Annotated in this window: 34 protein-coding genes; 18 read left to right on the top strand and 16 right to left on the bottom strand. The window is 62.8% G+C overall.

Annotated elements, in window-relative coordinates; all coding sequences use genetic code 11:
* On the bottom strand, positions 1-200 hold a 200-nt coding region (locus VFW72_RS03580; RefSeq protein WP_329672899.1), incomplete at its 3' end, for a hypothetical protein.
* A gap of 221 nt (positions 201-421) precedes the next feature.
* Here VFW72_RS03580 and VFW72_RS03575 point away from each other — a divergent pair.
* Entirely contained in the window at positions 422-1249 is an 828-nt protein-coding gene (locus tag VFW72_RS03575) for an HDOD domain-containing protein (protein WP_329672898.1), read from the top strand.
* Here VFW72_RS03575 and priA read toward each other — a convergent pair.
* On the bottom strand, positions 1246-3384 hold the full coding sequence (gene priA, locus VFW72_RS03570; protein WP_329672897.1) for a replication restart helicase PriA: 2139 nt from the start codon (positions 3382-3384) through the stop codon (positions 1246-1248). The two genes, VFW72_RS03575 and priA, sit on opposite strands and share 4 nt — an antisense overlap.
* 977 nt (positions 3385-4361) lie before the next feature.
* On the opposite strand from priA, the gene VFW72_RS03565 reads away from it, so the two are divergent.
* Complete coding sequence (locus VFW72_RS03565) at positions 4362-4574, top strand: hypothetical protein (RefSeq protein ID WP_329672896.1); 213 nt, start codon at positions 4362-4364, stop codon at positions 4572-4574.
* 101 nt (positions 4575-4675) lie between these two features.
* Here VFW72_RS03565 and VFW72_RS03560 read toward each other — a convergent pair whose 3' ends face one another.
* The 3 genes from VFW72_RS03560 to VFW72_RS03550 all read right to left on the bottom strand — a co-directional run bounded on the left by VFW72_RS03560 (position 4676) and on the right by VFW72_RS03550 (position 8451).
* Positions 4676-6550, bottom strand: a complete 1875-nt coding sequence (locus VFW72_RS03560) for an ATP-binding protein (protein ID WP_329672895.1) — start codon at positions 6548-6550, stop codon at positions 4676-4678.
* Between the two features lie 157 nt (positions 6551-6707).
* Positions 6708-7232 (bottom strand): SET domain-containing protein, encoded by a 525-nt coding sequence (locus VFW72_RS03555; RefSeq protein ID WP_329672894.1) that lies wholly within the window; start codon positions 7230-7232, stop codon positions 6708-6710.
* Between the two features lie 13 nt (positions 7233-7245).
* Complete coding sequence (locus tag VFW72_RS03550) at positions 7246-8451, bottom strand: SAM-dependent methyltransferase (RefSeq protein ID WP_329672893.1); 1206 nt, start codon at positions 8449-8451, stop codon at positions 7246-7248.
* A gap of 104 nt (positions 8452-8555) precedes the next feature.
* On the opposite strand from VFW72_RS03550, the gene VFW72_RS03545 reads away from it, so the two are divergent.
* Together VFW72_RS03545 and VFW72_RS03540 are read left to right on the top strand one after the other, a co-directional pair.
* A complete protein-coding gene (locus tag VFW72_RS03545) occupies positions 8556-9524 on the top strand; it encodes a diguanylate cyclase domain-containing protein (protein WP_329672892.1) in 969 nt (322 codons plus the stop codon).
* Between the two features lie 9 nt (positions 9525-9533).
* Positions 9534-13877 (top strand): ATP-binding protein, encoded by a 4344-nt coding sequence (locus VFW72_RS03540; RefSeq protein ID WP_329672891.1) that lies wholly within the window; start codon positions 9534-9536, stop codon positions 13875-13877.
* 8 nt (positions 13878-13885) lie between these two features.
* Here the strand turns inward: VFW72_RS03540 and VFW72_RS03535 are convergent, their stop codons facing one another.
* Positions 13886-14539 carry a TetR/AcrR family transcriptional regulator gene (locus tag VFW72_RS03535; protein WP_329672890.1) on the bottom strand — a complete coding sequence of 218 codons (654 nt, stop codon included), beginning with the start codon at positions 14537-14539 and terminating at the stop codon, positions 13886-13888.
* Between the two features lie 103 nt (positions 14540-14642).
* On the opposite strand from VFW72_RS03535, the gene VFW72_RS03530 reads away from it, so the two are divergent.
* The 6 genes from VFW72_RS03530 to VFW72_RS03505 all read left to right on the top strand — a co-directional run bounded on the left by VFW72_RS03530 (position 14643) and on the right by VFW72_RS03505 (position 21360).
* Positions 14643-15017, top strand: a complete 375-nt coding sequence (locus tag VFW72_RS03530) for a c-type cytochrome (RefSeq protein WP_329672889.1) — start codon at positions 14643-14645, stop codon at positions 15015-15017.
* Complete coding sequence (locus tag VFW72_RS03525; protein WP_329672888.1) at positions 15014-16423, top strand: D-arabinono-1,4-lactone oxidase; 1410 nt, start codon at positions 15014-15016, stop codon at positions 16421-16423. Before VFW72_RS03530 ends, VFW72_RS03525 begins: the two co-directional genes overlap by 4 nt.
* Before the next feature lie 25 nt (positions 16424-16448).
* On the top strand, positions 16449-17741 hold the full coding sequence (locus VFW72_RS03520; protein ID WP_329672887.1) for an alanine racemase: 1293 nt from the start codon (positions 16449-16451) through the stop codon (positions 17739-17741).
* A 20-nt stretch (positions 17742-17761) separates the two neighbouring features.
* Positions 17762-18229, top strand: a complete 468-nt coding sequence (locus VFW72_RS03515; protein ID WP_329672886.1) for a DUF2147 domain-containing protein — start codon at positions 17762-17764, stop codon at positions 18227-18229.
* Between the two features lie 18 nt (positions 18230-18247).
* Positions 18248-19183: a TorF family putative porin gene (locus VFW72_RS03510; RefSeq protein ID WP_329672885.1), complete on the top strand. Its 936-nt coding sequence runs from the start codon at positions 18248-18250 to the stop codon at positions 19181-19183.
* 152 nt (positions 19184-19335) lie between these two features.
* Positions 19336-21360 carry a neutral/alkaline ceramidase gene (locus tag VFW72_RS03505; protein WP_329672884.1) on the top strand — a complete coding sequence of 675 codons (2025 nt, stop codon included), beginning with the start codon at positions 19336-19338 and terminating at the stop codon, positions 21358-21360.
* Positions 21361-21376: 16 nt separating this feature from the next.
* On the opposite strand, the gene VFW72_RS03500 is transcribed toward VFW72_RS03505, so the two are convergent.
* The 6 genes from VFW72_RS03500 to ahpC all read right to left on the bottom strand — a co-directional run bounded on the left by VFW72_RS03500 (position 21377) and on the right by ahpC (position 27886).
* Positions 21377-22285 (bottom strand): MBL fold metallo-hydrolase, encoded by a 909-nt coding sequence (locus VFW72_RS03500; RefSeq protein ID WP_329672883.1) that lies wholly within the window; start codon positions 22283-22285, stop codon positions 21377-21379.
* A 44-nt stretch (positions 22286-22329) separates the two neighbouring features.
* Complete coding sequence (locus tag VFW72_RS03495) at positions 22330-22674, bottom strand: hypothetical protein (RefSeq protein WP_329672882.1); 345 nt, start codon at positions 22672-22674, stop codon at positions 22330-22332.
* Between the two features lie 51 nt (positions 22675-22725).
* Positions 22726-24543 carry a sensor histidine kinase gene (locus VFW72_RS03490; protein ID WP_329672881.1) on the bottom strand — a complete coding sequence of 606 codons (1818 nt, stop codon included), beginning with the start codon at positions 24541-24543 and terminating at the stop codon, positions 22726-22728.
* A 21-nt stretch (positions 24544-24564) separates the two neighbouring features.
* On the bottom strand, positions 24565-25449 hold the full coding sequence (locus VFW72_RS03485) for a phosphate/phosphite/phosphonate ABC transporter substrate-binding protein (protein ID WP_329672880.1): 885 nt from the start codon (positions 25447-25449) through the stop codon (positions 24565-24567).
* A gap of 114 nt (positions 25450-25563) precedes the next feature.
* Positions 25564-27135, bottom strand: a complete 1572-nt coding sequence (gene ahpF / locus VFW72_RS03480; RefSeq protein WP_329672879.1) for an alkyl hydroperoxide reductase subunit F — start codon at positions 27133-27135, stop codon at positions 25564-25566.
* A 175-nt stretch (positions 27136-27310) separates the two neighbouring features.
* Entirely contained in the window at positions 27311-27886 is a 576-nt protein-coding gene (gene ahpC, locus VFW72_RS03475) for an alkyl hydroperoxide reductase subunit C (protein WP_329672878.1), read from the bottom strand.
* A 282-nt stretch (positions 27887-28168) separates the two neighbouring features.
* Between ahpC and flhD the strand changes: the two genes are divergently transcribed.
* Positions 28169-28492, top strand: a complete 324-nt coding sequence (flhD, locus tag VFW72_RS03470; protein ID WP_329672877.1) for a flagellar transcriptional regulator FlhD — start codon at positions 28169-28171, stop codon at positions 28490-28492.
* Here flhD and VFW72_RS03465 read toward each other — a convergent pair.
* The 4 genes from VFW72_RS03465 to VFW72_RS03450 are packed head-to-tail and all read right to left on the bottom strand — an operon-like array spanning position 28477 to position 35825.
* A complete protein-coding gene (locus tag VFW72_RS03465) occupies positions 28477-30672 on the bottom strand; it encodes an ATP-binding protein (protein WP_329672876.1) in 2196 nt (731 codons plus the stop codon). The genes flhD and VFW72_RS03465 overlap by 16 nt on opposite strands.
* Before the next feature lie 12 nt (positions 30673-30684).
* Positions 30685-31827, bottom strand: a complete 1143-nt coding sequence (locus tag VFW72_RS03460; protein WP_329672875.1) for an FIST signal transduction protein — start codon at positions 31825-31827, stop codon at positions 30685-30687.
* Complete coding sequence (locus VFW72_RS03455; protein ID WP_329672874.1) at positions 31824-32879, bottom strand: HD domain-containing phosphohydrolase; 1056 nt, start codon at positions 32877-32879, stop codon at positions 31824-31826. The genes VFW72_RS03460 and VFW72_RS03455 overlap by 4 nt, the downstream gene beginning before the upstream one ends.
* A 54-nt stretch (positions 32880-32933) precedes the next feature.
* Positions 32934-35825, bottom strand: a complete 2892-nt coding sequence (locus VFW72_RS03450; protein WP_329672873.1) for a response regulator — start codon at positions 35823-35825, stop codon at positions 32934-32936.
* A 275-nt stretch (positions 35826-36100) separates the two neighbouring features.
* Here VFW72_RS03450 and flhC point away from each other — a divergent pair, with 275 nt between their 5' ends.
* From flhC to VFW72_RS03415, 7 genes are all read left to right on the top strand, one after another.
* Positions 36101-36637, top strand: coding sequence for a flagellar transcriptional regulator FlhC (gene flhC / locus VFW72_RS03445; protein ID WP_329672872.1), 537 nt, complete (start codon positions 36101-36103; stop codon positions 36635-36637).
* Between the two features lie 197 nt (positions 36638-36834).
* Positions 36835-37629, top strand: coding sequence for a substrate-binding periplasmic protein (locus tag VFW72_RS03440; RefSeq protein ID WP_329672871.1), 795 nt, complete (start codon positions 36835-36837; stop codon positions 37627-37629).
* A gap of 7 nt (positions 37630-37636) precedes the next feature.
* Positions 37637-38434, top strand: a complete 798-nt coding sequence (locus VFW72_RS03435) for a substrate-binding periplasmic protein (RefSeq protein WP_329672870.1) — start codon at positions 37637-37639, stop codon at positions 38432-38434.
* 5 nt (positions 38435-38439) lie between these two features.
* The gene (locus tag VFW72_RS03430; protein ID WP_329672869.1) at positions 38440-41601 is read left to right on the top strand and encodes a hybrid sensor histidine kinase/response regulator; all 3162 of its coding nucleotides are present in this window, start codon (positions 38440-38442) and stop codon (positions 41599-41601) included.
* Positions 41598-42215 (top strand): response regulator, encoded by a 618-nt coding sequence (locus VFW72_RS03425; protein WP_329672868.1) that lies wholly within the window; start codon positions 41598-41600, stop codon positions 42213-42215. Before VFW72_RS03430 ends, VFW72_RS03425 begins: the two co-directional genes overlap by 4 nt.
* 113 nt (positions 42216-42328) lie before the next feature.
* On the top strand, positions 42329-43483 hold the full coding sequence (locus tag VFW72_RS03420) for a methyl-accepting chemotaxis protein (protein ID WP_329672867.1): 1155 nt from the start codon (positions 42329-42331) through the stop codon (positions 43481-43483).
* Positions 43484-43495: 12 nt separating this feature from the next.
* Positions 43496-43735 (top strand): response regulator (locus tag VFW72_RS03415; RefSeq protein ID WP_329672866.1); only part of this gene is annotated, 240 nt, incomplete at its 3' end.

The following is a 43735-nucleotide window of genomic DNA, read 5'->3' as shown; positions in this document are numbered from 1 at the left end:
GTGGAGAGAGTCACGCTGCCCGGCACCTGGATCTGGGCCTGTCGTGCCCGCGCCTGCGCAGACGACACCACCCGCCACTCGACCTGGACGTTCACCGCAGGCGGCGCAGCCAGGACGGGACGGGCGCCCCAGAGGCTCAGGCTGCCCAGCAGCGCGCCGAGAAAGGGGAGGCCAAAGAGGGTGCGCTTTGCAGATCTCATGCCGACAGGTTAGCAAAAGCGCCCCACCTCGCCTCGCTGTCGTTGTGGTCAATGTGCACAACAGCACCGTTGCCTCGGGTTATTTCCATGGCTTGAAATCTTTCAGATGCGCGATGCTCAAGTCATGTCCTGCCAAGTCGATATGGCAAGAACCCTCCGCAGTTCAAGGAGGGACGGCATACACCCCTTTCAGACCGACTCTCGAGATGGAGGCTGACAACATGCAGCTCGAAGCCCTGTTCAAACAACCCCAGGCCCTGCCGGCCGTTCCCAAAATCGTTCACGAGCTGATTGACAGCTTCAACAGCGAAGACATCTCGATTGACGAGATCGCCAAGAAGATCGCGGCCGATCCGGTTCTGTCGGCTCGCCTGCTTCGCCTGGCCAACTCGGCCTACTATCACGTCTCCCGTACGGTGGGCACCGTCAACGATGCCATGACCATGCTGGGCTTCGTGACCGTGCGCACCCTGGTCATCAGCTCTGGACTGACCGGCGGCTACAAGTCCATGCCCGGTCTGGATCTGACCCAATTCTGGCGCTACGGTCTGCACACCGCTGCGGTGGCGGGCTGGTTGGCCAAGAAGGTCGGCATCAATGGCGATCAGGCCTTCACCGTGGGCCTGATGCACTGCATCGGTCAGCTGGTCATGCACGCCGGCATGCCCGAGCCCATGCTGCACCTCGACAAGCAGGCCAATCCGATGGATGCCCGTCGCCTCGACATGGAAACCGCTTCGTTCGGCTACAACTTTGCCACCGTGGGCGCCGAACTGGCTCGCCAATGGCGCTTCCCGCAGCCCTTTGTCGAGGCCATCAAGCACTTCCCCGCCCCGCTGGACGCCCAGCCGTTTGACCAGGTTGCGGCCGTCATCCACCTGGCCGCCTGGCGTGCCCGTGGTGAGCACAACAAGGCCACGCAGGAAGACCTGGAGGGCACCGTGCCCAGCGGCGTGTGCGCGAAACTCGGCCTGTCGCCCGACGTGCTGCTCAAGGAACTGCCTCCTCTGAGCGAACTGTGCGAAGGCATGGAGGCCATGCTGGGTTAAATTGCCAGCGGGTCCACATCGACCGCCCAGCGGATCAGTCCGCTGCGGCGGTTTTTTTGCGCCTCGTCCAGCCACAGCGCCTGAGCGGACTGCAGAAAGCGCTGCAGCGCCAAGCGGTTGGCAGACTCGATCATCATCTGCGCCCGCTCGACATTGGCCACCCGCTGAATGGGCGTGGGCACCGGCGGGTACAGCACGATGGCCTCACCGGCGAGGTCTTGTGTCAACTCGGCCGCCCGGTTCAGGAAGTGCTGGGCAGCCTCTTGCGTCTTGCCCTCGGCGCGCAGCATGGCCAGGCTGGCGTAGGGGGGCAGGCTGGCCATTTCACGCTCACGCAACTGCTGAGCGGCAAAGGCCGCATAGTCATAGCGGCGCAAGGCGGCATACAGGGGATGGGTAGGGTGCCAGGTCTGGATCCACATTTCACTGTGGCCGGCCACCTGGGCGTCGCGGCCGGCTCGGCCTGCGGCCTGCATCAGCAGCGCGAACTGGCGCTCGGCGGCACGGAAGTCGCTGGCAAACAAGGCCGCATCGGGGTTGACCGCTGCCACCAGGGTGATGCGACGGAAATCGTGCCCCTTGGCCACCATCTGAGTGCCCACCAGCACGTCGACCTCGCCGGCATGCACACTGGCCAGTTGCGCTTCCAGCGCGCCCTTGTGCTTGGTGACGTCGGCATCGATGCGCCCGATGCGGGCCTGCGGCAAGACCTCGGCCAACTGCTCTTCCAGGCGCTCGGTGCCGCGCCCCACCGGAGCGATGTCCTGGTTGCCACAGTCAGGGCAGGCCTGCGGCACCCGCTCGGTGAAACCGCAGTGGTGGCAGCGCAAGGTGCGGTCTACCTTGTGGAACACGCGCCAGGCGCTGCAATGCGGGCAGCCACTCTTCCAGCCGCAATCGCTGCAATGCAGCACCGGCGCGTAGCCGCGGCGATTGAGCAAAACCAGGCTTTGCTCGCCGCGCTCGATGCGCTGCGCGATGGCTTGCAGCAACTCTTCGGCCAAGGGCGGGGCACTGCGGCCGGGCAGGGGCTTGGGCACGCGGGTCAAATCGAGCACGCGCACCGTGGGCATGATGCCGTCGCCCACGCGGGCGGGCATGGCCAGGCGCACATAGCGCCCGGCCCCGCCTTCCGCGGTTGGCAAGGCGTTGTACCAGGACTCGAGACTGGGCGTGGCGGAACCGAGCACCACCGGCACCTTTTCCAGGCGCGCCCGGTACACCGCCAGATCGCGGGCGGAATAGCGCGCCCCGTCTTGCTGCTTGTAGCTCGGATCGTGCTCTTCGTCGACCACGATCAAACCCAACCGGGGCATGGACGCAAACACCGACAGGCGCGTACCCAGGACCAGATCGGCATGGCCGGTGTGGGCCATCAGCCAATTGCGCAGGCGCTGGGCGGGCGTCAGGCCGCTGTGCAAGGACACGATGCGCCGGCCGGCAAACCGTGCCGCCACCCGCTCTTCCAGTTGGGGCGTGAGGTTGATCTCGGGCACCATCATCAGCACCTGCTGGCCCGCATCGAGCGCGCGCTGGGCTTGGCGCAGGTACACCTCGGTCTTGCCGCTGCCGGTGCTGCCCCACAGCAGGAAGGGCTTGTCAGTCGGGCCAACCAAGGCCGCCAGGGCCTGGGCTTGCTGCTCGGTCAACTCGGGCAAGGCCTGTGCGCTCCCGCTGTCACGGGCGCACTCGCCATCCTCCTTGCCCACATCCTTGGCCACCGCCTTGTCCAGCCGCTTCAGGCGGCGCCCCCATTGGGTTTCGTCCAGTTGGCGCAATTCGGGCGGCAAGACCATCAAGGTCATTTCCCCCAGACTTCGCTGGTAGTAGCCAGCCGCAAACTGGATCAGCTGGCGCCAGGCGGCCGACAGGGGCGGCAAACCGTGAAGCACCTCGGCCACAGGTTTGAGCTGAGCATCGGCTAGCGCCTCGCTGGACGTGTCGCCATCGTCCCAGACCACGCCGGTCACGACGCGACGCCCCAGCGGCACCCGCACCACGGTACCGGCCGCCAAGGGCTCAGGGCACAGGTAATCAAGCGGCCCCAGCAAACCGCTGTGCTGCGGCGCTTCGACGACGACCCCCACCCGGCACGACGCCACCTGAGGCTGATGATCCGAATGGGAGGGGGGCACTGTCTTGTCTCCGAACTTCCTACAAGAATTGAAAAGCGAACGGCAAGTTGTTGATTTTATTAGGCTGAACCCTTATCCACGGAGCCTGTGGATAACTTTGTGGGAAAGCTTTGCACATGCGCGCTAAATGCTTGTCAGACCGTGATTTGCGCTAGATTGCCTCAAAGTGTGGCACCACACGAGTTTCTATATGAATCAAGCACTTAGCGCATGGTAGCGGACATTTGACCGCGCAACCCACTTCGCCCTGTTTTCGTGCGCTCGCTCGCCTTTTTATGGGGATAAGTGAAGAGCTCCTCGCAAAAACAAAGGGTTTTCCCGAGTTGCTCAATGTCTTACAAGGCTTGTCATCCGGTTGTGACGGATTTCACGCTTTTTACCCCCTTCCGGGTGCCCAGATGACAAGTCACGCCAAAAATCGGAATTCCGGCCAGTCCGTGACTGGACCTTGCCTGAATCATGAAAAGTAGCACCGCAAGAGACCTCGCTAAGTGCTTGATTCATCGTGTCCCGAAGCTTATCCACCTTTCCTGTGGATAACTTTGTGGGAAACCTATGCACACCCCCGCTAAATGCTTGTCAGGACAGGGTTTCCCCTGGATTGCCGCAAACTGGTGCAAATGCAAAGTTCTTATATGAATCAATCACTTAGAACACACTTACGTGCTTTGCGGGGCAATGGCCATGCACAACTTCAGAGCAAGCCTCGCTCGCCGTTTTGTGGGGATAAGTGACCTCGAATAGCACAAAAATGAAGCCATTCGCGCGCCGAACTGCACCCAAAACTGTGCTAGGCCCACCTCATCTGGCGCGAATGTGCGACAGCCGGGTCACGCTGCGCCCCGGGCGCGGTAAGCGCGAAACCACAGCCCCCCTTGTTCCGGGATGAAGGAAAACCCTTGAGGTGGATATGAACAGTCGTTCGATACAGGTATGCTTGCAAGTCTTCCTATTTCTTTTTCCTGAGAGACATTGCAATGAGCTTCTCGATCGAATCCAAACTGGGCGACCTGCTGGACAACGAAACCACCAAGGCCATCCTGGAAAAGCACATGCCCGGCATTTCCACTCACCCCCAAATCGGCATGGGCAAGGGCTTTGCTCTGTCTATGGTTGCCAAGTTCTCGGGCGGCCTGATCACCGAAGAAATCCTGCAAAAGGTCAACGCCGAACTGGCAGCTCTGGGCTGATCCCCGAGCTGACTTCGGTCAGGAACGAAAAAGCCCGCTGCTTCAGCGGGCTTTTTTCATGGCCTTACGCCATCAGCGCGCGGCCAAAACGTCAGCAGGCCTCAGGCTAGGCCACTGCCCATAGGCAGCCCCACTCCTGGCTGCACGACCGGCCAGGGCGCCACGCCCAGATGGCGCTCCAGCACCGCAGACAGGTCTTCACGCGAAAACGGCTTGCCCAGGTGATCGTCCATGCCGGCATCCAGACAGGCTCGCTTTTCCTGCTCGTCCACCGTGGCCGTGAGGGCCACGATCGGCACACGTGGCCACTTGCGCTCGCGTTCGCGCCGACGAATCTGGCGCGTGGCTTCGTAGCCGTCCATCTGCGGCATGATGCAATCCATCAAGACCAGATCGGCCTGCTGCCCGGCCAGCCATTCGACGGCCTTGGCGCCATCGTCAACCACCCGCACCTCAACCCCCATCTGACGCAAGCTGGCCTCGGCCACCAAGGCATTGATGGGGTTGTCTTCCACCAGCAGCACGCGACAGGTGGTCCATGCGGATGCGGTGCCCGATGGACATTCATTAGGCGCCTCAACTGGCGCCACCGGCTCAAGCTCGGCCGAGGTCGCCGGGGGCAATTGCAGGGTACAGACGAAGCGCGAGCCTCGTCCGACCTGGCTGGTGCAACTCAGATCCCCCCCCATGGCCTGACACAGTTGCCGGGAAATGGTCAGCCCCAAGCCGGTGCCTTCGTGCCGTCGCTTGTTGCCCTCGACCTGGTGGAAGGCCTCGAAGATGTGGGCCAGCTGGCATTCAGGAATGCCGATGCCCGTGTCTTCCACCACCAGCTCCACCGTACAGCCATCTGCCTGCAGCGTAGCCAGCACGGCGACCTGGCCCTCTTCGGTGAACTTGATGGCATTGCCGATCAGGTTGTGCAGCACCTGGCGAACACGCATGGCGTCGCCCCGCACGGGATGGCTGGCCGGCAACCCCGAACGCACCACCAGAGCCAACCCTTTTTCGCGCGCAGACACGCCCGACAAGGCCAACACCTCATCGAGCAGCAGCCCGAGGTCGAAGGGCTTGCTTTCCACTTGCAGGTGCCCAGCTGCGATGCGAGAGAAATCGAGCACATCGGTCAGCACGGTGAGCAGATGCTCGCCAGAACGCTCAACGAGCTCCAGACGACGCCGTACCGGCGGACGGGTCTCTTCTTCGCGCAGCATGCGTGTGAGCCCGAGCATGCCGCTCAAAGGGGTTCGCATCTCATGGCTGACGGTGGCCAGGAAGCGGCTCTTGGCTTCACTGAGGCGCTCGGCCACATCGCGGGCTTCCTCGCGCTGACGTGCCACGGTTTCCAGTGCAAAACGCAGACGCAGCAGCTCGGTCATGCGGCGCTGGGCTCGCAGGGTCTCCATCTGCAGCACCACGGCCACCCCTGCCAGGCACAAGGCCCCGAACAAGCCATATTGATCGCCGCGGGCCAGGCAATACAGAAAATTGGGACCGATGACCGCCAACTGCAGGCCCAACGACGCGCGCGCATCCATGTGCAGCATGAAACTGCCCGCAGCCGCCACAGCCACCACACAGGCCAGGGTGACCGCCCCCAGTTCAATTTGCGCATGCGGCGTGAGCCACCAGCCCACACCGCCCCAGATCAGGGAGTCGAGCACCAGCAAAACCATGAACCACCGATACCAATGGGCCTGGTCCTGGTGCGGCGAACGCGCATAGGCGCGCGCCTGCCAGACTCTGGGAACCAGAATCAACCATTTGGCGGCGAGCCAGGGCCACAACACCGTCGGATCGACCAGCGGAGCAATCAGCCAGCACATCACGGTAGCAAACAAGCAGGAAAACACGCTGATCGAGGTGATGTGCCCCAACAGCATGCCCGTGCGCGCCTGGCGAATCCGCAATTGCAAGTCTGAATCTTCGATCTCCGACAGCGCGGATCGGACTGTCTGTCGAGTGTCGGTAACCATCTACTTCCTCGTTACTCAATGAGTATTGAAGGCGATTGGCGCGATAGGACAAAGGGTTTTCGCGAAAAGGCGCGCCGATCTGAACCCAGGTTCAGATCAGGGCATCCCCCATACGGGGGGAATGCAAAACACAGGCCCGAGGGTTGTCCCTTGACGTTCAGAGACGGCCACGGCACTGCGACGCACCACAGCGACACACCAGGCGGCCGGCATGGTGCGTTTCACCATAGTCGGCCGACAACTCCTCACCGGGCTCAATGTCACGCAGGGCGTAAAACGCCACCCGACCTTGCTGAACCTTCAAGACCAGATTGGGTGCACACGAATGATTCGCGTAGCGCAGCGGGTCGGTCGACTCGCTGGCATCAACGGCCCGCTTGTCGGAGATGGCAATCATGAAAATGCGCCCGGTCTGGCGCTCGGCGGCCTTGGCCCGCGCACGGGCTTCGGCCATGGACACGAACTCGCCGCGAATTTCACCCACCTTGGCGCGAGCCGGAATCGGCGCTTCGGCAAACGCCCCCAGCCCATCGATGTGACTGGGGCCCACACGCACCGGAAACTTCTGAGGGTTGGCTGGACGGCCCTTGGACTCGGCGGCCGCGGCTTCAGCGCGAACCGCCCGCCCCTCCGCGCTGGGCTGTTCAGACTGACTGCGGGTGAGGATGCGCAACACTGGCATGGTGGCCCCCGCCTCAATCGGCTGGCAACAGGCCATCGGCGCGCAGCAGGCTTTCCAGCGCCTGCTCGCGAATGCCGTAGAAAGCCTTGATGTCGCGAATCTGCTGAACCACTTCCTCGTTCGAGCGCGCCTTGCTGCGCTTGACCGCCAGGATCATCTTGTTCTTGTTGGTGTGTTCCAGCGAAATGAATTCGAAGACCTGGGTGTCATAGCCGGCGGCATCGAGCAGCAAGGCCCGCAGGCCATCGGTCAGCATTTCGGCTTCCTGCCCCAGGTGAATGCCATGCTGCAAGATGGGGCGCAGCGGGTGCGGGCTGAGCAATTGCGGCCGCACCTGCTTGTGACAGCACGGTGAGCACATGATGATCTCGGCCCCGGCGCGAATGCCCAGGTGAATGGCGTAGTCGGTGGCAATGTCGCAGGCATGCAGGGCGATCATCACATTCAAGGCAGCGGGGTGGTAGTCGCGCACATCGCCTTGCTCATAGTCCATGCCCTGCAGGCCCAGGCGCTGGATCACACCTTGACACAACTGGACAAGTTCGTCGCGCAACTCCACCCCCGTGACGCGCACATCGCGATGCAGGGTGTTTTGCAACCAGTCATGAACGGCAAAGGTCAGGTATCCCTTACCCGAACCGAAGTCGACCACATGGATGCGCTCTTGCTCGGCCAGGGGCGAACGCTCCAGCGCAGCCGCCAGCACCTCAATGAACTTGTTGATCTGCTTCCATTTGCGCGCCATCGCAGGAATGAGGTGGCCTTGCGCGTCGGTCACGCCCAGTTCGTGCAGGAAGGGGCGCGACAGGTCGAGGAAGCGCTGCTTGTCACGGTTGTGCGACTGCGTGGCTGCCGCTGGGGCCTGAGCGTTGTCGCTGCGCCCCACTCGCACGGTGGCCTTGCCCTTCTTGCTCCACGCCAACTGCCACTCCTGGCCAGGTGTGTGAACGTGCGCATTGCGAAAACCTTGCATGCCCAGCAGGTCCATCACAACCTGCAAGCCTTCTGCCTGAGGCAGGTTGCGCGTGATGTCTCGCGTCTGGTATCGGTAGACAAAAGACAGGCAATGTTGCTCTTTCAGCACGATTGGGCGCACGATGACCCGTTGCAACTGCGGCTCGTTGCCGGCATAGTTGGCCAGAACCACTTTGATCAGGGTGTGCTGAGACAGCGCATCGGTCAGGTGCGCGCGAAATCGGTCCAGGGCAGGGTCTTGCATAAACCGTATTGTCGCGCCTAGGGAGACCTGCACAGGCCAGTCTGGGGTGCAGGACGCATCGAAGTCCGGCAGTACAACACATCACGCCAAGCGGAGAGCCCCGGATGGTGATCGACACATTGCGGCAAGGCACGATCCTGATCGTCGACGACGACCCCGTGATCGTGCAATCGCTGGGGCGCATGCTCGAGGGACTGGGCCAGATCCGGTTTGCACTGAGCGGCTCGCAGGCGTTCAAACTGATCGCCGAAGCCCCTCCCGACATCATCTTGCTGGATGCCGACATGCCCGGGCTCAGCGGATACGAGGTGTGCCGCGCGCTCAAGCAGTCGCCCGACGCACGCGACATCCCCGTCATTTTCATCACCGGCCACAACGACGAAGCGCACGAACTGGCGAGCCTGGAAGCCGGTGCGGTCGACTTCATTGGCAAACCACCCAAGCCCCTGCTTGTGCAGGCACGCGTCAAGGCCCACCTGCACCTCAAGCTGACCACCGACGCCTTGCGGCGCAGCGCCAACTCCGACCCACTGACCGGGCTGGCCAACCGCCGCGTGTTCGAGCAAGTTCTTGAGCGTGAATGGGATCGCGCGCGCCGCACCGCCACTCCCATCTCGCTGTTGATGGTCGACATCGATCACTTCAAGCGCTTCAACGACAGCCAAGGCCACCCGGAAGGTGACCGCTGCCTGATTCAGGTGGCGCACCTGATTCAACAGTTGGCCAAGCGCCCCGCCGATCAGGTGGCGCGCATGGGCGGCGAAGAGTTCGTGGTGTTGCTGCCCGAAACCGATCAGGACGGCGCCCGGCACGTGGCCGGCCGCATCGTGGCCGGCGTGGAGGCCATGGGCCTGGCCCACCCGGCATCGCCCGTCGCCGAAGTGACCACCGTGTCGGTGGGGGCAGGCAGCATCTCGAGGGTTCCCGCCCTCGACGCCACGGGCGTGCATGGCGAAGAGGCTCACGGCCCGATGGCCTTGATTCGGACCGCCGACAAGGCGCTCTACCAGGCCAAGGCGGGGGGGCGCAATCGCTTCGAGTCAGCTCGCGTCGACGAAGCCCCCAGGGCATGAGCCTGCCCCATGCCGAGCCGCACGCGCCCGCTGACGTGGTCCCTGCTGGTCTTCATCGCTGGCATGCTGGCGACCACGGGCTGGACCGCACATCAGCAACAGCTGAATCAGGACACCATCGAGCGGCAATTTGCCGTGGCGGCAAGCAACCTCGCAAATCAGATCGTGGAGCGCCTGTTTCGGCTGCAATACGGGCTGCGTGGCATCCAGGGCGCGGTTCTGGGCTCAGAAGAATCGCATCTGTCACATGAGGTGTTCGATGCGGTCAGGCAAGCCGACAACCTCGAACTCGAACTCAATGGGGCGCAAGGCTTTGGTTATCTGCGTGATCGGCCCTCTGCCTCGGGCGAGCGATTGGAGGCCCCCATTGTGGTGGCCCTCGACGATTCGCCCCACACCGCCCTGCAAGCGATCCTCCAAGGCACCGTGGCTCGACAAGCTGCGCACAGCGCCTGGGCCCGGAAGACCCCAACCCTCAGCCGACCGCATCTCCCCGCCAGCTCAGCACTCAGCGCCCAGCTGGTCTTGCTTCTGCCGGCGCCGACTCGCGACAAGCCGAGCGCAGAAACTGCCCCCTCCGCATCCGTACATGGCAGCTGGGTCGGGCTGGTTTTTGACCCTGCTTCAACGCTGGTCGACCTGATCCCTGCGGAAGCGGGCTACCAGCTGACCATCACCGATGTCACCCCCGGAGAGCCCACCACCACGGTGCTGCAGTCGCGCCCGCAAGCCCACAGCAGCCAATGGCCGTCGCACTGGCAAAGCACCCGCGAGGTGATGGGCCGTCGATGGTTGATCGATGCACGCGCCGATGCGAGCTTTGGCCAGAATCTGGATCTGCCGCAGCCTGGCACCATCGGCTGGCTCGGTCTGGCCGCCTCGGCCTTGTTGGGCGCGCTGGCCTATGCGTTTGCCAGCAACCATCAACGGCGATCTGACTTGCGACAGCAACAGGCGCAACTGGCCGCCATCGTGCATCACACGAGCGATGCGATCATCAGCCACGACCTGTCGGGGCTGATCCTGAGCTGGAACGAAGCGGCCGAGCGGATTTTCGGGGGCTCCGCGCGCCAGCGCATCGGCCAACGCTGGCAAGACCTGTTGATTCACGGTGACGACGAAGCCCGGGACGAGCGCCTGATCGAGCACGTGATGGCTGGGCAGAATCCGCCGCCTTGCGAAACCGTGCTGAAAGATGCCGAGGGCCACCCCATTGATGTGTCGATGAGTGTGGCCGCCATCGCCGATGCACACGGGAAAGTGCACCGCATCTGCCGCACGATTCGAGACAACCGCGAACGCAAGTTGGCAGACAGCCGCCTGCGTGAACTGGCGCAGAACCTGGAACAACAGGTGCAGCATCGGACTGCGGAACTGGATGCCGCCACCCGCCACCTGCAATCGGTACTCGACGGCATGCCCTCCATGATCGGGTACTGGGACCGTGAGCTGATCAACCGCTTTGCCAATCGGGCTTATGCCCACTGGCTACAGGCGCCGCAAGGGCATGTGGTGGGCCTGCACATGGAGTCCGTTCTTGGGCCACAGGGGTTTGCGGCCATTCGCCATCATGTCGACAAGGTGCTGGCAGGCAGCAGCGAAACATTCGACCACACGGAGGCCCAGACGGGCACCGAGGTCGTGCGCCATCTGCAAACCCACTTCCTGCCCGACCGCGATGGCGAGGACATCAAAGGCTTCTACGTGCTCATTCACGACGTCACCGAACGACGCCGGGTGGAGGAGCGCCTGCGCGCCAGCAGCGAGGGCTTTCTCGAACGCGCCGGCCAGATGGCTGGGGTGGGGGGCTGGGAAATGGACCTGGCCTCGGGTGAAATGCTGCTGACGAGGCAGACCCGCCGGACTTTTGGGCTGAGCGATGACCAACGCCTCACACAAGCCGAGGCCTTGCAGCACTTCCCCTCGCCAGCGCGCGAGTTGCTTCGCCATGCCATTCAAGACGCCGTTCGATTGCAGAAAGGCTGGGATCTCGAACTGCCCTTCATCAACGCACAGGGCGCCCGCCTGTGGGTGCGCATGGTGGGCGGCGTCGACCCCCGGGCCACACTGAGCGAAGGCCGCCCAGCACGGCTGGTCGGTGCGCTGCAAGACATCACCAGCCAGCACCTGACCGAGCAGGCCTTGCTCGAGGCCAAGCGCCACGCCGAGGCGGCGAGCTCAGCCAAGACCGAATTTCTGGCCAACATGAGCCACGAGATCCGCACCCCCCTCAATGCCGTCATCGGCATGACGCACCTGCTGGGCGAGTCACTCAAGAACGTGGAACAGCGCGAGTGGGTGGCCAAAATTCAGGCAGCCAGCCAGTCTCTGTTGGCCTTGCTCAACGATGTGCTCGACCTGTCGAAGATCGAAGCTGGGGAGTTGCGCCTGGAGACCACGGCCTTTTCCCTGCGCCGCTTGCTGAAAGACATCGAGTCCCTGTTTGCCGCCCAGGCTCAGCAAAAGGGGCTGAGCTTTACCTTGAGCGCCCCGGCCGAGGTGCCCGATTGGGTTCAGGGCGACCCGCTACGCCTGCGCCAGGTGCTGCACAACCTCCTGAGCAATGCGTTCAAGTTCACCCAACACGGGCAGGTTCAGCTGAGTGTGCGGGTGCTGGCCCTGTCGGCCACGCAGGTCGAACTGCGCTTCACCATCAGCGACACCGGGCTGGGCATCAGCCCCGAAACACAGACCCGCTTGTTCCAACCCTTCACCCAGGCCGATGCCTCCACCACACGCCGCTTCGGGGGCACCGGCCTGGGCTTGTCGATTGTTCGCCGGCTGGTCACCTTGATGAGTGGCGAAGTCGGCGTGCAAAGCGAGGAGGGCAAGGGCAGTCAGTTCTGGTTCAGCCTCCCCATGTTGCTCGCCGATGAGCAAGAGGCCGGCTCAATCGGCCCCGAGGCCCTGCGGGTGTGGGTGGTGGGCAACCATGACGAGGACATGTCGCAACTGACCAGCCTGGCCACTGAACTGGGGTGGCAAGTGGCCGCCTTCGGCATGGATCACACCGACTCAGGCCTGCAGGCATTGATGCCGGAAGCAGGCCGTCCCCAACGACCCGATCTGGTCCTGATCGAACATGCGCTGGTCGACTCGCTGTGGTGGCAGGATGTGGCGACGCACCGCATTCCAAGCCGACCGGGCAAAACCACCCCGATCCTGCCCTATGCCCCCCAGACCCAGACCTGGACTCACCTCAGTCTGTATAACGCCGCGCTGCGGGCGATCTGGCAAGCGCAGGGCACCGCCCAGCACCTGTATGCCGGCACCCGAGTCGATCGCCTGATGGCCCGGTGGCTCGATGGCATCAAGGTGCTGGTGGTAGACGACAGCGACATCAACCAGGAAGTGGCCGTTCGGCTGTTGCGCAACGAGGGGGCAGCGGTACAAACCGCCTCACACGGCTTGGAGGCCTTGAACCAGCTGCAGAGTCAGCCGACTCACTTTGACATTGTGCTGATGGATGTTCAGATGCCGATCATGGACGGCATCGAAGCCACCCAGCGCATTCGCGAACACCCTGCGCTCCAGTCGCTGCCGATCGTGGCGCTGACTGCGGGCGCCATGCTGTCGGAGCGACAGCGCGCCATCGAAGTCGGCATGAATGACTTCGCCAGCAAGCCCCTGGACCCGCATGCGCTTGTCGGCGTCATCCGACACCATGTGCAGCATGCCCGCGGCGAAGTGGTGCCCATCACCCCGGCACACCCCACGCTCCCTCAAACGCCGACTTGCTGGCCCGCCCTCGATGGCATCGACATGCAGGCGGTGGCAGCCGAGTTTGGCCAGGACATCGGCTTCTACCGGAGATTGCTCAAGCGCTTGCTGAGCGAATACGGGCCGGCTCATGGCAGCTGGCGAGCCCCCCCCGAGTCAGGCGGCGTCAGCGCACCACTGCGAGCGCGTTTGCACAAGCTCAGTGGCACGGCCGCTGTGCTGTGCGCCCATGAACTGGCGGCCCTGGCCAAGCGCGCCGAACAGCACATCGAGCACGACCCCCAGGCCGATCTGACTGCCGAGGCCCAGGCCATCGACGCCTGCCTCATTCGACTCGAACACGCGGCGCGCGACTGGCTGGGCTCACCCGATGCCAACGAACCCAGCCAGCGGCCTGATACGCCTTCGGTGCTCGACCCTGCGAGTCTGGAAGCGTGGCGGCATGAATTGGCGGCCCAGAACCTCGATGCGCTGGGGCGGTTTCAGACGCTGGGGCCCGCTCTTCGCGCTCAGCTAGCGGCCGAAACGTTCACGGAACTCGAACGGGCATTGGAGTCGCTCGACTTTGCCCAGGCCCTGAGCCTCCTGCAAGAGCAGGGGATCGGGGCAAACACACTGTCCGATCCAGCTTAGCCGCGCACTCAGCGGGGCGCGAAGGCCGCGGCCAGGCCGGTCAGCAAGACCTCGATCATGAGGTCGCGATGGGCTTCGTTGGGCACCTCGGGCATCCAGGTGTCATCCAGCCCCATCACCAGATGGCGCGCCGTGAAACCGTGAATGCCCTCCCAGAAGATCTGGGTCATCAGGTCCACATCGACATCCAGGTCACGCACCACGCCGGTGGCCGCCCATTGGGCAAACAAGGCTCGCGCAAATGCATAGGGGTCTTGCAGCGGGTCGCCATGCTGAACCCGAGCGGACTCGTTGGGCGCGTGGGGCCGCCGCTGCATGAACACGAAAGCGTATTCATCGGGATGGGTGACACCGAAATGAATGTAGGCCCGTGCGGTGGCCCGGATGCGATCCAGAGGGTCGGTGTGCGCCTCCACCGCCTGCCGCATGAAGCCGGTCAGCTCCAGCAAGTCTTCGTCCATCGCCTGGGTGATCAGGGTGCCCTTGTCACCAAACAGCGAATAGACCACGGTGGTGGAATACCCCGCCAGCTCGGCCACCTTGCGCAAGGAAATTTCTCCCACGCCACCTTTTTTGATGAGCTTGCGCACGATCTTGATGATGGCCTTGCGACGCTGTTCGGCTTCACGTTGCTTGCGGGCGTCTTTGGGGGTGGAAGACAAGGGGCGAGACTCCACAGAGTTGCAGGGTTTGTCTGGATAACACAGGGATAACGGCAAGCATATTCTGATAACACTGTTATTTTTTCAATCAGTGTTTCTTTTTATGCCAGCGATTTTTGTTCGACTCTCGACCCGCCTGCTGTGCTCCGGCCTGCTTGCCACCTTGGCAGCCTGCGGCACCGATTTGCCCGTCGAGCCGACCGAACAGGACGTCGCCCGCGCCGAAACCCTGCGCCCGAAGGATGCCCGCCTGGCCGAACAGTACGAACGCGCCTGCCTGACCTGCCATGCCACCCGAAGCGCTGCGCCGCTGACGGGCTTTGCCCCCGCCTGGAAGCCACGGCTGGCCCAGGGCATGGACGTGCTGGTGGCCCATGCACGTGATGGCTACAAGGGCATGCCTGCCAAAGGCCTGTGCAGCGACTGCTCTGACACCGATCTGCGCGGGCTCATCGCTTTCATGAGTCAAGCCCAATGAACACCACGCCTCCCCGTCGCCAGTTTCTCGCCACCGGCACCGCCCTGACACTCGGGGGCTTGGGTGGCGTCTTCGCACAACTGGGTTGGGCCGAACCGGCCCTGGCAGCCTCCACCCAGGCCGCCCCACCGGCCGGCAGCAACTGGCATAACTGGTCAGGCATCCAGACCGCGCTCGCCCAGGCCCTGCCTACCCCGGCCTCGGAAGCCGAATTGCAAGCCCTGCTGGCGCGCAGCACCGGCGAGATTCGGGCGGTCGGCTCGGGTCACTCCTTCACCGCCCTTGTGCCCACCAGCGGCACCATCGTCTCGCTCGACCGGATGTCGGGCGTGATCTCGGTCGACAAGCAGGCCATGACCGCCACCGTCAAGGGCGGCACCCGGCTGGGCGTGCTGGCACGCGCCCTGGAAGCTCAGGGTCTGGGCTTGCGCAACCAGCCCGATGTGGACGTGCAAACCATTGCCGGCGCCATTTCGACCGGTACCCACGGCACCGGGGCCACCTTGCCCGCCTTGCACGACGACGTGATCGCGCTGCGCATCGTCAAACCCAATGGCGAGGTGGTGGACATCAACGCCCAGCGCCAGCCCGAGTGGCTGGCCGCCGCCCGCGTGTCACTCGGCAGCCTGGGCGTGATCTCGCAAGTGACCTTGCGGGTGCTGCCGGCCTACAACCTGCAACGCAAGGTCTGGCTGCAGCCCATCGAATCGCTGCTGCAACAGGCGCCGCAACTGGCCCAGCAGCATCGCCACTTCGAGATGTACTACCTGCCCTTCACCGGCTACGGCGCGGCCATTGCGCACGACGTGTACACCGGCAACGACCTGTATTTCCCGAAAGCCGCCGATGACGACGTATTGGCTGATCTACGCAAGCTGCGCGACTGGTTGGGCCGCTTCCCCAAACTGCGCCAATGGGCTGCCAGCAAGCTGATTGACCCAAGCATGACGGAAGAGGCCCGCCAGCGCTCTTGGAAGCTGCTGTCATCGGTCCGCCCGGTGAAGTTCAACGAATCGGAATGGCACGTGCCGCGGGAGCAGGGTGTCGCATGTCTGCGCGACATCATCCAGACCATCGAAAAGCACAACGAGGCTTTCTTCCCCATCGAGTTCCGCTTCATCAAGGGCGATGGCGCCTGGCTCAGCCCCTTCTACGGGCGAGAAAGCTGCTCGATCGCCGTGCATGCTGCTGCCGACGAGCCCTACCAATACCTGATCGACGATTGCGCCCCGATCTACCGCCGCCATGGCGGCCGCCCGCACTGGGGCAAGTTGCACCTGATGGGCACACGCGAGCTGTCTGCCATGTACCCCAAGTGGTCCGACTTCCAGGCCGTGCGCCAGCAGTTCGACCCACAAGGTCGCATGCTCAACGCCCACCTGCGCAAGCTGTTTGCCAACGCCTGACGCCAGCCCCCCCAGGAACCGCACCATGCCCCGCTTGAGCCGCCGCCAATTTGTGACCACCGCCAGCCTGGCTGCGGTGGCTGGGGCCGTGGCCCTGCGGCCGAGCGCGCAGGGTGGCCCGCACGATGCCTACTTCCAGCGCCTGCAGGCCGCGTTGCGCCAGGCCGGCGTGGGCACCCCCACACTGGTCATTGACCGCGAACGCCTGCAAGCCAATGCGCGCCAGGTGGTGCACAACATCGATGGTCGCATGCAGCTGCGGCTGGTCAACAAGTCGCTACCGAGCCTGGCCTTGCTCGATGAGCTGACGCGTCTGACCGGCACGACCCGCCAGATGGTGTTCAACCTGCCCTACCTGCAACTGCTGGCCCAGCAGCGCCCCCACAGTGACGTGCTGCTGGGCAAACCTTTGCCTGTGGCCGCGGCGGCTCGCTTTTACGCCCAGCGCCCCAGCTCAGGTTTTGATCCATCCACACAGCTGCAATGGCTCATCGACACACCCGAGCGGCTTCAGCAGTATCGGGATCTGGCCCGCGCTCAAAAGATTCCCATGCGGGTGAACCTGGAAATCGACGTAGGCCTTCACCGTGGCGGCATTGCCGATGAAGCCACGCTCCTGTCCATGATCAAGCTGCTGCAGGAAGAACCCTTGCTGCGTTGGTCAGGCTTGATGGGCTACGACCCGCACACCGAGAAAATTCCCGACCTGCCAGGCATGCGTCAGGCCGCACGCGATCACGTCAAGACGACATACCAGCGCATGGCCGATCTGATGCTGGCCAGCCCCGTGGGGCAGCACCAGCCACAGCCTCGCACAGCCCTGACCCTGAACACGGCAGGCTCACCAACCTACCGCCTGCACGATGGCCGAGGCGCCGCCAACGAAGTCTCGGTGGGCTCGGCCATGGTCAAGCCCACCGACTTCGACACCCCCTTGCTGGCCGATCTCAGTCCAGCGTGTTTCATCGCCACCCCGGTCATCAAAAGCGGGCCGTTTCAGGCGCCGCACGGCGTGGAGTGGATTGGCCAAGCAGCCCAGTGGTGGGACCGCAATCAGCGCCACGGCGTCTTCATCTACGGCGGCCATTGGCTGGCGCAGCCGGTCTCGCCGGCAGGCCTGGCTCCCAGTGGCCTGATCGGCCCTTCATCGAATCAACAGATCTTGCTGGGCTCGGGCCTGCAAGGCCTGCACAGCGACGACTTCGTGTTCCTGCGGCCGACGCAAAGCGAGGCCGTGCTCCAACAGTTTGGCGACATCGCCGTCTACAGCAACGGGCGCATCACCGATTGGTGGCCCGCGTTTCCTGCTCAAGCCTGATTTTTGAAAAGAGGTGCTTCATGAATCTGCGTTGCCTGCAGAGGCCCCTGGCCGTCCGTGCCCTTCGAGCCAGCGGGCTGGTTTCACTCAGCCTGCTGTGCGCCAGTGCGTGGGCCGCCCCCACACCGCAAGACGCCAAGGGCCTATGGCTGAGCAGCGACAAGGGCGCCATCATTGAATTCAAGGATTGCCCTGACACCGCCGGCGCCCTGTGCGGCACCATCGTCTGGGACAAGGATGCCGGCACCCCGCTCGACACCTGTGGCGTGCTGATCTCGAAGGTCAAACGCTACGCCGACGAGGCCTGGCGCGATGGCTGGGTGTTCGACCCCCGCAGCAAGAAGCACTACAAGGCCGCCATTCGCGTCAACAAGGACAGCAAGCCCGAAACCCTGCTGCTGCGCGCATTCATCGGCACCGAAATTCTGGGCGACACCGAAGAGATGACCCGCGTGGCCAGCCTGCCCAGCGGCTGCAAGACCCGTTGAAGACAAGAGGAGACAACGATGAAAACCCACCACCCCACCGCACGCACCGTGGCGACGCACGCCTTGAGCGCATTGGCCTTGAGCACCGGCCTGCTGACCTCGGCGCAGGCCGCACCCGACGACGAGCCCGCCATCCAAAGCTACGCCATCGACTACGAAGCCAAACTGCTGACCGATCGCCGCACGAATGGCCTGTCTGACACCTTCCTGCGCCCTGGCGCCGAGTTCACCGTGAACGCCGCGCACGAGTCCGGGTTGATCGGCTACCTGCAAGTGGGCAGCGTGGCGCGTGCCAACTTCCCCGAAAGCAAGCTGTGGACGGCGGTGGCCGCTGCGGGCTATCGCTGGGGCAACCCGCAGGGCTGGCATTACGGCCTGGGCCTGGCCCACGAGATGTTCCCTGGTGCGCAGGTGAAGGATGCCCCCCGCAACCCCTTTGTCGATTTCAACGACACCATGCGCACCCGCTTTGACACGAGCTTTGCCGTGATCGAGTTGGGCTACGGCATCGTCGAAGCCCGTTATCTGCATGTGCTGAGCAAAGACTTCCGAGGCAACAACACGGCGGTGGTGTGCGGCTCGCGCTTCGCACCCGAGTTCGAGGCCTACCTGAATCTGCAGGCCGACCCATCAGAAGCCATTGCCTGCTATGGCGATTCGGTCAAACACAGCCGGGGCTCGCAACTGCTGTCGATCGACACGCGCTACCCCATTGCCCCGCAGACCAAGCTGGTGGCCCACGTGGGCTACACCCAGGTGAAGAACTTCAAGCAAGTCACCACCTACGACTACAAGCTGGGTGTGGCCCACACCCGCTGGGGGCTGGACTTTGAACTCGACGCCGTGGCCGCCGGCATGCGCGACCGCTCCTATGCCGTCACCTACGACGTGTACGGCCACACCAAACGCATTGACCGCACGGCCCTCGTGGCCAGCCTGGCCAAGCGCTTCTGAACGGGGCGGCGTGGGTACCTGATCGAGCACCCCACCTGAACCCCGCCGTTCCTGCTGTTGCGTTACTGACCCTGCGTTGCTGATTGCCCCGTTCGCTCGGGCCTGCCCGGCCCCTGCGCTTCAAGCTGTTTTCTGCTTTTCCAGGAGGTTCCATGGCACACACTGCGATCCGTTCGGTGGCGCTCGCCGCCGCCCTGTCTCTGTCGGCTTGCCTGCATCTGGCCCAGGCGGCTCCGGCCTTTCAGGTCGGGGTAGGCATGAGTGACATCACCGGCGAGGCCGCCGAGGTTGGCATGATGGGCTATGCCTCGCTGGACCAGAAGACCTCGGGCATCCACCAGCGCCTGCGCGCCCGGGCCTTCATCGTGCAGGACAACCGGGGCGCCACGCCCGGCAAGTCAGCCGTGGTGGTGATCACCGACACCGGCCTGGTCACCCAAGCCATTCATCAAGCAGTGCTGGCCCGCCTGGCCACACGCTACGGCTCGCTGTACAACGAGCAAAACGTGCTGATCAGCGCCACCCACACGCATGCGGGGCCAGGCGGCTACTCGCACTATGCGCTCTACAACATCACCGTGCTGGGCTTCCAGAAGGCCACCTTCAACGCCATCGTTGACGGCATTGTCGAAGCCATTGACCGTGCCCATGCGAACAAGGCCCCTGGCGACATCTTGCTGAACCAGGGTGAACTGACCAATGCCAGCCGCAATCGCTCCTCCGCCGCGTTTCGTCGCAACCCGGCGCAAGATCGCGCGGTCTTTCCGCAAGAAATCGATCCTTTGATGACGGTGCTGACCTTTCAGCAAGCCGGGCGCGCCGTGGGGGCCTTGAGCCTGTTCCCCACCCACGGCACCAGCATGACCAACACCAACACCTTGATCAGTGGGGACAACAAAGGGTATGCGGCCTACCACTGGGAGCACGAGGTGGCGGGGGTGCGCTATCGGGCCGATGGCAAGCCCTTCGTGGCCGCGTTCGCGCAAACCAACCCCGGGGACATGAGCCCCAACTTGAACCTGAAGCCGGGCAGCGGCCCCACCGAAGACGAGTTCGAGAACACCCGCATCATCGGGCAACGCCAGTCGGACAAGGCGCGCGAACTGGCCAGCCACGCCAACCAGGTCTTGAGCGGCGAGGTGGACTACCGCATGCGCTTCGTCGACATGAGCCGCGTGCAAGTGGGCAGCGCCTACACCCCTGACAGCCAGGTTCACTCCACCTGCCCAGCCGCGTTGGGCGCCAGCTTCGCAGCCGGCAGCACCGAAGACGGCCCCGGCCCCGGCATTGCGCAAGAGGGCACCGCCAACCCCTTCCTGACCGCGATTGGCGGCTTGCTGTTTCCCATTCCAGACAGCCTGCGGCAATGCCACGGAGCCAAGGAGGTCGTCATTCCGGTGGGTCTGATGCAACCTTATCCCTGGGTACCCGAAGTGCTGCCTCTGCAACTGGTGCGGGTGGGCAATTTGTACCTGGCCACGCTGCCGGGCGAGCCCACCATCATGTCAGGCTATCGCATTCGCCGTCAGTTGGCCCAGACACTGGGCGTACCGGTGAACCAGGTGCTGGTCGTGGGCTACAGCAATGCCTACACCGAGTACATCACCACCCCAGAGGAATACAGCCACCAGGACTACGAAGGCGGCAGCACCCTGTTTGGCCCCTGGACCCAGCCGGCCTACATGCAGGAGCTCGACAAACTGGCCCAGGCCATGGTGCGAGGCGAGAACGTCAGCACCGCCTTACGCCCGCGCGATCTGAGCTGCTGCCAGCTGAACTTCCAGACTGGCGTGGTCATGGACTTGCCGCCGCTGGGCAAGACCTTCGGCACCGTGCTGCAAGATGCCCAAGCCAGCTACCAGCCTGGGCAGACCGTGGCGGTTCGCTTCCAGAGTGCGCACCCCAAGAACAACCTGCGACGCAATGGCAGCTTCCTGGAAGTGCAGCGCTGGAATGGCAACCAGTGGGTGAGTGTGGCCGACGATGGCGACTGGTCGACCCGCTACCGCTGGCGTCGTACCTTCGGGGCGGAATCGGTGGTGGACATCAGCTGGACCATCCCGGCCGACCAGGCTGCTGGCACCTATCGGATCGTGCACGACGGCAATGCCAAGTCGCTGTGGGGCACCATCTCGTCCTTCCGGGGCACGAGCCGTCCGTTCGCGGTCTCGCCTTGATCTGCAGCGCTGTGGCTCACAACTGCGAGATCAGCACGTCGCCGTCCCGACGCGCCACGCCCAGCTTCACCATTTGCTCAGCGGCCACCTGGGCCATCGCGTCGGGGTCCACCGGGTAATGTTCGCGTACCACGTCCAGCATGGCGGCTGCATTGCGCAGCAGGGCGGCCACATCCGCCACCGTCATCTGGCGTGCTGCCAGCAGCTTGAACGCCAGCAAGGCCTTGATGGCGTTGTCGGTGTTGCGGCGGGGGTTGTCGGCCAACCAGCGAATGCGTGAATGGGCGCTCGCCAAGGCGGCTTTCACATCGGTGAAGGGCGCCCCGTGGCCCGGAATGACCAGGCGTGGCGACAGCTGGGCAATGGTGTCGAGCGTGGCCTGCTGCTCGGCAAAGCCTGACTCGCCCATCAATTCGGGAAAGATCACCCCGAAGCCGTTTTCCCACAAGGCATCGGCGCTGATCAGAATGCCAGATCGCTCGCACCACAGCATCAACATGTCGTTGTCATGGCCTGCGGCGCTGAGCACGAGCCAGTCGTCGCCCGCGATGTCAAGCGTCTGGCCTGGCTGCATGACGCGATCGTGGCGAAAGCGGGCACAGGCCTGGCCCGTGGCGGCGTAGCTCAGGCGGCTTTCATCCCATTGGGTCACAGCCTCTTGCAACCCGGGCGGAATCCAGGTTTCGCAATCGTGATGGGCCTGCAAGATGGCATTGCCACCAGCGTGGTCTGAATGCAGATGGGTGTTGAGAATGCGACGCAGCGGCTGGCCCTGCAAGGCCTCGTTGACGAGGGCGAGGGTCTGCTCGGCATGCGTGCCGTACCCGGTGTCGACCACCGTGGGGCAGTCCGGGTCGAGGAAGACGATGTTGTTGGAGGAGAGCCAGCCTCGCTCCAACACACGAATGTGGTCAGGCAACGTCATGGGGCCATCTTAGCGGCCCCTTGGACCACCCCAGACACCTCGCGTCAGACGCGAATGCCTTTGCAGATGCGGGCCCGCTCGGTGGCGATCGCGCGAGCGCGTTGGGCGCGTTGATGCGAGGCCTTCATGACGGGCATGGGGTGCTCATGCTCATACTGCACCCGCTCCCACAGGCTGATGGCCTTGGCGACCCACTCGCAGTAGGCGGGGTCTTGGGGCGAATAAAACGGAATGCCGCGTGCCGTGAGGGCCTCCAGCTCGCGCGAAGCGGCGGTGGAAGCTGCATGTTCCAGCTCCAGCTCCAGCAGGTGCAAAGCATGCACGCGTTTGGGTGCCTCGGGTGCCATCAGTTCGGAACGCAGTTCTTGGGCAGTGGCGCGATGGGGCATGGTGATTCTCCAGATCTGACTGAGCGTCCTTTGGATATCGGCCGTGGCCGATCAGCTTTGAGACGCCGCCGGGAACCACAGTGTCGCGGTCGTGCCTTTTCCCCATTCGCTCGAAAAACAGAGCTGACCACCCATCAGTTCCGCCAATTCCTTCACGATGCTCACACCCAGACCAGACCCCGGAATGTGACCTGACTTGTCGGCCCGGAAAAAGCGCTCGCCCATACGGGCCAAGTCGTCTGGGCGCATGCCCAGCCCTTCATCGCGCACCGCCACCCCATAGCGGATCCCTGATTCCTGGGCATCACAAAGAAAGTGAACACTCACCTTACCGCCGCCGGGCGAGTACTTGTAGGCATTGGACAGCAGGTTGAACAGCATCTGGCTGAGTTGCTGGCGGTCGAGTCGCACCGGCATGGGCTGCTCAAGCGACACCACCGACACCGGCGCCCGCTCGGGCGGCGGGCTGAACGTGGCGAGAATCTGTACGACCTCCTGCTGCAAGTCGACCCGCTGCCAATCGAAGTCTGCCCCGCGTTTGGCCTCGATGCGCGACAGATCCAGCAGCTCATTGAGGATGGTCATCATCACCTGGCTCTGGGTGTGAACCCGTTGAATCAGCGGGCGCACCTGCTCGGGCTTCATCTCGCGCGTCAGCATCAGTTCCGTGTAACCGTAAATGCTGGTCATGGGCGTGCGCAACTCGTGAGCGGCCAGCGACAGGAAGTCAGACTTGATCTGATCGAGGTGGTGCTGCTGGGTCACATCGCACACATACAGCACCAGGCTCACCGCCTCCGAGTCGCTTCTCTGCCCCAACATGGTCAAAACCCGCTCGCCATCCTGTGGAAGCTGCAGGTAGACCCGCACCGGCAGCCCCTGGGTTTCAGGTGCCCAACAGGCCGCCACCCCGGCGAAGGGGCGTTGCGGCGCGGCATGCTGCCGCAGCAGCTGGTCGAGTTGCACCACACTGGCCCCATCGACTTGCGCCCGGCTCAAGCCAGTCAGCGCGAGAAAGGCCTCATTCACAAACTGCACCCGACCCTGCCGGTCAAACGTGACCAAGCCGTCTCGGCTGAGCGAAAAAATCGCCCCCAGGCGCTCGTTGTGCTCCTGCAAGGCCAGCATTTGCTGATTCAGCCTTGCCGACGCTTCATTGAGAGCGCCGCCCAGGGCCTCGATTTCAGCGGTGCGGGTAGACACCGACCACTGCTGCCCATGCGCCTCGTTGAGCCCGATGGCAAAGTGAGTGGCCTCTCTCAGTTCCTGCATAGGGCGGGCCATGACCCGCACCACCAGCCAACCGCTGCCGCCAATGGCCAGCATGGCCACCAGCAGCGCCGAACGCCAGATTTCGCCTCGCAACGCCTCGAGCGACGCCGTGCTGTAGTCCACCCGCACCCAGCCCACCACAGCGCCAGCCCGGATCGGGTGCCAGACCACCAGATGCGTGGGCCCCTCGAACACAGGCGGCACCGCCTCTGGATTCAACGCCGCGTCAGGCAAAGCCAGATGCGTGTTCGGCGGATCAAACACCGCCCGCGGGCGCCCCTCGTCGGAGCGGATCACATGGGTCACGGGTTGCCCCTCGGGCGACACGATGCGGATCTCCATCACCCCATCGAAGTCGGCCGATCGCCGAGCCAGCTCTTCCAGCACATCCAGGCTGTTGGTCAGCAGCGGGTTGCTCGACGAAATCGCCACGTTTCGGGCCAGCGTGGACGCCTGCGCCACCGCAGCATCTCGCAAAGTCCCCCCCAGCACCACCGCCAGATAGCCCCCCAACACACAGATGGCCAGCACCACCAGCACAGCCACAAGGCCGATGAGCTGGTGATGCAAAGGACGGGTGCGGCGCAACAGGCTCAAGCCAGCCCCTCCGCTTTGAACTCATTCGACATAGCGCTCCAGGCGAAGCTTTTCCAGCGGCTGGTAGTCGCGAGCGTAGTCGGCCCGGACCGGCTGAGGCATCAAGACCTCCTTGAGCAGCGCCTGACCGGCAGGGTCTTGTGCCAGCCGCAACAAGGCAGCGGTCACGGCCTCCCGGTTTTGGGGCGAGACACGGGGGTGCGCACTGATCGGGTGAGGGGCCGCCCCCGGCGTTTCCCACAGCACACGCAAACCGGCTCGCACCTCCTCGGGTTCCTTGTCGAGCGTGGCACGCACCCCGCCTGCGGCCGCCGCGCGCCCGGTGAGCACCTGCCGATAGGCATTCGTATGGGTCTTGGCGTAGAAAGGCTGGGTCTCGATTCGATCCACCTCGGCCAGGTGCGAACGCACCAGCAGCGACGCACCAAAGGCATTGGGCGCCGGATAGGCAATCGTCTGCCCGGCCAGCGCCTTCGTGCTGCCGACCGGGTCGTTGTGGCGAACCACCACGATGCCAGTGAGCAGCTTGGCGTCTCGCACCAATGGAAGATAGCCCTGCGCTCGCCGCGCCATGACCTGGTGATAGGGGTTCTGGTAGACCAGATCGGGCACCCCAGCCATCACGTCGTCTTCAAAAGCGGGAATGTCCTTGGCCAGCTTCAATGTGAAGGCCAGACCGGTTTCCTTTTCCAGTCGGGCCAGCAACGGCGCCCAGCTTCGGTTGATCTCGACAGGCTGAAATTGCGGTACGACCTCGACCACCAGAGGGGGGCGGTCGGGTTGGACTTGGGCCTGGGCAAGGCTGGCCCACCCCAGCAAACAGCCTGTCACCCAGCCCCAGGCCCCAGCAACGGTCCGACGTCTATCCTGGCTCACCTCTCGGCGCCCATTCAACGGATGATCCATCACAGCCGACCTCCTCTTGCTGACGACGAGGTCTGATTGTGGACAGGCTCAGGCAAGCGGACAAGGAAAGACTGCTCGCCTGACTCGCGAATGCGACAAACCTGACAACGACGCTCAAGCCGAGGGTGCGCTGCTACGGATCAGGTGATCGAACGCGCTCAGCGCAGCGGTGGCACCCGCCCCAGCAGCAATCACGATCTGCTTGTAGGGCACGGTGGTGCAGTCGCCCGCGGCGAACACGCCCGGCACATTGGTGTGGCCCTTGGCATCGATGATGATTTCGCCGAACTTGCTCAGTTCCACCGTGCCACGCAGGAACTCGGTGTTGGGCACCAGGCCAATCTGCACGAACACGCCTTCCAGCGGCACCAGGTGCTCTTCGCCGGTCGCGCGGTCCTTGTACTTCAGGCCATTGACCTTGCCTTCGGCACCCGTGATCTCGGTGGTCTGCGCATTGGTGTGAATGGTCACATTGGGCAGGCTCTTGAGCTTGTTGACCAGCACAGCATCGGCCTTGAGTTGGTCGGCAAACTCGATCAAGGTCACGTGTTGCACGATGCCGGCCAGGTCAATCGCGGCTTCCACGCCCGAGTTCCCCCCCCCGATCACCGCGGTGCGCTTGCCCTTGAACAGCGGGCCGTCGCAGTGCGGGCAGTAGGCCACACCCTTGTTGCGGTACTCGGCTTCGCCCGGCACATTCACATTGCGCCAGCGCGCGCCGGTCGACAAGATCACCGTCTTGGCCTTGAGCGTGCCGCCATTGCTCATCTTCACCTGAATGAAGCCGCCGGGCTCAGACGCCGGGATCAGCTGCTCGGCGCGTTGCAGGTTCATGATGTCGACGTCGTAGGCCTTGGCATGGGCTTCCAGCGCCATGGCCAGCTTGGGGCCATCGGTTTCCAGCACCGAGATGTAGTTTTCAATGGCCAGGGTGTCGTTGACCTGACCACCAAAGCGCTCGGCCGCAATGCCGGTGCGGATGCCCTTGCGTGCGGCATACACGCCCGCAGCCGCACCTGCGGGGCCACCGCCCACGATCAGCACGTCGTAAGGGGCCTTGGCATCGATCTTGGCCGCCTCCTTGGCCGCCGAGTTGGTGTCGAGCTTGGCCACGATCTCTTCGACCGTCATCTTGCCGGAGGCGAAGACCTGGCCGTTGAGGAACACCATGGGCACCGCCATGATTTCGCGCTGGGTGACCTCGTCCTGGAAGGCCCCACCTTCGATGACCGTGGTCTTGATCTTGGGGTTGAGGATGGCCATGAGCGACAGCGCCTGCACCACGTCGGGGCAGTTGTGGCAGCTCAAGGACATGTAGACCTCGAAGTTGAAATCGCCGTCCAGCGCCTGAATGTTGTCGATCACATCGGGCTCGACCTTGGGCGGGTGGCCACCGGTCCACAGCAGGGCCAGCACCAGCGAGGTGAACTCGTGGCCCAGGGGCAGGCCGGCGAAGCGCAAGGCGGTGTCGCTGCCTTCGCGGCGCAAGGTGAACGAGGGCTTGCGGGCGTCGCTGCCGTCGGTCTTCAGGGTGATCTTGTCAGCGCGCAGACCTTGAATGGTCTGCAGCAGCTCGAGCATGTCGCGAGAGTTCTCGGAGTCACTCAGCGATGCCACGATCTCAAAGGGTTGTTGCACGCGCTCCAGGTAAGCGCCAAGTTGAGCCTTGAGGGTATCGTCCAGCATGATGGGCATCCTTTTTTTACTGAGAAATGAGTGACTTCGAGAACCGGCCTCCTCTTGGTGTCATCGCGATGAGGCGGCCAGGGTCATCCACCGGCAGGCCTTGTGGGCCTGCCCGGTAGAGCAATTCAACAATGTGGTGAGGGACGTCCTCAACACAGGTCAAACGGGTTGGGACTTAGATCTTGCCGACCAGGTCCAGCGAAGGAGTCAGGGCAGCAGCGCCTTCCTTCCACTTGGCGGGGCAGACTTGGCCAGGGTTGGCGGCGGTGAACTGGGCAGCCTTCAGCTTGCGCAGGGTTTCCGACACGTCACGGGCGATTTCGTTGCTGTGGATTTCAGCGGTCTTGATGACGCCTTCGGGATTGATGATGAAGGTGCCACGCAGAGCCAGACCTTCTTCTTCAATGTGCACGTCGAAAGCGCGGGTCAGCTTGTGGGTGGGGTCACCGATCAGGGGGAACTTGGCCTTGCCCACAGCGGCGGAGGTTTCGTGCCACACCTTGTGCGAGAAGTGGGTGTCGGTGGTCACGATGTAGACCTCGGCGCCAGCCTTCTGGAACTCAGCGTAGCTGTTGGCCGCGTCTTCGATTTCGGTAGGGCAGTTGAAAGTGAAAGCAGCTGGCATGAAGATCAGCACGGACCACTTGCCCTTCAGGCTTTCTTCGGTCACGGTGATGAATTCGCCCTTGCCGCCACGGTTCACGAAGGCGTCGGTCTTGAACGGTTGAACTTGGGTGTTGATCAGGGACATATCTCGCTCCAGTTGGGTTGCGGTTTGCGTTGAAAACAGGATGAATCTTAGGCCAGCCAGACCATAAACAGGATTGATTGATCCAATCTATGCAATTGGATAAGGCTATTTCTCACACGATATGAAATGACGCCACCGCCTTGCCGTGTCAGACAAATCCCTACAAATTGGCCATCCGCCGGCTGACGCGTCTTACAGCGTGCGTCCTATCAAGGAAATTGGCAGGTCTTTGCACAATGACTCCATCGACAACGCAAACGCGCAGATCAAAGGAGAAACCAGATGAACGCCGACCAAATCCTCGCCGAAATCCGCGAAACCAACCTGTCGTACCTGATGCTGGCTCAGACCCTGATCCGCCAGGACCGTGAACAGGCCCTGTTCCGCCTGGGTATCTCCGAAGAAGCCGCCGATCGTCTGGCTGCCCTGACCCCGGCCCAGGTTCTGAAGATTGCTTCGACCAACACCCTGGTGTGCCGCATGCGTGTGGACGACGACCTGGTCTGGACCCTGCTGACCAACCACGGCAAGGGTGGTGTGACCGGCGGCATCGGCCAGTTGCACGCCAACATCCTGATGGCCGGTCGCCATCAAGAAGCCGCCTGACGCAACTGCCCCTCCAGCAGCCCGATGCGTTGACGCAAACTGTCGAACAGGGAGACGGCGCGATCCCACTGCGCCGTCTTGCCAGCCTCCGCCAGCTCCCGGCTGATCTGGTGCGCCGCTTTCGCCGACAGACTGCCCGTCGACCCGCTGATGTGATGCGCCACCGCCACCAACTGACGACCATCGCGTGCCTGCAAGGCCTTTTCCAGCTCCGCAATCCGCTGCGGGCAATCGGCCAGAAACACTTTCGATAATTCCGCCAACAGCCCGGCATCGCCGCCGCAGCGCTCCAGCGCCTCTGACCGATCGAAATCCGGTAGCGTTTGCGCCTCTCGCGCGGCCGCGGTCAGCACCCGCTCAATTTCAGCCAGCATCTGGTCAACCAGAATCGGCTTGCTGATGTAACCATCCATGCCCGCCTGCAGACAACGTTCGCGGTCTCCCGCCATCGCGTTGGCCGTCATGGCAATGATCGGCAAGCGCCGCCCTTGGCCTTTTTCCAGTTGCCGAATGGCTCGCGTGGCGTCAATGCCGCTCATATGCGGCATCTGCATGTCCATCAGGATCAGGTCGTAACGCCCCGACAAGGCCTGCGCGACAGCAGCCTGTCCGTCGGCAACCACGTCGACCTCGTGCCCCAGATGACCCAGCAGACTGACCGCCAGCTTCTGATTGACCAGATTGTCTTCCGCCAGCAGCACACGCCAACGTGGCGTCGATGAGCCAGCCGAAGCACCGAGCCCTTTGAGCGCCCCCACCGGTTCTTGTACTTGAACCGAGTCCGTGGCGCTGACATCGAACTCGACGTGGAAGGTGCTGCCCTGGCCCAGAACACTGTCAACCCAGATGCGCCCGCCCATCATGCGAGCCAGTCCGGCGCAGATGGTCAGGCCCAGCCCGGTGCCGCCAAATCGGCGGGTGGTGCTGGTGTCGGCCTGCGTGAAGGCCTCGAAAATCTGATGCTGCTGTTCAGGCGAGATGCCAATGCCGGTGTCGCGCACCGACAGCCTCAGTGTGTCGCGCCCACCCGTCTGGGCGACGCGTTGCAAATGGACAGCCACCTCGCCGCGCTCGGTGAACTTGACGGCATTGCCCACCAGATTGATGACGATCTGACGCAGACGGATGGGGTCGGCCACCACAGCATGCGGCACATCGGCGTCCACCTCGACGGTCAAAGTCAAGCCCTTTTCCCGAGCTCTCAGGGCTAAGGTCTGAACCGCGCTGTCGATTTCACGCTTGAGCGAAATCGGTTCCTCGTTCATGACCAGCTTGCCCGCCTCCATCTTCGACACATCGAGGATGTCATTGACGATGACCAGCAAGGAATCGGCCGACGTTTTCACCAACTCAAGGTATTCACGCTGGGCCGCCGTCAGGTTGGTGGCCAGCGCCAGTTCGGTCATGCCGATGATGCCGTTCATCGGCGTGCGGATCTCATGGCTCATGTTGGCCAGGAACTCCGACTTGGTCCGGCTGGCTCGCTCGGCGTGCTCCTTGGCCGTGCGCAATTGCTCGGTCAGCAGGTTGGCCTCGGTGTTGTCCAGAATGAGGCCGTCAAAGTACTGCAGGCGCCCGGATTCGTCCCAGATGCCCTGGCCGCGACCATGCGCCCAGACGATGTGCCCATCGGCATGCCGGATACGGTAATGCAACTCGTAAGAACGACGATCGACCAAAGACTGCCGCACCCGGTTTTCCAGCTCGATCCAGTCCTCGGGCACCACCACATCCGACAGCCGCAAGGAGCCCGACAGGAAGAGTTCGGGCTTGTAGCCGGTCAGACCCTCAATGCCTTCCGACAGAAAGACCACCGTGTTGTGCTCGTCGGGCAGGAGCCGATAGACGCAGCCCGGCAGATTGGCAATCAGGCGCAGGTACTTGTTCTCGCTCTCGACCAGGGCTTGCTGAGCCTGGTCGCGCAATTTGTCATTGGCGGCCATCAGCTCCTGCGACGACAGCTCCAAGGAGCGGGCACGCAGGTTCAGATCGCGTTCGTATTCCTGGTAACTTTGGGCCACCATGCCGACAAAGGCAGGCAGCCGTTCAGCCAGTGAGGCCAAGGCCGGGTGGGTTTCAGCTGCGGCGCGCAACTGCGCCTGCAGGGTCTGCCAATCGGCCTCGCCCTCCAGGCCCAGACCCCGCTTGAGTTGCCGCGACAAGGCTCTGTGTTCAAACATCGTACTGCTGCCTCAAGCCCGTTCAGTGATGTGGGTGATGGTCATGGTCTGGTTGTGCAGGCGACAGTCCTGACCGGACAGAATCGGGCTGATCTCGCCGTACGAATAGAAGCCCGCCACCCAGGCCTGGCGGCCCAGCACATCGGCCACGGCTTCCACTTCTTCATCGACTTGCGAGCCCAGCACGAGCTTGCGCCCCACGCAACTGATCAACAGGCTCAAGCCGGGCTGGTTCGACACCCCATGCGCCACGACCTGCTCGGCCGCCACCTCGGCACCATCGACGAGAGACGACCGCGTCGCATGCATCAGGCGCAAATAGCCGTTGGCCACGATATCGCCAGCCAGAATCAGACTGCCCTGGGTTTCGTCAACGCCCAGAATGGTTCGAATCAAGCCCAGATCGGTGCAGTCTTCGCCCAGCATCTCAAACGGAAACAGCAAGCCCGAGCCCGGCAGATCGCGGGCATATTCGCCCAGATAGCGCTTGTACACATCCAGCGCCGGCTCGCCGTCGAGCTCGTACAGCACATTGCCTTGCGCACGGGTCACGCGGCGCATCACCCCAAAAGGTTGCCATCCATGAAAGGTGCCGTGGCGCAGTTCAATGTGCGGGTCGGTCAAGCCCAAAGCCACAATCTGGCGCGGCGACACGGCCTGGCTGGACACCGTCCAGGTCTGACGAAATGCGCCACCGTCACCCGCAAGGCCACCTGAAACCGCCACATGGCCAGGCAGATTGCCTTCCAGCCCCTCGATCAGGGCACTGCCGTTGATGTCGACGCCCTGACCCAACACCAACACCGCATGCACCGGGCTGCCGGCCAGAGCCTCGCCCAATCGCTGTCCTGCGGCAGCAGAATCGGCCATCCCATTGAGCTCGGTGGTCACCACACGAAAGCCCGGGTGCTCGAAATGCACCGCCGTGATCACCACCCCGCCATTGCTGACCCCCTCGCGGGAAATTTCACCAGCGGTGCTGCACCCGACCAGGGTCACACCGGGCAGGGCGGCCTGCAAGCGAGGCAGCGCATCGGCTTGCGCAAGGTGTGCGGCATCCGCAAACACCCAAGCCAATTGAGGCCGAATGGCCATCAGCTCGGCAGCGTCTTGTGCCGAAGGCAAAGACGGCCACCCTCCTTGTGCCAATTTCATGCTGCTGCTCCGGTCTCGCTGTCGTCACAAAACCGTGCCTTGATGCGCAGCACTTCATCGAGGTGATCCAGAAACACGCTCACGCACACCGGGTCGAAGTGGCTGCCGCTGTTTTCCTTCAGAAAGGCCACGGCGCGGTCGACCTCCCAGGCCGGCTTGTAAGGGCGCGCCGAAGTCAAAGCGTCAAACACATCGGCCACCGCCACAATGCGGCCCACCAGCGGAATGGCTTCGCCCACCAACCCCTTGGGATAGCCCGACCCATCGAACTTTTCGTGGTGAGTCAGGGCAATGACCGCAGCCATCTGCAAAAACGGCGAGGCGCTGCCATCGAGAATCTCGAACCCGATGGCGGCGTGTTCCCGCATGATGGTCATTTCCTCGGGATCGAGCCGCCCCGGCTTGAGCAAGATGTGATCGGGCGTGCCGACCTTGCCAATGTCGTGCATGGGGGCGGCATCGAGGATCAGATCCTGCTCCGCTTGCGACCAGCCCAATTCCCGCGCGATGAGTTGCGAGTAGTGCGCCATGCGCAAAAGGTGAGCCCCGGTCTCCGGGTCGCGGTATTCAGCTGCACGGGCCAGCTTCAGCACCGTTTCGCGCTCACGGGCCACGATGGCTGCAGTGGCCTTGGCCACCTCCTGAGCCAACCAGCTGGCGCGATCTGACAAGGCTTTCTGATGCCCACGCAACACCAGCATATTGCGCGTGCGGGCCAGAAATTCGGCCCGATCGACCGGCTTGGTCAGCAAGTCGTTGGCGCCCTTTTCCAGGGCCATGAACTTGACATCGGTGTCGCTGCTGGCCGTGATCATCAGAATCGGCGTCAGGCTTTTGCCAGGCGCCGCCCGAAAGGCCTCGATGAAGGCCATGCCATCCAGCTCCGGCATCATGTAATCCACGATCAGCAGATCGGGGTCATTCGCCAGACACCAGGCCAGGCCCTCGCGCGAATCGAGAAATTCGACCGTTTCCGTGTCGGGCAATTGCCGCGCCAACACCTTCAACAGGGTGACGTTGACGGGGTTGTCATCCACGATGGCGATCTGCATGCACGCTCCGAAAGAGACTGGAGGGGGATTTCGCGTTATCGGCCAGCGGCCGCCTCAACTTAAATAGCGCGACAAGGCCTCGTCAGCGAGGGCCTCCTCACGCTTGAGCGCCTCGAGCAGGGAGGGAATCTGGTCCATGGTGCGCTGGTCCAGCGCCTGCTGCAGGCGGCGTGCCACATCCGACAAAGCCCGTGCGCCCACGGTGCCAGCCGACGACACCAGAGAGTGCGCCACGTCGGAAGCCTGCTGAAGCTGGCCCACCTCAAGCAAGGCCTCGATGTGCTCATGGGCGCGCGCGCCCTCTTCGATGTAGCGTCGCACCAGCTTCTGATAGAGCACTTCGTTGCCCATGCAGTGCGCCAGACCACTGGCCACCGAGACTTTTTCAGATTCGCCCACACGTTGCGGCTGACCCAGCCACTTCAACAGCACCCGAAACAGCTCCTTGGGGTCGAAAGGCTTGGTCACGTGGTCATTCATGCCCGCTTGCAGGCAGCGCTCGCGGTCACGCGCCAGGGCATGGGCGGTCATGGCCACAATCGGGATCTCTGACCAGGCCCGCTCAGCGCGAATCAGACGTGTCACTTCGTACCCGTCCATTTCCGGCATCTGCACGTCCATCAGGATGACATCGGGGCGTGATTCGTGCAGATGGGCCAGGGCCTGGCGCCCATTCGAGGCCACCCGCACTGTCATGCCAGCCACATCGCGCAGCAACTCGCTGGCCACGAGCTGGTTGAACTCGTTGTCTTCCACCAGCAAGACCTCGTGCCCGCGCAAAGCCTGCCACTCGGGCTCGGCTCGCGGCTGATCAAAAGCCGCCACAACCGGGGCCGAACTCATCCGCTGCTCCAAGGTCGAGGCCAGCACCCGCTGCAGAGTCGACAGGCTCACCGGCTTGGTCAGGCAACCGTGCAAGCCTTCCTCCATGGCGCGCTGACACACCCCCTCATCGCCATAGGCGGTGACGATGATGACCTTGGGACGGTGCCTCAGGTCGGCACTCGAGAGAATGCGGCGCGCCGCCTCAAACCCGTCGGCGCCAGGCATGCGCCAGTCGACCAGAACCAGATCAAAGGGGGTGGCCGTATCGGCCTGCTGCAACTCCCGCCAACCGGCCTGCGCCGACTCGGTCAGGGTCACGTGACAGCCCAGGCTCTGAAGCAACACGCCCATGATGTCGCGCGCGCTGGCGCTGTCGTCCATGACCAGAACGCGACAGCCGCTGAGTGCCGGCACGGGCAGACCCTGCCCAGCCGAAGCCGACTCAGGCACCTCAAAGGTGGCGGTGAAATAGAACTCGCTGCCTCGCCCCGGGGCGCTGCTGACCCCGATCTGGCCGCCCATCAGCTCCACCAGCTCCTTGCTGATGGCTAGCCCCAGGCCGCTGCCCCCATAGCGACGCGCGGTCGACTCATCTGCCTGGGTAAAGGGCTGGAACAGCCGCCCCATCTCCTCAGCGGTCATGCCAATGCCGGTGTCTTTCACCGCAATGCGCAGGCTGCAGCTGCGCGGGGTGCGCGACACCAGTGACACCGACACCACCACCTCGCCCAACTCGGTGAACTTGACCGCGTTGTTGCACAGGTTGATGAGCACCTGGGTCAGGCGCTGGGCATCACCCACCAGGGTCTGCGGCACGCTCGGCGCCGTGCCGATCAGCAACTCCAGCCCCTTTTGCTGCGCCCGGTAACCCACGATGACAGTCAGTTTGTCGAGCACATCTTCCAGACGGAAGGGCAAGCGCTCCAGCTCCAGTTTGCCGGCTTCGATCTTGGAGAAATCCAGAATCTGGTCAATCAGCTGCAGGAGCGTATCGGCCGCCATCTGCGCCTTGCTGAGGTAGTCTCGCTGCTTGGGGTCGAGTTCGGTTCGCAAGGCCAGGCCCGTCAAGCCCAGAATGGCGTTCATGGGCGTGCGAATCTCGTGGCTCATGTTGGCCAGGAACTCGCTCTTGGCCTGCGTGGCCGATTCAGCCTGATCCCTGGCCTGAGCCAGATCGTGATTGGCCTGTTCGAGTTGCGCAGTGCGTTCATGCACCCGGTCTTCCAGCTCGGCATTGAGGCTTCGCACCGCGTCTTCCGCGCGACGTCCGTCTTCGACGGCCTGTTGCAACTTCGCCTGCGTGGCATGCAGCGCCAGATAGGGCGCGCGAATGCTGGTCAGGAAGGTGGCCCAATACAGCAGCGCATAAGCCACCACCTTGTACATGTGGCCAAAAATGTTCTGGAAATCGGAGGGGCTGACATAGCTGGTGAAAGCCAACTCGCCCGTGCCCATCACAAAGGCCGAGGCCGCCAGCAGGTAGTAGTTCGCCCCATGGCCCTGGCGCGCCCGCTGAAGCAGCAGGGCGGACACCGCCCAGTTACCCACACACAGCACATACTCGTAGTTCGCCTTGAAGGCGGTCACCCCCTGGCCCGGCACAAACGTGGTCGGAAACGCGTCGATGCGGTACGACCCCCACCAGATGGCCCCCAGGGCCACCAGCCCCCCGAGGCTCAGCGCCAGCCGCCTCGAGAGATGAAACTGAGCCATCAGGGCCACCAACCCCAAGGTGAGCAACTCCGCCGTGCGCCCCATCAACCAGAAGAAGATGGCCCGCGGGGTGCTGGCTTCGCCCATCAAATGCGGCATGCCGGCGTAGGTCAGGGCGTGCACCAGATCGCACACTCCCACCACAAAAAAGCCGCCCACCAGCACGCGACTGGCAGCGTCCTCGCGCTCGCGCAGGGCATGCCAGCCCACCGCCACAATCAACATCGACACGATGATCGACACCAGCTCCAGCAGCAGGTGGACCGACAACATGCTGGTCTGAAAAAAGGTCCACTGGATGGTGGGTGGCTGGTAGCGCAGGGCCACCATGCCCAGCGCAGCCGCCACGGTCACCGCCAGGCTGACCCGTTTGACCTGTTCAACGTGTGCATCGAGGCCGGTTGACATGCCCCCTCCAGAGTGATGCCGGGGCATGCCACTTCCCTGTGCCCCAACGGTGTTTTTGATCTATGAGCCCATTATTAGGGTGGAGACCGCCCAATTGTTTAGCCAGTGTTTACCCGCTTTTTATGGCCTTTTGTCAGGCAACTTCCTACAAACCGTGTAGCAGGAAGCCGACCTGTCTTACAGACGCTCTCCTATCAAGGAAATTGGCAGGCTTTTGCACAATGAATCCATCGACGACGCAACCGCGATCTGAAATCTGAAACGAGGAGACCCCCATGCGAGCCAAGAGCCTGTTGACCGAAGCCAAGCAAATCGAAACCGCTGTCACCCTGATCAACCTGGGTGCCCGCCTGCAAGTGCTGGAATCGGAAACCGACTTGTCGTATGAGCGTCTGCTGCGCCTGTACAAGGAAGTGTCGGGCAAGTCGCCTTCGAAGGGCCAACTGCCTTTCTCGACCGACTGGTTCATGACCTGGCAGCCCAACATCCACGCCTCGCTGTTCCTCAACATCCATGAGTACCTGAACAAGGCCGCCGAAATGGATGAGATCCAGACCGTGATCAAGGCCTACCAGCTGTACCTGGAACAAACCCAGAACCAAGGCCTCGAAGCCCTGCTGTCGGTGACCCGCGCCTGGCGCCTGGTCAAGTTCATCGACAACGGCATGCTGACCATGACCAAGTGCTCCAAGTGCGGCGGTCACTTCGTCAGCCACCCCCACGAAATTTCCCGCCACTACGTGTGTGGCCTGTGCAACCCCCCTGCACGCGCCGGCAAAGGCAAGGCCTCGGGCGCCATCCAGATGCACTGAAGCGTCTCCCGGTTTTGCTCTCTCTTCTCTCTCTCGATTGTTGATTGCTCCGTAGATTGCATGTCTTTCGGGCCTCGGATCCCTGGATCTGAGGCCTTTTTTTTGCAACACCACCAATCGCCAGCCTTGACAACGCCGACATTCGATCAGTAGGGTCTGTCTTCGCGCGCCATATTTCACAATCCTTGACCCAAGCCATGGCAACCCTCGCCAAACTCTTGCTTTACCTGACGGTGACAGGGCTGCTGATGCCGATTGCAGCGGCACAACCGCGCGAGGTCATCACCCTGGGGGCAGAAGACGACGCAGCACCCTGGTCCTACGCCGACGGCAGCGGATATGTGAATGATCTGGTGCGTCAAGCATTCAGCGCCATGGGATGGGATGTTCAACTCAAAGTGATGCCCTATGCGCGCTGCAAGACACTGACCCTCCGCGGCTTGCTGGCCGGCTGTTTTTCTGCCAGCAAACTCACCGAATACAAAGACAAACTGGTGTATCCACAGCATCCAGTTTTTCAGGCTCAGAATGTCTTGCTCGCCCTAGCGGATAGCCCATGGAAGGGCTGCGACAGCGCGCGGTGGCCCAGCCCCCCTCGCGTGGGCACCGTGCGAGCCTACGAATACACACCCCAACTCGAGTCCTTGCTTGCCAGCAGAAATTTGATCCGCCACGAGGTCGACTCGGAAATCAGCAACCTTCGCAAGCTGGAAGCCAAGCGCATTGATGCCGCAGTGATCACACTCGACCAGGTCAAACGTCTCGAGTTCCTTCAGGCACTTGCGCATACGTCGGAACCACTCAAGACAGTATGCGATTTCGGCTCACAGCCCGCGTATGTGATGTTCAGCAAACTTCATCCGCAAGGCCCGAAGGCTCAGACCGTCTTCGACGCAGGCATGCGCCGTCTCGACGAGAGCGGCGCACTTGCGCGACTCCAGGACACTTGGCACAAGCGCGCCCTCGCAGGGACAAGTGCCAAACCGCACTGAAACACGAATGCAACATCGTCCTTTCCTTTTGCGGCACTGGGCCATCGGCTGGATGGTCGGATGGGCTCTGTGCGCGCAAGCCCAGCCCCGACAGGTCATCGAAATCGGGGCCGAGGACGACGCAGCGCCGCTGGCTTACGCAGATGGCTCCGGCTTCGTCGCGGATGTGGTGAAAGCAGCACTGGCGCACTCTGGCTGGGAGGTCCGGCTCAAAGTCCTGCCATACGCACGATGCAAGGCATTGGCACAGAATGGCCTGTTGGCTGGCTGCTATTCCACATGCAGAACGCCCGACCTGGAAGGCAAGCTGCTCTTTCCAAACAAACCCATCTATGAATCTCGCAACGTGTTACTGACCACCAGCCCCCATCTCAAGGGATGCGATCCGAGCCAATGGCCCAGCGGCACACGCATCGGCATCGTCCGAGGCTATGAGTACACCAGCGAGGTGCATAAGCTGCTGAATGCAGCGGGCATCAGGCCATCAGAAACGGACTCTGAAATCAGCAATCTCCGTAAACTGGAGGCAGGCCGCCTTGATGCAACCGTCGTCACCCTGGATAAGGTCAAGCGCATCGAGTTCATTCGCATGCTGGCCCATACGACGGCACCCGTCAAGGAACTCTGCCTGCTGGGCAAGCAGCCGGCATTCGTCGCCTTCAGCCCGAAGCACCCGATGGGCGCACGCGCCCGAGATGCCTTCGATCAGGGCTTGAACCAGCTCATCCAAGATGGGCGCTTGCAACAACTGGAACAGGACTGGCGAGCCCGATCCCTCGCGCGCGCCAGCGCCAAAAGGCACTGACCAAGATGCTGCGTCAACGCGCTTCCACGGTGACCCTTCTGCTGGCCGCGCTGCTGGCCGTCACCACCCTGTTGCTCACGGCCTTTGCGATTGCCTTTGACAATGGCGAACGCAAAAGCAGAGAAGCCTTGCTCCATCGGGCGCTTCAATCGAGCTTGCAGCAACAAGTCGCTGCACTGAACTTACCCATGTGGGATCTGGACGAAACCCACGTGGTCGACATCATGCGCAGCGGCATGCTCAATCGCGAGGTCTACGCCATCGTGGCCCACTCGCAAGACAAGCATCACGTGCTGGTCCGCGATGCCAACTGGCAAGCGATCTTGTCTCAAGATCCGCCGCAGCTGTCGGGCACCGAGTTTCTGAGCGCGCAAGCAGACGTGCTCCACGATCAAGAGCGAGTCGGTCACGTCCAGGTGTACGTGACGCCTCAATTCATGCGGGAAGATCTGCATCAGCGCCGACTCCAGTTGGCCGCCTTGATCGTGGGGCTCGACATCGCGCTGGTCCTGGCACTGGGCCTGCTGCTATGGCGGTTGCTCGTTCAGCCCATTCGGGCGATCGAACGATACGCGGCAGGCGTCAAGGATGACACCCAGCCTCAAACCCCTGAGCCCCAGGTCTGGTTCACACGCGAATTCGCATCACTCAATCAGTCAATCCGCAGCATGACTGACATGCTCGCGGCACGCTATCGAGCCTTGAGAGACAGTGAAGAGCGTCTGACCTTGGCCGCCCGCGCCGCCGAGATCGGCGTCTGGGAGTGGGATGTGCAAAGCAACAAGCTGGCCTGGGACGAGCAGCTGCGTCTGCACTATGGCTGGCCGGCTGGGTGCTACTCGGGCTCCCATGATGTGTGGCTGGACTCCCTGCTCCCCCAAGAACGAGAACGAATCGAGCAGGAAATTCAGTCTGTCTTGAAAGGCAGAAAGAACTGGTCCGCCGAGTTCTCGATCCTGAGACCGGACGGCGAGATCCGCATCATCAAAGGAATGGGCGCGAGCTTGCGCGATGAAAGTGGCAAGGTCGTTCGCGTGGTCGGCGTCAACACCGACATCACAGACCACCGACTCGCAGAAGACCAGATCCGCCAGCTCAACGCCGAACTCGAACAGCGGGTGCGGGAACGCACAGCCCAGTTGGAAACGGCCAACCAGGAACTGGCAAAAGCTCGAGATCAGGCCGAGTCAGCTACCCGGGCGAAAAGCGAGTTCCTGGCCAACATGAGCCACGAAATTCGCACGCCGATGAATGCCATTGTCGGGCTGACCACGCTGGCGCTGAGAACCGACCTGAGCCCCAAGCAGAAGAACTACTTGAACAATGTCCGCGCCGCTTCGGACTCGCTGCTGGAGATCATCAACGACATCCTCGATTTTTCGAAGATGGAGGCCGGCAAACTCGCCATCGAATCGCGCGACTTCATCCTGCTGGATGTGCTGGATCGATTGATTTCGGTGGTGGCGCTCAAAGCCCAGGAGCGAGGGCTCCACTTCCTGGTTGAAATCGACCCCGCTTTGTTGACACGCCCCTTGCGCGGCGATCCGGTGCGCCTGGGGCAAGTCCTGATCAACCTGTGCAACAACGCCGTGAAGTTCACGCATCGGGGCGAGGTGATTTTGCGCATGTGGCAAGGGGCAGATGTCTCGCCCTCCAACACGCAACTCTATTTTGAGGTGCAAGACAGCGGCATCGGCATGAGCGCCGACCAGATGCACAAACTCTTCGCGCCGTTCAGTCAGGTCGATGCATCGACCACCCGGCTGTATGGCGGGACGGGACTGGGCCTGGCCATCTGCAAACAGCTGCTCGCCCTGATGCAGGGGGATATCCACGTACAAAGCGAACTCGGACGCGGCACCACGTTTTCCGGTTGGGCCCAGCTCGGTCAAGCCGCAGGGGTTACAGGAAAAGAATGCCCCACGTCACCCGACAAGAAGTTGGCGGTTCTCGTGGTGCACCCACACGAACCCAGCCGCGCGGTGCTGGCCCGGCAACTGACCTTGTTGGGCCACAACCCCACCCCCGTGGCAACCCCCCACGAGGCGCAGCAATGGCTAGAGCATCATCAACAGCCCTTCGACGTTGTGTTGCTCGACTCAGCCACGTCGGAAGGAGATCCCATTGAATGGGTTCACCGCTTCCGGCATGCCCAAGCCGATCCACCGGTACGTGTTTTGATCGGGACCCCTCTGGCAGATGAAGCCACAGCCTTGCGAGCCCAGCAAGAAACCCAGGTGCTGACGCTGTACTACCCCATCTTGCCCAATACTTTGCACGACGCCTTGCAGCCGTCGCAACCAGCCGGAGCCGGGCAGACCACGCAGGCGATCTCGGCCCAGCCTGCGGCCGAACCCACGGCACCGCCTGCCCTCAAGGGGCGTACGGTCTTGCTGGTGGAAGACAACCCGATCAACCAGATCGTCGCCACTGACCTGCTCGGCGAGGTCGCAGGCATGAATGTGATCGTCGCCGAAGACGGTCAGCAGGCCTTGGCGGCACTCCAGCGCCACCGGTTCGATGTGGTGCTGATGGACGTGCAAATGCCAGTGATGGACGGCTTGCAAGCCACCCAGCTGATCCGATTGAATCCGGCCCATCGAGATCTGCCCATCATCGCGATGACAGCGCATGCCATGGCCCGAGATCAGCACCGATGCCTGAGCGCGGGCATGAACGACTACGTGGCCAAGCCCTTCGAGCCCCAGTCCTTGTTCGACAGGCTGGCGAAATGGATCGGGGTGTCGCCCGCGACCGATAGAGCAGAGGCCGCACAGGCAAGACAAGCATCGCCCCCACAGGAGCCCAGCGACCAACCCGTCGAGGTCGCCATTGATTTCGAAAAAGGCCTGCGGCGATGCGCGCGCAAACCACACCTGTATCGCAAACTGGCCACCCGCTTCCTCACCAGCCGCAGGGAAGATGCCGAAGCCATTCGCGCGGCCTTGCAGCATGGCAACACCGAAGCCGCCGCCATGATCGCTCACCAGCAAATCTCGACTGCGGGTGTTCTTGGGGCCGATTCACTGTCAGCCGCCGCACGGGCTTTGCAATTGACTCTCCTTGAAGGGCCTTCCATTGACTGGCCCGTCATGCTCGAGTCTTTTGATCAACAATTGATCGCGACGCTCGAAGCTTTGGAGCGCCATTTCGCTGAGCAACCATGACCGAGCCCGTCCGTTCTTATTCGACATCCGAAGTCGCCAAGCGCCTGGGCGTGGCCACTCAGACCGTGCAACGCTGGGTCGATTCTGGCCAACTGAAAGCCTGGAAAACCGTCGGAGGCCACCGCCGGATCGAGGCCGAGGGCGCCGAAGTCCTGTTTCGGCTGCACGAACGGGGCGCCTTGGGGCAGGAGCCCTCGTCAGATCAGCCCGTTCAACAGACGTCTAGCGGCCCCACCTGGTCGGTCTTGATCGTGGACGACAACCCTGACGATCGAGATATCCTGGCTCAAATCATCGAAGATGCGCTGCCTCATTCGCAAATTGCGATGGCCACCAACGGCTTTCATGGCCTGGTGGCATTGGGTCGTAGCGCACCCGACATCCTGATCACTGACGTGGTGATGCCGCACATGAACGGTTTCGAGATGCTGCGTCATTTGCTCAACGGCTGTGCCATTCGCCCCCGACTGATCATCGCCGTATCCAGTAATTCGCCAACCGAGCTGACCTCCCACGGCAAGCTCCCGGACGGCGTGCTGTTTTTTCAAAAGCCGTTGGAGCCAGATGAATTCACAGCCGCGCTGCACGACGCGCTGGATCGAATAACCCTTTAGTCAGAGGGCTCAATTTGCCTAACTAGCGGGATTTCTCCACACATTTCAGGCATTCACAAATTGTGTATTTTGACGAAGATGCTCTCACACCCTGAGAGGAGAGCAGATTCGTCATGGACGCGACCCCAACCCTATCGAAGCCAGCCCTGAAGCATCGAGCGACTTGGCTCTGGCTCATCGCTGGCGGCGTGCTCCTGATCAGCGTCGAGCTCACCCGCCTGCGTCCTGACTGGCACAGCGGCATTGGCATCCTGGCTGTCGCTTGTGTGGCAGGGTTGGCTTGGTGGCAGCGCCGCCTGACTGGCGCCGCGCCAGCCCAAGTGGTACAGCACGACGGCGCCGAAGCCATCTGCGAGGCGGTTCTGCCGATCTGGGCGCGGCAGATCGAAACGGCCCGAAGCCACATGGACCAAGCCATTGACGCCATGGTCTCCCGCTTTGCCGGAATGAGTAGCCGACTGCGGGGCCCATCCAATGTCGATACACAGGCATCGGACGCCGCCCTGCTGAATTCCTTGGAGCAGGCACAGCGCAAGCTGCGAGACCTGCTCAACGACTTGCAACGCGCCTTGAGCTTGCGGCAGGAGCTGTTCAGCGAGGTGGTCAGCATTTCCCAGTTTGCGGGACAACTTCAAGAAATGGCGTCCGGCGTGGGCGCCATCGCACGCCAGACCAACCTGCTGTCCGTCAACGCCGCCATCGAGGCGGCCCGAGCCGGCGACACAGGCCGAGGCTTTGCGGTGGTGGCCAAGGAAGTACGGCATCTCTCGGCGGAGTCTGAGCAAACCGGCGCACGCATCACCGAAGTGGTTCAGAAAGTCAGCCAGGCACTGGAGCGGGCGGAACAGGCGTTTGCCAACTACGCGCAACACGACAAGGCCTTGATGGTCGAGGCCGAGCAAACCATTGAAGCCGTTGTGCAAAGCATGCACGGAACCGCGAACGACCTCATGCAGCAAAGCCAGACGCTGGTATCCGAGAGTCTGGTGATTCGGCAAGAAATCGATGCCGTCCTGGTGGCCATTCAATCGCAGGACCGATTCAGTCAGATGCTGCAGCACACCAGTGCAGACCTCATTCGACTGCGGTCCTGGCTCGCCGCCATCCCCCCAGAGCGGGCCCCGACTTCCGCAGCGCAATGGCTGGAAGCCTTGCGCAGCACTTACACCACGCCGGAAGAACAAGCTGCCCACGACGGCCAGCCCATCCCGCCAATGCACTTCGGCCAGCAACAAGCCGTTGCGGACCAAGACACCACGTTCTTTTGAAAGCATCAAACCATGTCCAAAACCATACTGATCGTTGATGACTCGTCGTCGCTGCGCAAGGCGGTGCAGATCGCCCTGGAAGGCGCGGGCTACCAGGTTGTCGAAGCCGAGGACGGCAAGCAGGCTCTGAGCCGACTCGACGGCCGCAAGTACCACCTGGTCATCAGCGATGTGAACATGCCCAACCTCGATGGCTACGGCTTTGTCGAAGCCATGAAGCAGATCCCCGCCTACAAGTACACCCCGGTGGTC

The sequence above is a fragment of the Aquabacterium sp. genome, assembly GCF_036273115.1.
Taxonomy (GTDB): domain Bacteria; phylum Pseudomonadota; class Gammaproteobacteria; order Burkholderiales; family Burkholderiaceae_C; genus Aquabacterium.
The sequence above is the reverse complement of the archived record's forward strand: the minus strand, read 5'-3'. Positions and strand labels throughout refer to the sequence as shown.

Excerpts from the sequence above, each read along its gene's own strand:
- VFW72_RS03435 (WP_329672870.1), top strand. The coding sequence starts at position 37,637 with ATGCAACATCGTCCTTTCCTTTTGCGGCACTGGGCCATCGGCTGGATG.
- VFW72_RS03525 (WP_329672888.1), top strand. The coding sequence starts at position 15,014 with ATGAACACCACGCCTCCCCGTCGCCAGTTTCTCGCCACCGGCACCGCC.
- VFW72_RS03465 (WP_329672876.1), bottom strand. The coding sequence starts at position 30,672 with ATGTTTGAACACAGAGCCTTGTCGCGGCAACTCAAGCGGGGTCTGGGC.
- ahpF (WP_329672879.1), bottom strand. The coding sequence starts at position 27,135 with ATGCTGGACGATACCCTCAAGGCTCAACTTGGCGCTTACCTGGAGCGC.
- VFW72_RS03530 (WP_329672889.1), top strand. The coding sequence starts at position 14,643 with ATGCCAGCGATTTTTGTTCGACTCTCGACCCGCCTGCTGTGCTCCGGC.
- VFW72_RS03455 (WP_329672874.1), bottom strand. The coding sequence starts at position 32,879 with ATGCAGATCGCCATCGTGGATGACAACCCCGTCAACGTCACCCTGTTG.
- VFW72_RS03460 (WP_329672875.1), bottom strand. The coding sequence starts at position 31,827 with ATGAAATTGGCACAAGGAGGGTGGCCGTCTTTGCCTTCGGCACAAGAC.
- VFW72_RS03510 (WP_329672885.1), top strand. The coding sequence starts at position 18,248 with ATGAAAACCCACCACCCCACCGCACGCACCGTGGCGACGCACGCCTTG.
- VFW72_RS03425 (WP_329672868.1), top strand. The coding sequence starts at position 41,598 with ATGACCGAGCCCGTCCGTTCTTATTCGACATCCGAAGTCGCCAAGCGC.
- VFW72_RS03485 (WP_329672880.1), bottom strand. The coding sequence starts at position 25,449 with ATGGATCATCCGTTGAATGGGCGCCGAGAGGTGAGCCAGGATAGACGT.
- VFW72_RS03495 (WP_329672882.1), bottom strand. The coding sequence starts at position 22,674 with ATGCCCCATCGCGCCACTGCCCAAGAACTGCGTTCCGAACTGATGGCA.
- VFW72_RS03505 (WP_329672884.1), top strand. The coding sequence starts at position 19,336 with ATGGCACACACTGCGATCCGTTCGGTGGCGCTCGCCGCCGCCCTGTCT.
- flhD (WP_329672877.1), top strand. The coding sequence starts at position 28,169 with ATGAACGCCGACCAAATCCTCGCCGAAATCCGCGAAACCAACCTGTCG.
- VFW72_RS03515 (WP_329672886.1), top strand. The coding sequence starts at position 17,762 with ATGAATCTGCGTTGCCTGCAGAGGCCCCTGGCCGTCCGTGCCCTTCGA.
- VFW72_RS03545 (WP_329672892.1), top strand. The coding sequence starts at position 8,556 with ATGGTGATCGACACATTGCGGCAAGGCACGATCCTGATCGTCGACGAC.
- VFW72_RS03565 (WP_329672896.1), top strand. The coding sequence starts at position 4,362 with ATGAGCTTCTCGATCGAATCCAAACTGGGCGACCTGCTGGACAACGAA.
- VFW72_RS03550 (WP_329672893.1), bottom strand. The coding sequence starts at position 8,451 with ATGCAAGACCCTGCCCTGGACCGATTTCGCGCGCACCTGACCGATGCG.
- VFW72_RS03575 (WP_329672898.1), top strand. The coding sequence starts at position 422 with ATGCAGCTCGAAGCCCTGTTCAAACAACCCCAGGCCCTGCCGGCCGTT.
- VFW72_RS03540 (WP_329672891.1), top strand. The coding sequence starts at position 9,534 with ATGCCGAGCCGCACGCGCCCGCTGACGTGGTCCCTGCTGGTCTTCATC.
- VFW72_RS03420 (WP_329672867.1), top strand. The coding sequence starts at position 42,329 with ATGGACGCGACCCCAACCCTATCGAAGCCAGCCCTGAAGCATCGAGCG.
- flhC (WP_329672872.1), top strand. The coding sequence starts at position 36,101 with ATGCGAGCCAAGAGCCTGTTGACCGAAGCCAAGCAAATCGAAACCGCT.
- VFW72_RS03440 (WP_329672871.1), top strand. The coding sequence starts at position 36,835 with ATGGCAACCCTCGCCAAACTCTTGCTTTACCTGACGGTGACAGGGCTG.
- VFW72_RS03500 (WP_329672883.1), bottom strand. The coding sequence starts at position 22,285 with ATGACGTTGCCTGACCACATTCGTGTGTTGGAGCGAGGCTGGCTCTCC.
- VFW72_RS03430 (WP_329672869.1), top strand. The coding sequence starts at position 38,440 with ATGCTGCGTCAACGCGCTTCCACGGTGACCCTTCTGCTGGCCGCGCTG.
- ahpC (WP_329672878.1), bottom strand. The coding sequence starts at position 27,886 with ATGTCCCTGATCAACACCCAAGTTCAACCGTTCAAGACCGACGCCTTC.
- VFW72_RS03560 (WP_329672895.1), bottom strand. The coding sequence starts at position 6,550 with ATGGTTACCGACACTCGACAGACAGTCCGATCCGCGCTGTCGGAGATC.
- VFW72_RS03520 (WP_329672887.1), top strand. The coding sequence starts at position 16,449 with ATGCCCCGCTTGAGCCGCCGCCAATTTGTGACCACCGCCAGCCTGGCT.
- VFW72_RS03555 (WP_329672894.1), bottom strand. The coding sequence starts at position 7,232 with ATGCCAGTGTTGCGCATCCTCACCCGCAGTCAGTCTGAACAGCCCAGC.
- VFW72_RS03450 (WP_329672873.1), bottom strand. The coding sequence starts at position 35,825 with ATGTCAACCGGCCTCGATGCACACGTTGAACAGGTCAAACGGGTCAGC.